This is a genomic window from Massilia norwichensis (assembly GCF_024753245.1).
Taxonomy (GTDB): domain Bacteria; phylum Pseudomonadota; class Gammaproteobacteria; order Burkholderiales; family Burkholderiaceae_D; genus Telluria; species Telluria norwichensis.
Map to the genome: position 1 here is coordinate 1 of NZ_JANUGX010000035.1, position 57,671 is coordinate 57,671.

Annotated in this window: 39 protein-coding genes and 1 pseudogene (1 of these 40 running past the window's edge); 30 read left to right on the forward strand and 10 right to left on the reverse strand. The window is 65.1% G+C overall.

The genetic code is table 11. From position 1 onward, the window contains the following. Window positions 1–41 precede the first annotated feature (41 nt). The 3 genes from map to glnE all read right to left on the reverse strand — a co-directional run bounded on the left by map (window position 42) and on the right by glnE (window position 6,960). Entirely contained in the window at window positions 42–806 is a 765-nt protein-coding gene (map, locus tag NX782_RS22745; protein WP_258847774.1) for a type I methionyl aminopeptidase, read from the reverse strand. A gap of 104 nt (window positions 807–910) precedes the next feature. After that, a complete protein-coding gene (locus NX782_RS22750; protein WP_258847775.1) occupies window positions 911–3,757 on the reverse strand; it encodes a TonB-dependent receptor plug domain-containing protein in 2,847 nt (948 codons plus the stop codon). A 461-nt stretch (window positions 3,758–4,218) separates the two neighbouring features. Beyond that, the gene (gene glnE / locus NX782_RS22755; RefSeq protein WP_370661826.1) at window positions 4,219–6,960 is read right to left on the reverse strand and encodes a bifunctional [glutamate--ammonia ligase]-adenylyl-L-tyrosine phosphorylase/[glutamate--ammonia-ligase] adenylyltransferase; all 2,742 of its coding nucleotides are present in this window, start codon (window positions 6,958–6,960) and stop codon (window positions 4,219–4,221) included. Window positions 6,961–7,139: 179 nt separating this feature from the next. On the opposite strand from glnE, the gene NX782_RS22760 reads away from it, so the two are divergent. The 3 genes from NX782_RS22760 (at window position 7,140) to tldD (ending at window position 13,873) form a co-directional block, all read left to right on the forward strand. Then, window positions 7,140–11,468, forward strand: a complete 4,329-nt coding sequence (locus NX782_RS22760; RefSeq protein WP_258847776.1) for a YhdP family protein — start codon at window positions 7,140–7,142, stop codon at window positions 11,466–11,468. Then, window positions 11,468–12,271, forward strand: a complete 804-nt coding sequence (locus NX782_RS22765) for a carbon-nitrogen hydrolase family protein (RefSeq protein WP_370661827.1) — start codon at window positions 11,468–11,470, stop codon at window positions 12,269–12,271. The genes NX782_RS22760 and NX782_RS22765 overlap by 1 nt, the downstream gene beginning before the upstream one ends. A 141-nt stretch (window positions 12,272–12,412) precedes the next feature. Beyond that, window positions 12,413–13,873 (forward strand): metalloprotease TldD, encoded by a 1,461-nt coding sequence (gene tldD / locus NX782_RS22770; protein WP_258847778.1) that lies wholly within the window; start codon window positions 12,413–12,415, stop codon window positions 13,871–13,873. Window positions 13,874–13,932: 59 nt separating this feature from the next. On the opposite strand, the gene NX782_RS22775 is transcribed toward tldD, so the two are convergent. Next, entirely contained in the window at window positions 13,933–16,791 is a 2,859-nt protein-coding gene (locus NX782_RS22775) for a TonB-dependent receptor (RefSeq protein WP_258847779.1), read from the reverse strand. A gap of 418 nt (window positions 16,792–17,209) precedes the next feature. On the opposite strand from NX782_RS22775, the gene aroG reads away from it, so the two are divergent. Next, the gene (gene aroG, locus NX782_RS22780) at window positions 17,210–18,268 is read left to right on the forward strand and encodes a 3-deoxy-7-phosphoheptulonate synthase AroG (protein WP_258847780.1); all 1,059 of its coding nucleotides are present in this window, start codon (window positions 17,210–17,212) and stop codon (window positions 18,266–18,268) included. A 6-nt stretch (window positions 18,269–18,274) separates the two neighbouring features. On the opposite strand, the gene NX782_RS22785 is transcribed toward aroG, so the two are convergent. Further along, window positions 18,275–19,069, reverse strand: coding sequence for an AraC family transcriptional regulator (locus NX782_RS22785; protein WP_258847781.1), 795 nt, complete (start codon window positions 19,067–19,069; stop codon window positions 18,275–18,277). A gap of 80 nt (window positions 19,070–19,149) precedes the next feature. On the opposite strand from NX782_RS22785, the gene mrdA reads away from it, so the two are divergent. Genes mrdA through NX782_RS22800 form a run of 3 tightly spaced genes read left to right on the forward strand, consistent with a single transcriptional unit; the run spans window position 19,150 to window position 23,994 of the window. Continuing rightward, complete coding sequence (gene mrdA, locus NX782_RS22790; RefSeq protein WP_258847782.1) at window positions 19,150–21,024, forward strand: penicillin-binding protein 2; 1,875 nt, start codon at window positions 19,150–19,152, stop codon at window positions 21,022–21,024. After that, window positions 21,017–22,795 (forward strand): peptidoglycan D,D-transpeptidase FtsI family protein, encoded by a 1,779-nt coding sequence (locus NX782_RS22795; RefSeq protein WP_258847783.1) that lies wholly within the window; start codon window positions 21,017–21,019, stop codon window positions 22,793–22,795. The genes mrdA and NX782_RS22795 overlap by 8 nt, the downstream gene beginning before the upstream one ends. Before the next feature lie 2 nt (window positions 22,796–22,797). Continuing rightward, window positions 22,798–23,994, forward strand: a complete 1,197-nt coding sequence (locus NX782_RS22800; protein ID WP_370661828.1) for an MFS transporter — start codon at window positions 22,798–22,800, stop codon at window positions 23,992–23,994. A 94-nt stretch (window positions 23,995–24,088) separates the two neighbouring features. On the opposite strand, the gene NX782_RS22805 is transcribed toward NX782_RS22800, so the two are convergent. After that, the gene (locus tag NX782_RS22805; RefSeq protein ID WP_258847784.1) at window positions 24,089–26,863 is read right to left on the reverse strand and encodes a TonB-dependent receptor; all 2,775 of its coding nucleotides are present in this window, start codon (window positions 26,861–26,863) and stop codon (window positions 24,089–24,091) included. A gap of 318 nt (window positions 26,864–27,181) precedes the next feature. Here NX782_RS22805 and NX782_RS22810 point away from each other — a divergent pair, with 318 nt between their 5' ends. From NX782_RS22810 to typA, 14 genes and pseudogenes are all read left to right on the forward strand, one after another. Then, on the forward strand, window positions 27,182–28,120 hold the full coding sequence (locus tag NX782_RS22810) for an ABC transporter permease (protein ID WP_258847785.1): 939 nt from the start codon (window positions 27,182–27,184) through the stop codon (window positions 28,118–28,120). 34 nt (window positions 28,121–28,154) lie between these two features. Continuing rightward, window positions 28,155–29,171, forward strand: a complete 1,017-nt coding sequence (locus NX782_RS22815) for an ABC transporter permease (protein ID WP_370661829.1) — start codon at window positions 28,155–28,157, stop codon at window positions 29,169–29,171. Between the two features lie 7 nt (window positions 29,172–29,178). Next, window positions 29,179–30,867 carry an ABC transporter ATP-binding protein gene (locus NX782_RS22820; RefSeq protein WP_258847786.1) on the forward strand — a complete coding sequence of 563 codons (1,689 nt, stop codon included), beginning with the start codon at window positions 29,179–29,181 and terminating at the stop codon, window positions 30,865–30,867. Window positions 30,868–31,021: 154 nt separating this feature from the next. Further along, window positions 31,022–32,260: a Gfo/Idh/MocA family protein gene (locus NX782_RS22825; RefSeq protein WP_258847787.1), complete on the forward strand. Its 1,239-nt coding sequence runs from the start codon at window positions 31,022–31,024 to the stop codon at window positions 32,258–32,260. A gap of 15 nt (window positions 32,261–32,275) precedes the next feature. Continuing rightward, window positions 32,276–33,229, forward strand: a complete 954-nt coding sequence (locus NX782_RS22830) for a DedA family protein/thiosulfate sulfurtransferase GlpE (protein WP_258847788.1) — start codon at window positions 32,276–32,278, stop codon at window positions 33,227–33,229. A 155-nt stretch (window positions 33,230–33,384) separates the two neighbouring features. Further along, window positions 33,385–34,425: a glucokinase gene (locus NX782_RS22835; RefSeq protein WP_258847789.1), complete on the forward strand. Its 1,041-nt coding sequence runs from the start codon at window positions 33,385–33,387 to the stop codon at window positions 34,423–34,425. Between the two features lie 391 nt (window positions 34,426–34,816). Beyond that, window positions 34,817–35,440 (forward strand): annotated as a pseudogene (scpB, locus tag NX782_RS22840) (SMC-Scp complex subunit ScpB); the annotation flags it as partial. Between the two features lie 22 nt (window positions 35,441–35,462). After that, complete coding sequence (rluB, locus tag NX782_RS22845) at window positions 35,463–37,541, forward strand: 23S rRNA pseudouridine(2605) synthase RluB (RefSeq protein WP_258847823.1); 2,079 nt, start codon at window positions 35,463–35,465, stop codon at window positions 37,539–37,541. A gap of 285 nt (window positions 37,542–37,826) precedes the next feature. Continuing rightward, entirely contained in the window at window positions 37,827–38,315 is a 489-nt protein-coding gene (gene rimP, locus NX782_RS22850; RefSeq protein ID WP_258847790.1) for a ribosome maturation factor RimP, read from the forward strand. Continuing rightward, a complete protein-coding gene (gene nusA / locus NX782_RS22855) occupies window positions 38,312–39,877 on the forward strand; it encodes a transcription termination factor NusA (protein WP_258847791.1) in 1,566 nt (521 codons plus the stop codon). Before rimP ends, nusA begins: the two co-directional genes overlap by 4 nt. A gap of 95 nt (window positions 39,878–39,972) precedes the next feature. Then, entirely contained in the window at window positions 39,973–42,846 is a 2,874-nt protein-coding gene (gene infB / locus NX782_RS22860; protein WP_258847792.1) for a translation initiation factor IF-2, read from the forward strand. Window positions 42,847–43,036: 190 nt separating this feature from the next. Continuing rightward, a complete protein-coding gene (gene rbfA, locus NX782_RS22865) occupies window positions 43,037–43,465 on the forward strand; it encodes a 30S ribosome-binding factor RbfA (RefSeq protein ID WP_258847793.1) in 429 nt (142 codons plus the stop codon). Next, window positions 43,462–44,382, forward strand: coding sequence for a tRNA pseudouridine(55) synthase TruB (gene truB, locus NX782_RS22870; protein WP_258847794.1), 921 nt, complete (start codon window positions 43,462–43,464; stop codon window positions 44,380–44,382). Before rbfA ends, truB begins: the two co-directional genes overlap by 4 nt. 303 nt (window positions 44,383–44,685) lie before the next feature. After that, complete coding sequence (gene typA / locus NX782_RS22875) at window positions 44,686–46,524, forward strand: translational GTPase TypA (RefSeq protein WP_258847795.1); 1,839 nt, start codon at window positions 44,686–44,688, stop codon at window positions 46,522–46,524. 460 nt (window positions 46,525–46,984) lie between these two features. On the opposite strand, the gene NX782_RS22880 is transcribed toward typA, so the two are convergent. Further along, window positions 46,985–47,479, reverse strand: coding sequence for a penicillin-insensitive murein endopeptidase (locus NX782_RS22880; RefSeq protein WP_258847796.1), 495 nt, complete (start codon window positions 47,477–47,479; stop codon window positions 46,985–46,987). Window positions 47,480–47,491: 12 nt separating this feature from the next. Then, window positions 47,492–47,986: an Hcp family type VI secretion system effector gene (locus NX782_RS22885; RefSeq protein WP_258847797.1), complete on the reverse strand. Its 495-nt coding sequence runs from the start codon at window positions 47,984–47,986 to the stop codon at window positions 47,492–47,494. Window positions 47,987–48,476: 490 nt separating this feature from the next. On the opposite strand from NX782_RS22885, the gene NX782_RS22890 reads away from it, so the two are divergent. From NX782_RS22890 to NX782_RS22905, 4 genes are all read left to right on the forward strand, one after another. Beyond that, window positions 48,477–49,016 carry a DUF6160 family protein gene (locus NX782_RS22890; RefSeq protein WP_258847798.1) on the forward strand — a complete coding sequence of 180 codons (540 nt, stop codon included), beginning with the start codon at window positions 48,477–48,479 and terminating at the stop codon, window positions 49,014–49,016. 82 nt (window positions 49,017–49,098) lie between these two features. Beyond that, entirely contained in the window at window positions 49,099–49,878 is a 780-nt protein-coding gene (locus NX782_RS22895; protein WP_258847799.1) for a hypothetical protein, read from the forward strand. A gap of 14 nt (window positions 49,879–49,892) precedes the next feature. Continuing rightward, entirely contained in the window at window positions 49,893–50,741 is an 849-nt protein-coding gene (locus NX782_RS22900; RefSeq protein WP_258847800.1) for a hypothetical protein, read from the forward strand. Beyond that, window positions 50,738–51,202, forward strand: a complete 465-nt coding sequence (locus tag NX782_RS22905) for a hypothetical protein (RefSeq protein ID WP_258847801.1) — start codon at window positions 50,738–50,740, stop codon at window positions 51,200–51,202. The genes NX782_RS22900 and NX782_RS22905 overlap by 4 nt, the downstream gene beginning before the upstream one ends. Here the strand turns inward: NX782_RS22905 and NX782_RS22910 are convergent. Next, window positions 51,199–52,230, reverse strand: a complete 1,032-nt coding sequence (locus NX782_RS22910) for an AraC family transcriptional regulator (protein ID WP_258847802.1) — start codon at window positions 52,228–52,230, stop codon at window positions 51,199–51,201. The genes NX782_RS22905 and NX782_RS22910 overlap by 4 nt on opposite strands. 146 nt (window positions 52,231–52,376) lie before the next feature. Further along, window positions 52,377–53,237, reverse strand: coding sequence for a helix-turn-helix domain-containing protein (locus tag NX782_RS22915; protein ID WP_258847803.1), 861 nt, complete (start codon window positions 53,235–53,237; stop codon window positions 52,377–52,379). Window positions 53,238–53,405: 168 nt separating this feature from the next. Here NX782_RS22915 and NX782_RS22920 point away from each other — a divergent pair, with 168 nt between their 5' ends. The 5 genes in view from NX782_RS22920 to NX782_RS22940 are tightly spaced (at most 21 nt apart) and all read left to right on the forward strand, a layout consistent with a single transcriptional unit that may run on beyond the window. Continuing rightward, window positions 53,406–54,167 carry a C39 family peptidase gene (locus NX782_RS22920; RefSeq protein ID WP_258847804.1) on the forward strand — a complete coding sequence of 254 codons (762 nt, stop codon included), beginning with the start codon at window positions 53,406–53,408 and terminating at the stop codon, window positions 54,165–54,167. Between the two features lie 20 nt (window positions 54,168–54,187). Beyond that, window positions 54,188–55,216 carry a transporter gene (locus NX782_RS22925; RefSeq protein ID WP_258847805.1) on the forward strand — a complete coding sequence of 343 codons (1,029 nt, stop codon included), beginning with the start codon at window positions 54,188–54,190 and terminating at the stop codon, window positions 55,214–55,216. Window positions 55,217–55,223: 7 nt separating this feature from the next. Then, window positions 55,224–56,849 carry an OmpP1/FadL family transporter gene (locus NX782_RS22930; RefSeq protein WP_258847806.1) on the forward strand — a complete coding sequence of 542 codons (1,626 nt, stop codon included), beginning with the start codon at window positions 55,224–55,226 and terminating at the stop codon, window positions 56,847–56,849. 21 nt (window positions 56,850–56,870) lie between these two features. Then, on the forward strand, window positions 56,871–57,428 hold the full coding sequence (locus tag NX782_RS22935) for a DUF2059 domain-containing protein (RefSeq protein WP_258847808.1): 558 nt from the start codon (window positions 56,871–56,873) through the stop codon (window positions 57,426–57,428). A gap of 21 nt (window positions 57,429–57,449) precedes the next feature. Further along, a protein-coding gene (locus NX782_RS22940) for a cyclic di-GMP-binding domain-containing protein, MshE-related (RefSeq protein ID WP_258847810.1) crosses the window boundary here: on the forward strand, window positions 57,450–57,671 show its 5' end (the start). 531 nt of this gene lie beyond the right edge of the window; the window shows 222 of its 753 coding nt (coding positions 1–222); the start codon lies at window positions 57,450–57,452; its stop codon lies off the right edge, out of view.

Sequence of the window (57,671 nt, forward strand, 5' to 3'; positions counted from 1 at the left end):
TTTTTTTTCGTCTACGTGGGCGCGACGCGCCTGCTCTTCGCTTACTTCTTCGGCCAGGGCGTCAGGATCTCGAAACCATCCCTGGTCACGGCGATCATGTGTTCCCATTGCGCCGACAGCGAGTTGTCGGCCGTGACCACGGTCCAGCCGTCGTCCAGCTGTTCGACGTCGGCCTCGCCCGCGTTCAGCATCGGCTCGACGGTGAAGGTCATGCCTTCCTTCAGCAGCAGGCCGGTGTTCGGGCGGCCGTAGTGCAGCACCTGCGGGTCTTCGTGGTAGACGCGGCCGATGCCGTGGCCGCAATACTCGCGCACCACCGAATAGCCGGCCTTTTCGGCCAGGGTCTGGATCGCGTGCCCGACGTCGCCCAGGCGCGCGCCCGGCTTGACCACGCGGATGCCTGCCATCATGGCGTCGAAGGTGATGTCGACCAGGCGTTTCGCTTCGGGCGAGGGCGTGCCGGCGAAGTACATGCGGCTGGTGTCGCCGTGCCAGCCGTCCTTGATCACGGTGACGTCGATGTTGATGATGTCGCCGTCCTTCAGGACTTCCTTCTCGCTCGGGATGCCGTGGCAGACCACGCCGTTGACCGAGGTGCACAAGGTTTTGGGGAAGCCGTGGTAGCCGACGTTGGCCGGCGTTGCCTTCTGGACCTTGCGGATGTATTCGTTGCAGCGGCGGTCGAGCTCCTCGGTGGAGACGCCGGGCTGCACGTGTTCGGAAATCATCTCCAGCACCTCGGCGGCCAGGCGGCCGGCGACGCGCATCTTGGCGATGTCCTTGTCGTTCTTGAGTTTGATGACCATGGTTCTTTTATATGGAGGAATCCCCGAATGATACCCGCAATGGAAAATGCCCGCCGGGCGAACCCGGCGGGCATCGAGGCTACTGACGATCTAACTAATATTAATTAGAACGCCTGGTTGTAGCGGACGTAGATGAAGCGGTCGATCGGCAGGTCGGCGTCGACGTACGACGACGAAGCCTTGCCGGAGATGGTGAAGCGCGGCTTCTTGTCGAAGAAGTTGTTCGCGCCCACCAGCAGCTGGCCCTTCCACGGGAACTTGTAGGAAGCGCTCACGTCGTGGTAGACCATGGCGCCCAGCTTGTTGTAGCCGGTGCCCCAGGTTGCGATGCCGTTCGGATCCGAGCAGGTGTCGGTCTTGGTGTAGCAGCGATCCTTGACCGGGCTGAAGTAGTGGGCGGTCCAGGTGGCTGCCCAGTTACCCATGGTCCAGTCGAGCGACAGGTTCGACTTCACACGGTGGTAGTAGTACTGGCCGGCGTAGTCTTCCCACTCGGCGCCGACGTCGGCCTGCTCACGGAACTTGCTGACGTAGCTGGTATCCGAACGGACGCTGAACTGGCCGTAGGCGGTACGCGGCAGACGGTAACCCAGCGACAGGTCCAGGCCCTCGGTTTCGATCGCGCCGAGGTTGGCGTTGCCGTGCGCCAGGGCGATGATCTGGCCGGTAGCCGGATCACGCTTGATGGCGTCGCAGAACGACTGGATACCCTTCACGTAGCAGTTCTCCGCCGTGTCGGTGGCGCTGATGCCCGAGATCAGGTTGTCGACCTTGATGTTGAACCAGTCCAGCGAGCCCGAGAAGCCAGGCAGGAAGGACGGGCTCCACACGACGCCGATGGTCTTGGTCTTGGCTTTTTCAGGCTGCAGCGAGGCATTGCCTGCGCCCGACATGAACGGCACCGGGCTCTGGCCGCCCGACGAGTCGCCGACCGGGGTCTTGGTCTGGTCCAGCTGACGGAAGCCCGGCAGGGCGCCTGCCGCCACGCAGCGTGCTTCCACGCCGGCGGTGCCGCGCTGGCCGAATGCGCTGTCGCACGGGTCCATGTAGTAGTCGAAGGACTGCTGGCCGCCGCCGAAGGTGTCACCCAGCGTCGGGGCGCGGAAGCCCTGGGCATAGGTACCGCGGGTCAGGATGTCCTTGGTCGGCTTCCACATGAAGCTGGCCTTGCTGTTGGTGGTGTTGCCGAAGTTGCTGTAGTCCGAGTAGCGGGTGGCCAGGTCGAAGCTCAGCAGTTCAGCCAGCGGCACGCCCTTCAGCACCGGGATGTTCACCTCGGCATAGGCTTCGCGCACGCTGTACTTGCCGCGGGTCGGGTTGCCGGCCAGGTCGGTCGAGTAGCCCGATTGCGCGAACTGGTCCGGCAGGTCGTAACCCTTGACGCTGCGGTGTTCCAGGCCGGCCGCGACGCCCAGTGCGCCCGCCGGCAGCTGCAGCAGCTCGCCGCCGATGTTGGCGGTGGCGCTGTCGATGGTGCTGCCGTAGGTGGTCTGCCCGGTCGCCATCACGTACTTCAAGATGTCGGGGTTCGACGCCGACGGGCCGCTGATGATGTTCCACGGCTGGCACTCGGCCAGCGAGATCGGATTATCCGCGGTGCCGCACTGGACCACGCCCGAGGCGTTCATGAACGACGGGCCGAGGGCGCGCTGCAGGTTCGGCAGGTTCAGGTTGCCGGTGCCCAGGGTCGAGCCGCGCAGCGCGCTGTGGTTGTAGCCGATATCCCAGTTCCAGGCCAGGCCGCGCAGTTCGAAGTTGCCGGCCAGGGTGATGTCGGCATGGAAGGTGCGGTTTTCGTTGTCGGTCACGCGCGGCACTTCGACGGTGCGGCGGGAGAAGGCCAGGTCTTCACCGAACGGGTTCCAGTAGCTGTCCTTGCTGATGAAGACCGGGAAGCTGGACTGGGTATAGCTGTTCAGCGGGTAGCCGGCAACCTGGGCCGACGACTTGCGCTGCGAGTACATGACCGTGCTCGACAGGGTCATGTCGTACGGCAGTTCGATGGTGCCCTTGGTGAAGATGGTGTCCAGTTTGTTCGGGATCTGGAACATCATCTGCCCGGTGGAGTTGAACTTGTCCGCCAGGATGCTGTTCGACCAGTTGTGGTAGTTCGCCGGGTTGCGCGGGTCGGCGCCGACGCCCGGGTTGAACTGGTCACCGGTGTGGTTGATGGTGTAGTCGAAGGTGTCGTTCAGCGACCAGACTTCGGCGAACGGGCCGGCGCCGTAACCGGCGTTCGGGTGATTCGGGCCTTGCGGGAAGCGGGTGACGTCACGCTTGCTTGCCCAGACCACGCCCTGCTCGGTGTGCGAGATACCGAACATCAGCGAAGCCTTTTCGCTGTTCGCGCCATAGCTCAGCGAGAAGTCCTTGCTGCGGCCGTCGCCCTTGTCGTTGGCGCCGGTGTACAGGCTCAGCTGTGCACCTTCCAGGCGTTTCTTCAGGATGATGTTGACCACGCCGGCGATCGCGTCCGAGCCGTAGATCGAGGAGGCGCCGTCCTTCAGCACGTCCATGCGTTCGATCATCGACGACGGGATGGTCGACATGTCGGTGTAGCCGTCCACGGTCTGGGTCCAGCGCTTGCCATCCACCAGCACCAGCAGGCGGTTCGAGCCCAGGTTGCGCAGGTTGATGTACTGGCCGCCGCTCTCACGGTTCGAGGTCAGCGCGCCGCCCCTGCTGAAGTCCGGCGAACCGGCCGAAGACAGCTGGTTCAGAATGTCGCCGACAGTAACCAGGCCGCTTTTCTGAATCTGTTCCTGGGTAATGACCTGGATCGGCTGCGCAGTTTCCAGGTCGACCTGGCGGATGCGCGAGCCGGTGACTTCAACACGAGCTGGCGCATTTTGTTGTGGCTGCGCATCCTGGGCATAAGCCGATTGCACACCAAGGGCAACGCCACCCAGGCAGATCAGGCGGATCGACCGGGATAAGACTTTTTCCATCATGTTTGCAAAACTCCTAGGGTTAGGGCACGGCAGGCTGATCGAGCCCACTGTGAAAGATGCCGTCGCTGTTGCGACTTATTTGAAACAATGTCAGAAGTACATATATTCCAAAGTAGCAATAAAATCATTTGGAATACCAGACTGTCAATCATTTCCGCAGCATAAATACTTTTGTTGCTATTTTGCGTAAATACGAGCGTTCTCTTGTGAAGATCGCTGAATTTGTGAAATCGACTGATTCTCATCAAAACTTACAGCTGAGAATTGTTTCCAAAAAGCCGAAAACAAGCCTGTGCAGTGTGTCATCGGCCTAAGGCTTTGCAAAGCTGGCACCGGAGAAATGGAGCCTAGGAACACAATTAATTAACGAATCGTCACTTTTGCGCAACGATTATCAGGCGCCTGGACGCGGTCATGCAAGGTGCATGACCGGTTGCGGAAGGGGAGCGAACAGGAAGGAATCAGCCGAAACAGGCGTGCCACAGACGCACGACCCGTTCGGCATGCGAGGCCACCAGGGCCGGGTCGACGCGGGCATTGTCCTGGCCCTGCAGGCGCACCTGGTGCTGCAGCTTGCGCATCAGGCGGTAGGCGTCGGCTGCGCCTTGCGCCAGCGCCGGGTCGATCAGGCCGAGCTCGCCGCACATGCGCAACAGGGCGATATTGCCCTTGTTGGCCGTGAGCTGGGGATGCTGATAGGAGTGGCGCAAGACCAGGTACTGGACGATGAATTCGATGTCGATCATGCCGCCATCGTTGTGCTTCAGGTCGAAGCGCTCGCTCAGGCTGGGGTGGGCGTCGTGCATGCGCTTGCGCATTTTCACGACTTCTTCGCGCAGTTCGCGCTCGCGCCCGCTGCGGTCCTGGCGCAGCACTTCTTCGCGGATCGCTTCGAAGCGCGCGCCGATGGCGGCGTCCCCGGCGCAGAAGCGGGCCCGGGTCAGGGCCTGGTGTTCCCAGATCCAGGCCGAGCTGCGCTGGTAGCGCTCGAAGGCGCCGACCGTGGACACCAGCATGCCGCTGGCGCCGTCGGGGCGCAGGGCGGTGTCGATGTCGAACAGGATGCCGGCCGGCGTATGGGTCGTCATCCAGGTGATGAAGCGCTGGGCCAATTTGGCATAGTTGCCCGGCGCGTCTTGGTCGTCGTCGTCGTACAGGAAGATCACGTCGAGATCGGACACATAGCCCAGCTCCTTGCCGCCCAGCTTGCCGTAGGCGATCACGGCAAAGCGCGGCACCTCGCGGTGGCGTTTGGGGATGGTCAGCCAGGCGCGCTGCACGACTTCGTGCACGATCAGGTCGGCCAGCGCCGACAAATGGTCGGCCAGGCGCTCGACCGAGAACTCGCCGGCCAGGTCCAGTGCCAGCAGGCGGAACATCTGGGCGTGGTGGGCTTCGCGCAGGATGTCGAGCTGGCGCTCGGTGTCGCCGGCGGCGGCGTCGAGGTGGCCGGCCAGGGTTGCGGCCAGCAAGGGCAGGTCCTCGGTGGCGGCATTGCCGCGGTCGTCCAGCAGTTCGTCGAGCAGGATCGGGTGCTGGGTCAGGAAAGTCGCGGCCCAGCCGCTGGCGTTGATCATGCGGATCACGCGCTCCAGCGTGTGCGGGTACTCGGTCAGCAGCGACAGGTAGGCTGAGCGGCGCGCGATCGCCTCGAAGAAGTCGAGCAGGCGGCCGAGGGTGGCGGCATGGCTGCCCAGGCCGGCTTCACGCACCACCGTGGCGATCTGCGGCAGGGCGGTGTTGACCAGCGCCGCCAGTTTGTTGCGGCTGGCTTCGGGCAGGGTCTGCAGGCGTGGCGCCTGCCAGGTGGCGGCCAGGCGCGCGGCGGCATCGATCGGTTTGTCGAAGCCGAGGCCGGCCAACTGCTGGGCGATCGCACCGCTGTTTTCGGGGTCGCTCACAGAGGGGCCGAATGCGGCGGCCGGCTCGGCCTGCTCGCCCTTGTCGGCGGCCTTGTCGGCGAAGATGGCGTCGAACTGGACGGCCACGAACACGCGCTGCTCGTCCAGCCGGGCCAGCAGCGTGGCCTCGTCCGGCAGACCCATCATGCGCGCCACCGCCAGCCGGTCCTCGGGCGAGACGGGCAGGGTGTGGGTCTGCGCGTCCTCGATGTATTGCAGGCGGTGTTCGAGGTTGCGCAGGAAGGTATAGGCATCGAGCAGGCGCTCGACCGTGTCGCTTGGGAGCAGCTCGCGCTCGGCCAGCAGGCGCAGCGTCTTGCGGGTCGAGCGCTCGCGCAGGGCCGGGTCGCGCCCGCCGCGGATCAGCTGGAACACCTGGGCCAGGAACTCGATCTCGCGGATGCCGCCGCGCCCCAGCTTGACGTTGTGGCTGCGTTCCGGATGCAGGCGCTCCTGGCGGTTGACCTCGGCGCGGATCTGGGCGTGCATGGTGCGGATCGCGTCGATCACGCCGAAATCGAGGTAGCGCCGGAACACGAAGGGCCGCACGATCGCATCCAGGGCCGCGATGTCTTCAGGATCGCCGGTGACGGCGCGGGCCTTGACCCAGGCATAGCGTTCCCACTCGCGGCCCTGGACGATCAGGTAGTCCTCGACCATGTTCAGGCTGGCCGCCAGCGGGCCGGACTTGCCGTTCGGACGCAAGGCCATGTCGACCCGGAAGGTGAAACCGTCCTGGGTGATTTCCGACAGCGCCGCGATCAGTTTTTTTCCGAGGCGCACGAAGAATTCGTGGTTCGACAGCGCGCGCTGGCCGGGCCCGGCCTGGGTGTCGCCGTCCTCCGGGTAGACGAAGATCAGGTCGATGTCGGACGATACATTGAGTTCGCCGCCGCCGTGCTTGCCCATCGCCAGCACCATCATCTGTTGCGGCCGGCCGGACTCGGCCCCAATCGGGACGCCGTGGATGGCCGTCATCTCGGCCATCAGCTCGGCCAGGTGCGATTGCACGGCGAAGTCGGCGAAGCGGCTCATCGCGGTGACGACTTCGTCGAGGTCGGCGCGGCCGCTGAGGTCGCGCTCGATAATGGCGCAGATCAAAAGATTGCGCAGCCGGCGCATGGCGCGCTCCATCGGCAGCCTGGCCCCATTCGGAAGCGCGGCGGCTTCGGCTTCCAGTGCCGCGCCGAAATCGATGGAGGACAGCGATAATTCTGCCATGGCTGCAAGGCGTCCGGCACGGGCCGGATCGGCGCCGAGCCAGCGTTGGAGAAAGCGGGAGGCGCTTGCGGCAGAATTCATGGGCGGTTCCAGACGAGTTTTTATGCGTTCCGGGAGGCGTGCTATGCGGTAAAATTGCCCGCCATGCTGCCCTGGGTCAGCGTGATGGTAAGGTAGACGCCGCAAGCCTTGCAAGCGCTTCACTTGCTAACATCATATTTATAAATGAATTACGGCGACGCCTTTATTTGAGCACCCTGATGCACAACCCGGAACAGCAGGCCGAACGAGGGGAGGAGGACCGGCACGCGGCTGAGGCCACGCAGGCTGCGTCCGCCCACGCGGACACGACCGCATCCGCTGCGCACGGGCACCTGCCGCTGTCCGAGCGCTGGCACCGCCTGCAGGCGGCCTACCGCTATGCCAACCTGGCTTCGCATCATGTGCTCGGCTTCACGGTCAAGGCCGTGCTGCTCGCCTATTTCACCTTCATGGTCCTGTTCCTGGCGCTGCGCTGGGCGGTCCTGCCGAACATCGACCTGTACAAGCCGGACATCGAACGCGCCGCCAGCCGCGCGCTCGGCAACCAGGTCACGATCGCCCGCGTGTACGCCTCCTGGCGCGGGCTGCATCCCAACCTCTACCTGGGCGATGTGCGCCTGCGCGACCCCCAGGGACGCCAGTTGCTGCTGCTGCCCTCGGTGTCGGCCACGCTGTCCTGGTGGTCGGTGCTGGCCGCCGAGCCGCGCTTCGACAGCCTCGAGATCAACCGCCCCGAACTCGACGTGCGGCGCACCGCGGACGGCGTGTTCTGGGTGGCCGGGGTGCGCATCGATCCGAACCGCAAGGAAGAACCCAGCGGCGCCGGCGCCGACTGGCTGCTGCGCCAGCGCGAGATCGTGATCCGCGAAGGACGCCTGTCCTGGACCGATGAATTGCGCGCGGCCCCGGTGCTGGACCTGAGCCAGGTCACCATGGTGCTGCAGAACCGCTGGACCACGCACCGCTTCGCCCTGCAGGCCACGCCGCCGGCCGGCTTGTCCGATCCGCTCGACGTGCGCGCGCGCTTCAGCCATCCCGCCTTCGGCGCCCGCGCTTCCGATCCCAGCCGCTGGAAAGGCGAACTGTATGCGGACCTGCGCAACACCGACCTGGCCCGCTGGAAGCAGTACATCGCCTATCCTTTCAAGCTCGAGGCCGGCCGCGGTTCCGTGCGTGCCTGGCTCGGCTTCGACCAGGCGCGCCTGGCCAGCTTCACCGCCGACCTCGGCCTGGCCGGCGTCAGCGCCCGCCTGGCCGCGGACGCGCCGCCGCTGGCATTGGCGCGGGTGTCGGGCCGCCTGTCGGCGCGCGAAGAAATCAAGCCGGGCAGCCAGGACGGCAAACCAACCTTCGGCGCGCTCGGCCACACCATCGGCGTCGAGAACTTCTCGGTCGTGACGCGCGACGGCGCGGTGCTGCCGCCCGCCACGCTGAGCGAGACCTGGCGCCCGGCCGCGCGCGGCAAGCCGGAGCGCTTCGAAGTCCATGCCGACAAGCTCGACCTCGGTGCGCTGGCCACGCTGGCCGCGCAGATGCCGCTGGCACCACAGCACCGCGAACTGCTGGCCGCGCTGGCCCCGCATGGCCGCCTGCAGGACGCCGACCTCGAATGGGAAGGGCATTTCCCGAAGCTGGCGGCCTGGCGCGTGCGCGGCCAGGTCGAAGGATTCGGCATCAACCCGCTGGCGGCGCGCGCCGCCCAGCCGGCCGAGGGGAATACCCCCGCCCAGCCGGCCTGGCCGGCGCTGCCGGGCGTGCGCAACCTGAGCGGCAGCGTCGATGCCAGCGATCGCGGCGGCAGCCTGAACATCGCCTCGGAACGCCTGGCGCTGGCGCTGCCGGCCTGGTTTGCCGATCCCGACCTGGCCTTCGACCAGCTGGGCCTGCGTGCGCGCTGGTCTTATCCGCAGGACGAGCAGTTGCTGGTCGAGGTCGACGGCTTCGATTTCAGCCAGGGGAAGCTGAAGGGCACGCTGTCGGGGCGCCACCTGCTGCCGCTGGGCCCGGACAAGGACGGCCAGCACAGCGCGGGCAACGCTGATTTCACCGGCACCATCGACGGCTTCGATATCGCGACCATCGGGCGCTGGCTGCCGCTGGCAACCCATGAAGGCTTGCGCGACTGGCTGACCGGCGCGCTGCAGGGCGGCACCCTGCGCGATGCGCGCCTGCGCCTGCGCGGCGAACTCGCGCACTTCCCCTTCCATGGCGACACGCCGGCGGAACGGGCGCGCGGCGAATTCCGCGTCAGCGGCCGCATCGACAACGGCAAGCTCGAATACGCGCCCGGACACCGCGTGCCGGAGACCAAGGCGCCGCTGTGGCCGCTGCTGGAAAACATCAACGGCAGCATCCTGTTCGACCGCGCGCGCATGGAGATCCATGCCGACAACGCGCGCACCATGGGCCTGAGCCTGAACAATGTGCACGCCGTGATCCCGCAGCTGGGCGCGCACGAATCGATGCTCGATATCGACGGCGCCGCTAGCGGCCAGCTGCAGGAATTCCTGCGCTATGTGGCCACCAGCCCGGTGCTGGAATGGATCGGCCACTTCACCGAAGACACCAGGGCCACCGGCAACGCGCGCCTGGGCCTGAAGCTGCACCTGCCGCTGGCGAACCTGCACGAGACCAAGGTCCAGGGCGCGCTGCAATTGCAGAGCAATGACATCACGCTGTTCCCCGAACTGCCGCCGATCCAGGCTGCGCTCGGCAAGGTCGAATTCAGCGAGCACGGCGTGAACCTGAACGGCATCGGCGCCAGCTTCCTGGGCGGTCCGCTGCAACTGTCGGGCGGCACCCAGCGCGACGGCGCCATCGTGATCCGCATGGCCGGCACCGCCACCGCCGAGGGCATGCGCGCCACCAGCTCGCTGCCGGCCCTGCAGCGCCTGGCCGGCAAGCTGTCGGGCGGGGCACGCTTCGGCGGTTCGGTGACGGTGCGCGAGCACCAGACCCAGATCGTGCTCGACTCGACCCTGGCCGGCCTTGGCGTCGAACTGCCGGCGCCGCTCAACAAGGCCGCCGCCGAGGTGCTGCCGCTGCACTTTACTCTGACCGGCCAGCCGACTGGAGAGAACGGCGTGGCCCACGACGAGATCCGCATCGGCCTCGGCAGCACGATGGCGGCGCGCTATATGCGCGAGCGCCAGCCGCACGGACCCTGGATCGTCAAGCGCGGCGGCATCGGCGTGAACGTGCCGGCGCCGGAGCCGGACAGCGGCATGATGATCAACGTGAACATGAAATCGGTGAACGTCGACCAGTGGCTGGCGGCGGCGTCCAGCATCGCCGGCCCGTCGGAGGCGGCTAGCCCGGCTGCGGCGGCCACGGCGGACGCGGGGCAGGGCGGCGGCGTGGCGCAGTACGTGGTACCGGACCTGATCGGCGCGCGTGCCGCCGAGCTGACGATCGGCGAACGCTCGCTGCACGAGGTGGTGCTGGGCGTGTCGCACCAGCCGGGCGTGTGGCAGGCCAGCGTCGACTCGCGCCAGATCACCGGCTGGGTGACCTGGAACGAATCCCAGAACGGACAGGGCATGGGCAAGGTCACGGCGCGCCTGGCTTCGCTGGACATCCCGGAATCCTCGGCCGCCGAGGTCAAGGACCTGCTCGAAGCCGGCAAGGACCCCGGCGCCGGCATCCCGGGCCTGGATATCGTCGCCGAGCGCTTCGAGCTGTTCGACAAGCAGTTCGGGCGTCTGGAACTCATCGCCAGCAATGCCCAGGCGCTGGCCGGGCGCGAATGGCGCATCGACCGCCTCGCCATCACCAATCCGGACGGCCAGCTGAAGGCCAATGGCCGCTGGCTGACCCGCGACGGCAAGAGCAATACCGCGCTCAACTTCAACCTCGACATCAGCGACGCCGGCCGCCTGCTGGACCGCCTCGGCTTCCCCGGTACCCTGCGCCGCGGCAAGGGCTCGCTGTCGGGCGACGTCTCCTGGTCCGGCCTGCCGTACTCGCTCGACATCCCGAGCCTGTCCGGCCAGGTGCAGATGAACGTCGAGGACGGCCAGTTCCTCAAGAAGGACCCGGGCGCGGCCAAGCTGCTGGGCGTGCTGAGCCTGCAGATGCTGCCGCGCATGCTGAAACTCGACTTCCACGACGTGTTCTCGGAGGGCCTGGCCTTCGACGGCATCACCGCCAACGCCATGATCTCGCGCGGGGTGGTGCACACCGATAATCTTAAAATGCACGGGGTGGCGGCCACGGTGCTAATGGATGGCACCGCCGACATCGCCAACGAATCGACCAACCTGCACGTGGTGGTGATTCCGGAATTTAACTTGGGCACCGGACCGCTGGTGTATGCGCTGGCGGTCAACCCCGTCATCGGCCTCGGCAGCTACCTGGCCCAGCTGTTCCTGCGGGCGCCGGTGATGAAGGCGCTGACCTACCACATGCAGGTGACCGGGCCGTGGAAGTCGCCGAACGTGATCAAGCTGGACAGCCAGGCGGCGAATGCCGCGGCGGCGGCTGCGGCGGGCGCACCGGCGGCCAATGCACCGCCGGCCCCGCAGCCTGCAAAGAAGAAAGGGCAATGATGAGCAAGACGACAGTCGCAGCAGTGCAGATGGTGTCCTCGCCAAACGTGGACGACAACCTGGCCACCGCGCGCCGCCTGCTGGCCGAAGCGGCAGCCAAGGGCGCCAAACTGGTCACGCTGCCGGAATACTGGCCGATCATGGGCATGCTTGATACGGATAAAGTCGCGCATGCCGAGCAGCCCGGCCAGGGCGTCATCCAGGAATTCATGGCGGCGCAGGCGCGTGAGCACGGCTTCTGGCTGATCGGCGGCACCCTGCCGCTGGCCTCCGGCGATGCCGGCCGCGTGCTGAACACGACCCTGGTCTACGACCCGCAAGGGCAGGCGGTCAGCCGCTACGACAAGATCCACCTGTTCGGCTTCACCAAAGGCGAAGAATCCTACGACGAAGCGCGTACCATCGTGCCGGGCGCCGCCGTCGGCAGCTTCGAGGCGCCGTTCGGCCGGGTCGGCCTGTCGGTCTGCTACGACCTGCGTTTTCCGGAGCTCTACCGGGCGATGGGCGAATGCGCGCTGATCGTGGTGCCGGCCGCCTTCACCCACACGACCGGCATGGCGCACTGGGAAGTGCTGCTGCGCGCCCGCGCGATCGAGAACCAGTGCTATGTGCTGGCGTCGGCCCAGGGCGGCACCCACCGGAACGGCCGCCGCACCTTTGGCCACAGCATGCTGATCGATCCCTGGGGCGAGGTCGTGGGGCAGGTGGCTGAGGGCGAGGGGGTGGTCGTCGGCGAGATCGATACCGATTTCCTCGCGCAGGTGCGGCAGAGTTTGCCTGCGCTGAAGCACCGTAAGTTGTAGCTTCGTACGTGGGCACTGGGTGCCCACCCTACATGAAGCCGTTGCTCGTAGGATGGGCACCCCGTGCCCACGCCGGCACGGCCGACGCGAACATCCGCCCGATATGGCAAAATGCCTTATCCCTATCAGAAAGACCTGAACATGAAGCCATTCGAACCGAATCTTTCCTCCCTCGCGGTCGCGCGCGACGTGCTGCTGACGCCGTTCGGGCTCGACGAAGGCAAGCTCATCACGACGCTCGGAACGATGTTCACGCACAAGGTCGACTACGCCGACCTGTATTTCCAGTTCACCAAGAGCGAAGGCTGGAGCCTGGAAGAAGGCATCGTCAAGAGCGGCAGCTTCTCGATCGACCAGGGCGTCGGCGTGCGCGCCGTGTCCGGCGACAAGACCGCCTTCTCTTATTCCGATGAGATCTCGCAGGCCGCGCTGCTCGACGCCGCCGCCGCCACCCGTACCATCGCGCGCGCCGGCAGCGGCCGCGTCAAGGTCGCGACCGGCATCCAGCAGAGCGGCGGCCGCTCGCTCTACCTGCCGCACGATCCGCTGAACTCGCTCGACGCCACCGCCAAGGTCAAGCTGCTGGAGCGCGTCGAAAAGATCGCGCGCGCCAAGGACCCGCGCGTGGTGCAGGTGATGGCCGGTCTGGCCGGCGAATACGACGTGGTGCTGGTGGTGCGCAGCGACGGCGTGCTGGCGGCCGATATCCGCCCGCTGGTGCGCGTGTCGGTGACCGTCATCGCCGAGCAGGACGGCCGCCGCGAAGTCGGCTCCTCCGGCGGCGGCGGACGCTACGACTACAGCTATTTCAGCGACGAGCTGCTCGACAAGTACGCGGACGAAGCCGTGCAGGCGGCCCTGGTCAACCTCGAAGCGCGTCCGGCCCCGGCCGGTCCGATGACCGTCGTGCTCGGCCCGGGCTGGCCTGGCGTGCTGCTGCACGAGGCGGTCGGCCATGGCCTGGAAGGCGACTTCAACCGCAAGGGCTCGTCCTCGTATTCGGGCATGATCGGCCAGCGCGTCGCCGCCAAGGGCGTGACCGTGGTCGACGACGGCACCCTGCAGGACCGCCGCGGTTCGCTCAACATGGACGACGAAGGCAACCCGACCCAGTGCACCACGCTGATCGAGGACGGCATCCTGAAGGGCTATATCCAGGACACGATGAACGCGCGCCTGATGAAGATGCCGATCACCGGCAACGCGCGCCGCGAATCCTTCGCCCACCTGCCGATGCCGCGCATGACCAACACCTACATGCTGGCCGGCGACAAGGACCCGCGCGAGATCCTGGAGTCCGTGAAGAACGGCATCTACGCGGTCAACTTCGGCGGCGGCCAGGTCGACATCACCAACGGCAAGTTCGTGTTCTCGGCCAGCGAAGCCTACATGATCGAGGACGGCAAGGTGACCTATCCGGTGAAGGGCGCGACCCTGATCGGCAACGGCCCGGACGTGATGAACCGCATCTCGATGATCGGCAACGACATGCGCCTGGATTCGGGCGTGGGCGTGTGCGGCAAGGAAGGTCAGAGCGTGCCGGTGGGCGTCGGCCAGCCGACCCTGCGTATCGATGGCGTGACGGTGGGTGGTACTGCTTAAGCCACGTCGTCCCCGCAATTAACCGTCGTCCCCGCCTTCGCGGGGACGACGTTTTTGGGTCACTGGAACGTGTAGCGAGCCCCCAGCGTGAACAGCCGTCCGCGCGCACCTTCGAAGTCCAGCGGGTTGTACGACTGGGCGCCATAGGTCAGCGGATCGAGCGGCGCAACCTTGTCGAACAGGTTCTGGATCGAACCGAAGACCTCCCAGGCCGGCAGCGGCTTCCAGCGTGCCACCAGGTCCCAGCTGGTGAACGAAGGCAGTTCGCAGCGGCTGTTCGGGGCATTCGCGCCGTTGTCGAAGGTCACCGCGCAGGCATCGCCACGGAACAGGGTGTTCTCGATCTTGCCGCGGTAGTTGGCGTTGAGCGAGACCCGCCAGTCGTTGCGTTCCCAGCCGAAGCGCAGGTTCAGCTTGTTGTCCGGCGTGCCCGTGCAGTTGGTCACGTCGCAGTTGCCGTGGGTGCCGGCGAACTCGGTCGCGGTGCCGTCCTGCTCGGTACGCAGCCACTCGAACATGTGGGTGTACTTGAGGTCGACGGTGGCCAGGCCGTAGTTGTCCGGCAGCTTGAGGCCGTAGCGCGCATCGACGTCCACGCCGCGCACCTTGGTCTGGTTCGAGTTGACGTAGCGCGTCAGCACCCCGGTGATCGGCCCCGGGTCGCCCGGCGTGGCGCTGACGTTGGTCGGGTCGCGCGTCACGCTGCCGGCGACGATGGCGGCCGGGACCTGTTCCTGGTTGATCTCGTTCTTGCGCTTGATCTTCCAGTAGTCGACCGAAATGCTGGTGCGCGGCAGCGGATCCCAGATCACGCCCAGCGAGTAGTTGCGCGAGCGTTCCGGCGACAGCGCCGGATTCGGCGAGGTGATGACCGCCACCGAGGCCGGGTTGCAGGCACTGACGATGCCCAGGCCGCAGCGGACCGGGTCGGCCGCGGTCGAGTAGGCGGCCAGGCCGCCGCGGCCGTTCTCGGCGAAGCTCGGCGCGCGGAAGCCGCGCGCGAAGGTGCCGCGCAGGGCGAACTGGCGCACCGGCGTCCACTTCAGGCCGGCCTTCGGCGTATAGGAATTGCCGACGTCGGTAAAGTGGTCCCAGCGCAGGGCCAGCGATGCCTCGACGTTGTAGGGCAGGGGCGCCAGCGCCTCGCCGTACAGCGCGAACACGTTGCGCGCGCCCTCGTAGGCCGAATAGCCCAGGCCGATGATGTTGCCGCGTTCGGTGCCGCTGGTGGGCTGCAGTTCGGTCGCTTCATGGCGCCACTCGGCGCCGACCGCCAGGCCCAGGTTGCCGGCCAGCAGAGGGATGCCGCCGAATTCGCGCGTCGCCTTGACGTCGCCCTGCACCATCTTGGTATTCGCGCGGTTGCCGATGGTCGGCGACAGCGCCGCGTACAGGGCCGGCGAATTCAGGCCGGCGTTCTCGCCGATGCGCCACACCGTGCCCAGCGGCAGCGCAGCATAGGCCGGGCTGTTGGCGAGGGCGGCGGCGATATTCGCCGGGCTCGGGTCGAGCAGCGCGAAGGCGACGTCGCGCTGCAGGTAGCCCCGCTGGTTGTTGTTCACGTGGTTGTGCGAGAACAGAATCGCCGCATCCCAGTCCCAGCCGTAGTTGCTGCCCTTGGCGCCGCCGATCCAGCGGATGAAATTGCCGTCGAGACGGGCGGTGCGCGGGCCGACGTCGGCCGCCAGGTAGCGCAGGGTGGCGGGCGTGCCGGCGAAGGGATTGTCCGGGTGGCCCGGACCGAGCCGGACGACACTGTTGTTGACCGGACCGCCCGGATAGCCGACCGAACCGTTGACGCCCGAAGGTGTGCTCGAGGTGCTGGTCTGGCTGGTGTAGTAGTTGAGCTCGCTGTAGAGCTCGATTTCGGGCGTGAACTGCCAGGTGCCGCGCGCGAAGAAGCTCAGGTTTTCCTGCTTCGGAATCAGCTGGTTGTAGAGCTGGGTGGCGTCGATCAGGCAGCCGCCGCCGGGATCGCCCTGCGGGTGGCTGGTGAAGTTGGTGCAGGCCGCCCCCGGGATCAGGGTGCCGCGGTTGACGAAGTCGCCGGTCGAGCCGACCGGGCGCACGTTGCCGTTGATGGCGCTGCCTGCGGTGCCGCTGCCGGGAATGATGGCGCCGGTGCCGCCCAGCGCCTGGTTCGAGGAATAGCCCCAGGGCCGCAGGTCGACCCGGCCGATCCAGTCGCGGTCGGCGCGGTCGCGGTACCAGATCTCGTCGAACTTCTTGTACTCGAGGCTGAACAGGAAGTTGTAGCGGTCGGTGTCGAGGTTGCCGATACCCTTGGTGAAGGCGACGTTGGTCTGCTTGCCGTCCCAGTCCTCGGTGGTCGCGCGCGAGAAGCGCACTGTGTTGCCCTGGTAGTCCTTGCGCAGGATGACGTTGACCACGCCGGCGATGGCGTCGGAACCGTAGATGGCGGAGGCGCCGTCCTTCAGCACCTCGATGCGCTCGACGGCATCGGTCGGGATGATGTTCAGGTCGGAAAACTGCTTCTGGCCGTCGTCCGCCAGGCCGTAGGGCGCCATGCGGCGGCCGTTCATCAGCACCAGGGTCGAGGCCGCGCCCAGGCCGCGCAGCGAGATGCCGGAGGCGCCGGCTGCGAAGCCGTTGCCGAAACTGGTCGGCACCGAGCCCTGGTTGTCGACCGCCAGGGTCTGCAGCAGCTCGGCCACCGTGTTCTTGCCGGAGCGCTCGATGTCGGCGCGGTTGACGGTGATGACGGAGGATGCGGTCTCGGCCTCGGAACGGCGGATGTTCGAGCCGGTGATGGTGACGCGCTGGATCGGCTTGGGCGCGGCTTCCTGGGCCAGCGCTGCCGGCGTCGTCAGGGACAGTGCCGGCAGCGACAGCAAGGCCAGGCCGGCGCCACTGGCGAACAGGCGCCGGATGGTGCGGGAAATCGGGGTTTCAGTCATGTCCAGACTCCAGGTGGCATTGAGAGAATCCTGTCCAGCTTGCATAAGGCGCAAGTTGGCGGGGGTATGTCGGGACTTTTGCAGCAGACAAGAAGAATCCTCTGACATCTCTCAAGGGTGTCAGGCATGCGGCGATAGACTGTCTTCTTCCCGCAACTGATCGACTCAAAAGAGCTTTACACGCAGCGGATAAAGAGCTTGCCAATGCTCATATATTGTTGCTATAGTCAGTCGGACCATCCCGGACAACGCCATGCGCCATACTGCCTTCTTTACCTTTTATTTTTGGTTTAGCCATTCCAGCCCGACGGCGGTGGAGTAGCGGCAGGTTCACGCGACAGCAGAACGAAGTCCGACGCAAAATTCCAGAAAAACCGCCAGCAATGGCGGTTTTTCTTTTTCAACATGGAGAAACGCAATGCCCCGCACCGACGATCTACGCATCCGCGAAATGAAGGAACTGACGCCGCCGTCGCACCTGATCCGCGAGTTTCCGGTGACGCCGGCCGCCGAGCAGACCGCCGCCTCGGCGCGGATTGCGCTGCACCGCATCCTGCACGGCCAGGACGACCGCCTGATAGTGGTGGTCGGCCCATGCTCGATCCATGATCCGAAGGCCGCGATGGAGTACGCGCGCCGCCTGGCCGAGCAGCGCGAACGCTTCAAGGGCGAGCTCGAGGTCGTGATGCGCGTGTACTTCGAAAAGCCGCGCACCACCGTCGGCTGGAAGGGGATGATCAACGACCCCTACATGGACAACAGCTTCCGCATCAACGACGGCCTGCGCATGGCGCGCGAGCTGCTGCGCGACATCAACGAGCTGGGCCTGCCGGCCGGCACCGAATTCCTCGACGTGATCAGCCCGCAGTACATCGCCGATCTGGTGAGCTGGGGCGCGATCGGCGCCCGCACCACCGAGTCGCAGGTGCACCGCGAACTGGCTTCCGGCCTGTCCTGCCCGGTCGGTTTCAAGAACGGGACCGACGGCAACATCAAGATCGCGGCCGACGCCATCAAGGCCGCCTCGCAGCCGCACCATTTCCTCTCGGTGACCAAGGGCGGCCACTCGGCGATCGTCTCGACCGCGGGCAACGAGGATTGCCACATCATCCTGCGCGGCGGCAAGACCCCGAACTACGACGCCGCCAGCGTCGAGGAAGCCTGCCGCCAGCTGGCCGCCAATGGTCTGGCCAGCCGCCTGATGATCGACGCTTCGCACGCGAACTCGAGCAAGAATCCGCAGAACCAGGTGCCGGTGTGCGCCGACATCGCCAGCCAGCTGGCAAACGGCGACGACCGCATCGTCGGCGTGATGATCGAATCCCACCTGGTGGGCGGGCGCCAGGACCTGGTGCCGGGCCAGGAGCTGACCTATGGCCAGTCGGTCACCGACGGCTGCATCGACTGGGACACCAGCGTCGGCGTGCTGGAAGGGCTGGCGGCGGCGGTGCGCAAGCGCCGCCTGCGCCAGGACTGATTCCCCTCAGGGGAAAGCTTCGCCGGGCGTGACCCCGGTGAACAGGCGGAACGCGGCAATGAAGGCCGACATGCTGTCGTAACCGCAAGCGATCGCGACGTCCGTGACGCGATCGCCGCGCTCGAGCATCGGCAAGGCGACCAGGATGCGCAGGCGCTGGCGCCAGGCCCGGAAGGTCAGGCCGGTCTGTTGAACGAACAGGCGGCTCAGGGTCTTTTCGGACACGCCGAAGCGCTGCGCATGGTCCGACAGCCGCTTGTCGTTTTCCGGATGCGCCTCGAGCTCGCGGCAGATCTTGCGCAGCCTGGCATCGCTGGGCCAGGGCACGGCAAGATCGGCTTCCGGCGCACTGCCCAGCTGATCGAGCAGCACGCCGACCAGCCGCCCATGCTCGCCTTCCTCGTCATACTCGACCGGGTAGCCGCTGAAGGTGCGGATCAGTTCCCGCAACAAGGGCGTGACCTCCACCACCCGGCATCCTGCGCCACCGCCCATCAATGCCTCCGGCCTGACGTACAGGCTGCGTATTTCCGTTCCTTCGAAACGGTGGACGGCGTGCGCCACACCCGCCGGAATCCAGATCGCGTGCAGCGGCGGCGCCATGTAGCGGGCGGTGTCCGTGATGACCTCGACCACGCCGCGCGCGGCATACGACAGCTGCGCCCACGGATGGCGATGACGCTGGCCGATGGCGCGGTTGGGCAAACCGTCGATGTGCCCATAGACCGGACGCGGCAGGCTGCGCAAGGCGTGCAAGGCCTGGATTTCGGACGATTGTGTGTCCGTTTGGCGATGTTTCATATCTGATTAGCGTTAAACTTCTCGAAACCGCTACGCTACAGTACCCGTCATCGATTCACAACGGGTGGTGCAAGGGCAGGATGACGGAAATAAGGGACGCGCTGGCAGAACTGCGGCGATTCAAACAACGCCTGCTGATGCTGTTCGCGCTGGTGTTCGCCGGCTTCAGTCTGCTGGCGGCCCGCCTGGTCTGGCTGCAGGTGCTCAGGCACGACAAGTACGTGGCCCAGGCCGAGGACAACCGCATCGCACTGGTGCCGATCGTCCCGAACCGAGGCCTGATCCTCGACCGCAATGGCGTGGTCCTGGCCAGCAACTACTCGGCCTACACGCTCGAGATCACGCCCTCGAAGCTGGAAGCGAACATGGATTCGGTGATCGACGAGCTGTCCAAGCTGGTCACCATCGAAGCCAAGGACCGCAAGCGCTTCAAGCGTCTGCTGGAAGAGTCGAAGAACTTCGCCAGCGTGCCGATCCGCACCCGCCTGACCGACGACGAAGTCGCGCGCTTCACCGCGCAGCGCTTCCGTTTCCCGGGCGTCGAGGTGCAGGCGCGCCTGTTCCGCCAGTACCCGCTGGGCGAGATCGCTTCGCACGTGCTGGGCTACATCGGCCGCATCAACCAGAAAGAAGCCAAGGCGATCGAAGAAGGCGAGGACGCGGCCAACTACAACGGCACCGACCATATCGGCAAGGAAGGCCTGGAGAAGAGCTACGAGAAGCAGCTGCATGGCGTGACCGGTTACGAGGAAGTCGAACGCTCGGCCGGCGGCCGCGCGATCCGCACGCTGTCGCGTACGGACCCGAAGCCGGGCACGAACCTGGTGCTGTCGATCGACATCGAGCTGCAGAAGGTGATCGAAGCCGCCTTCGGCGACTTCCGCGGCGCGCTGGTCGCGATCGAGCCGGAAACCGGCGACGTGCTGGCTTACGTGTCGCGGCCGGGCTTCGACCCCAACCTGTTCGTCGACGGTATCGACGCGCAGAGCTGGAACGAGCTGAATACCTCGCTCGACCGTCCGCTGATGAACCGCCCGCTGTCGGGCACCTATCCGCCCGGCTCGACCTTCAAGCCCTTCATGGCGCTGGCCGCCCTCGAACTGGGCAAGCGCAGGCCGGAGCAGGGCATCAACGACGCCGGCTTCTACATGCTGGGCGGGCACCGCTTCAACGACGACAAACCCGGCGGCCACGGCTACGTCGACATGGCCCGTTCGATCATGATGTCCTGCGATACCTACTACTACCAGCTCGGCAACGACATGGGCATCGACGCCATCAGCGGCTTCATGCAGCAGTTCGGCTTCGGCGCGCCGACCGGCATCGACCTCGAGCACGAGAAGTCGGGCGTGCTGCCTTCGCAGGCCTGGAAGAGGGCGCGCTTCAAGGGCGCGGCCGGGCGCTGGGTCGGCGGCGATACCATCTCGGTCAGCATCGGCCAGGGCTTCAACAGCTACACCATGCTGCAACTGGCGCACGCGGTCGCGACGCTGGCGAACAACGGCGTGATCATGAAGCCGCACCTGGTCAAGATCCTCGAAGACGGGGCAAGCCACCGGCGCACGCTGACGGTGCCGAAGGCATCCGGCCGCATTCCGCTCAAGCAGGAAAACATCGACATCATCAAGCGCGCCATGGTCGGCGTCACCACCGACCGCAGCGGTACCGGCTACCGGGTCTTTCGCGATGCCGCTTACCTGGTGGGCGGCAAAAGCGGCACCGCCCAGGTGGTCGGCCTGAAGGGCGCCAGGTACAACCATCACATGACGCCGGAACGCCTGCGCGACAACGCCTTGTTCACCGCTTTTGCCCCGGCCGACAAGCCGAAGATCGCGATCGCGGTGGTGGTCGAGAACGCGGGCTGGGGTTCTGCGATTGCGGGTCCGATCGTGCGCAAGGCGCTCGACTATTACCTGCTCGGGCGGCACTGGGCGGCGAAGGATGCCCATGCTTAGGAAGACGACCCAGCGCAGCCGCGTCGCCGGACGGCAGGGCCGGCCTTTCTCCGCCAATCCGCTGCTGGCCGAGAGCCTGCCGCGCTGGCGTTCCAGCCTGGTGCAGTGCGTGCTGCTGTGCGCTTTCCTGGCGCTGGCCGGGCGCGCCGCCTGGCTGCAGCTGTTCACCGGTGAATTCCTGCAGAAGCAGGGCGCTTACCGCTATGCGCGCACCCTGGAGCTGCCGGGAACGCGCGGCCGGATCCTCGACCGCGACGGCGTGATGCTCGCCGCCTCGGTGCCGGCCGTCGCGGTCTGGGCGATTCCGGAAGACCTGCGCGGCGCGGCGCCGGCCACCCTGGATGCGCTGGCGCGCCTGCTGGAGATGGATGCGGCGGACATCGCCGCGCGCCTCGCCACCGGCAAGAACTTCGTCTATCTGAAGCGGCAGGTCGATCCCGGCGTCGGACGGGCGCTGGCGGCCATGCAGATTCGCGGCATCGGCATGACGCGGGAATTCCGGCGCGTCTATCCGCAAGGCGCCGTCACCAGCCACGTCGTCGGCTTTGTCGGACGCGACGACAAGGGACTGGAAGGCTTCGAGCTGGCCCACCAGGCGCGCCTGCTCGCCAGCCCCGGCTATCGCCGCGTGATCAAGGACCGGCTCGGGAATATCGTCGAGGATGCCGGCGGCAGCGCCGAGCCGATCGCGGGACAGGATTCGGTGCTGTCGATCAGTAACAAGATCCAGTACGTCGCGTTCAAGCAGTTGAAGGAAGCCGTCGAAAAATTCCAGGCCAAGGCCGGCAGCGCGATCGTGGTCGATGCGCATACCGGAGAAATCCTGGCGCTCGCGAACTATCCGAGCTACGACCCGAACCAGCCGCCCGAGCGCAAGGGCGGCGCGCTGCGCAACAAGGCGATCACCGATATCCACGAACCGGGCTCGGTGCTGAAGACCTTCACGGTGGCGCTGGCGATCGACCGCGGCAGGGTGACGCCGGAGTCGATGATCGATACCGGCAGCGGGCGCTTCGTGATCAATGGCGCGCCGATCTCGGACACCAGCGCGCACGGCCTGATCAGCGTGAGCGACGTGCTGCGGTATTCGTCGAACATCGGGACCGCCAAGCTGGCGCTCGGCATGCAGCCCTACGACATGTGGGAGATGTTCACCCGGCTCGGCTTCGGGCAGCCGCCCCAGCTCGGCTTTCCCGGCGCGGGGGCGGGGCGGGTCCGGCCCTACAAGTCCTGGCGCCCGATCGAGCAGGCGACCATGAGCTATGGGAACGGCATCGCCGTGTCGCTGCTCCAGCTGGCCCGTGCCTACACGATCTTCACCAACGAGGGCAGGGTCATTCCGCTGACGCTGGAGAAGCACCCCGAGCGGCCGGCCGGCGCGCAGGTCATCGCGCCCGCGACCGCGCGCGCGATGCTGCGCATGCTCGAGAACGTGGTCGTCAACGGCACCGCCAGGCCGGGCGCGGTGCCCGGCTACCGGGTCGGCGGCAAGACCGGCACCGCCTACAAGGCCGAAAACGGCAAGTACAGCTTCCCGCGCAAGTACATCGCTTCCTTCGTCGGCATCGTCCCCATGTCGGCGCCGCGCTTCATCGTGGCGGTGATGATCGACGAGCCGTCCGGCCGTTTCCACTACGGCGGGCAGGTGGCCGCACCGGCTTTCGTCGGCATCGCCGCGCAAACCCTGCAGGCCGCGAACGTCGCGCCCGACGCGGGCATCGAGGATGTCATCCGCCGGGACGCCGGCACACCCGAAACCATCGAGGACTGAGCATGAGCACGACCATCGGCAAGACCATGAGCAAGACACCGGCAAGCCCCGCAGCGATCAATATTTTGTTCTCCATCGCCTTCGTGCACCTGCTGAACGATTGCGTGCAGGCGGTGCTGCCTTCGGTGTATCCGCTGCTGAAAGAGTCGTTCGCACTGAGCTTCACGCAGGTCGGGCTGATCACCCTGACGTTTCAATGCACGGCGTCGCTGCTGCAGCCGTGGATCGGTTTGTACACCGACCGCCGTCCGCTCGCCTTCCTGCTGCCGGCAGGGATGTGCGTGACGCTGGCCGGCGTGGGCCTGCTGTCGGTGGCGGACAGTTACGGCCTGCTGCTGCTTGCGGCCGGCATGATCGGTGTCGGTTCCTCGACCTTTCATCCGGAAGCCTCGCGCGTGGCGCGGCTGGCCTCGGGCGGGCGCTTCGGCTTTGCGCAGTCGCTGTTCCAGGTCGGCGGCAACGCCGGGTCGGCGCTCGGTCCTTTGCTGGCGGCCGCGATCCTGGTCGGCCGCAGCCAGGGCGGCATCGCGTGGTGCGCGCTGCTGGTGCTGCTGGCGGTGGCGCTGCTGGTCGGCATCAGCCGCTGGTACGGCCAGCAGCTCCGCCACGTGTCGGGCACGGCGGCGGCCAATGCGGCTGCGGTACTGCCGCGCGCCCGCGTCATCCGCGCGCTGGTGGTGCTGGCCATCCTGGTGTTCTCGAAGTACATCTACATGGCCAGCCTGCAGAGCTATTACACCTTCTACCTGATCGAGCGCTTCCATGTGCCCGTCGATACCGCGCAGTTGTATCTCTTCCTGTTCCTGGCCGCGGTCGCGATCGGCACCTTTGCCGGCGGCCCGATCGGCGACCGCATCGGTCGCCGGCGTGTAATCTGGGTGTCGATCCTGGGCGCCGCACCGTTCACGGTCGCGCTGCCGTATATGGACCTGTTCTGGACCGGCGTGCTGTCGGTCGCGATCGGCCTGATCATGTCGTCCGCGTTTTCGGCGATCGTGGTGTTTGCGCAGGAACTGGTGCCCGGCAAGGTCGGCATGATCGCCGGGATCTTCTTCGGGCTGATGTTCGGCATCAGCGGTATCGGCGCCGCCGCGATGGGGCATTTCGCCGACCTGGTCGGCATCGCCCAGGTGCTCAGGGCCGCTTCCTTCCTGCCGCTGCTGGGGGTGCTGGCCGCGCTGCTGCCGAAACTTGAATGAAAAACGGCGAACCGAAGTTCGCCGTTGTGCTTGAAACACTTGGACCCCCGCCTCCGCGGGGGTGACGGTGTTGAAGCGGGGGCGACGTCGTCGATTACATCGAGTAGCGCAGGCCGACCTTGAAGTAGCGGCCGATGGCGCCGCTGGCGTCCATCGGGTTGTAGCTCATGCCGCCGTAGGTCAGCGGATCCAGCGGTGCGATCTTGTCGAACAGGTTCTGGATCGAGCCGTAGATCTGCAGGTTGCGGCTGACGTTGTAGCGTGCCGACAGGTCCACGGTGGTGAACGAAGCCAGGCGGCAGTTGCCCGGGGCGTCCGAACCGTTCGCGAAGGCATTCGCGCACTTGTCGCCGGCGAAGTACACGTTCTGCATGTCGGCGCGGTAGTTGGCCGTCGCGGTCACGTTCAACTGCTGGCTGTAGTCCCACGATGCGGTGGCGCTGATCTTGTCCTTCGGCGTACCGGCGCAGTTCGAGGTGTCGCAGTTGCCGTGGGTGCCGGCGTACTGGTAGCGCGTGCCGGTCTTCTCGGCGCGCACCCACGATGCGATGTGGGTCCAGGTCAGGCCGAACACGCCGCGGCCGTAGTCGCCCAGGCGCACGCGCTGCTTGATGTCCAGGTCCACGCCCTTGATCTCGGTGAAGCTCGAGTTCTGGTAAGGCGCGTTCGACAGCAGCAGGGTGCCGGTGTTCGGGATCACGACGCCGTTCACGACCAGGTTGTTGTCGTTGCGGATCGCGGTCGGCAGGGCAGCCGCCTCGACGTAGGACAGCGGGTTGATCTCGTTTTCACGGCGGATCTTGAAGCCGTCCAGCGACAGGCTGGTGTTGACCAGCGGATCCCAGACCAGGCCCAGGGTGTAGCCCTTCGAGGTTTCCGGCTGCAGGTTCGGGTTGCCGACCTTGACCGCACCGATCGAGATCGCGCAGTCGACCGAGGTGGCGCCGCCGGCGGCCGGGACGCCGCTCGGGCAGCGGACCGGATCGCGCACCGAGGAGCTGCCGGTGCTCTGCGACTCGACGCCCGACTCGGCCGGACCCGGCGCGCGGAAGCCTTCCGAGTAGGTGCCGCGCAGGGCGAAGGTCTTCAGCGGGGTCCACTTCACGCCCACTTTCGGGGTGGTCGACGAGAAGTTCTTGTACTTGTCGTAGCGGACCGCGCCGGTCAGTTCGACGGTCTGGATGATCGGCGCGGCGACTTCCAGGAAGACTGCCGAGATGTTCTGGTCACCCTTGGCGGCAACGTAGGACGAGTTGATCGAGCCGTCGAGCGTGCCCGACAGCGACGGGTTGTCCAGCTTCTCGCGGCGGTGTTCGGCGCCGAATGCCAGGCCCAGGGCGCCGCCCGGCAGCTGCATCAGCTCGCGCGAGGCCTTGAAGTCGACGATGTCGAGCTGGGTGGTCGAGTGCGAGGTGGCGTTGGTCACCATCGCGGCGTACAGCGAGGCCGGGTTCTTGCTGGCCTGGGTGCCGATGTAGTACGGGAAGTACTGGCTGGCCGGGTTGCCCAGGGCCGCCTGCAGCACCCGCATGTTGATCATGTTGCTGTAGTTGAGGTCCAGCTCGGACTTCGAGTGCGTGTAGGCGGTGTCGAAGTCCCAGCCGTAGCGCTGGCCCTTGATACCGACCACGAAGCGGGTGAAGGCGTTGTCGGCCGAGCGGGTGCTCGGGCCGACGTCGAACATCGAGTAGCGCAGGCGCACGGCGGCGCCATACGGGTTCTGCGGGTGATTCGGCGACATCAGGATCGTGTTGCCGTAGCTGATCACGCCGGTCGGGTTGGCGGCGTTCGGCGGGAAGGCGACGGTCGAGCTGGTCGATGGCGGGGTCAGGGTGAACGAGGTGTCGCGGCGCGAGTAGCCGGCTTCCGCGTACAGCTGCAGGTCGTTGTCGAGGTTCTTGGTGAAGCGGCCGTACAGGTTGTGGCCGCCGATCTGCGGCTGCATCGAACGGAACTGGTCCTGGTACCACAGGCAGCCGCCTGCCGGGTCCTGGTTCACGACCGGCGAGAACTGCGAGCAGCCCGGCAGCGGGACGTAGTTGTTGGTCTTCGGATCGCGCAGGGCGCCGACCGGGGTCGGGCTGGAGGCGCCCGGGGTGATGTAGCCGGCGGCGAACTGGCTGTTCGCGGCATAGCCCCACGGACGGATGTCGCCCTGGCCGATCCATTTACGGTCGGCGCGGTCCTTGTTCATCAGCTCGTGGTTGCCATAGACCTCGATGTTGGTCATGACGTTGAAGCCGTCGGTGTCGAGATTGCCCTTGCCCCAGGTCAGGGTACCTTTGCCCATCTCGGCATCGCCGTATTTCGATTCGCCGGCTTCCAGCTTGGCGGTCACGCCGGTGAAGTCCTTGCGCAGGATGATGTTCACCACGCCGGCGATCGCGTCCGCGCCGTAGGTCGAGGAAGCGCCATCCTTCAGGATCTCGATGCGCTCCACCGCTTCCATCGGCACGGTCGACAGGTCGGTGAAGCTCTTCTGGCCGTCGTCGGCACGCGCGAACGGCGCCATGCGGCGGCCGTTCAGCAGCACCAGGGTCGAGGTCGCGCCCAGACCGCGCAGCGAGATCGCGGTCGAACCGGCCGCGAAGCCGTTGCCGAAGCCGGTCGGCAGCGAGCCGGCGCCGTCGGCGGTCAGGGTCTGCAGGTATTCGGCGACGGTGGTCTTGCCGGACTTGGCCAGGTCTTCACGGGTGACCACTTGTACCGGCGAGGCGGTTTCGGCGGTGGCGCGCTTGATGCTCGAGCCGGTGACTTCGACACGCTGGATGGTGCCGGACGTGGTGTCCTGGGCCATTGCAACGCTGCCGAAGGCCACGGTGGCCAGGGCGAAGGAAACTGCTTGGGCTACAGCTTTTCTTTTCAACATTACGACTCCAAGAAAGGATCTCTAAATTTCGGCCTGCACATGCATATGCTTTTTTCACGATATTTGGTATATACGTCCCACACATCGCTAACATCACATTTGACCAATTGTTGTTAAGTAAAAATTTAGTATTTTTCTACTTAGCATCTCATCAAATCATTGCTGTCCGTACAGTGTCAATATGATTCGTTCGTAACGTCTTTGTAATATTGTGTCCATACAACACTGCACGCTGCAAGCTGTGCTAGACACAGCTTTTTTTTTATCTGCAACACCTGCAATCTGGTCTATAGTTTTGCTTTTCATCCGGAATCATCGATGTTCGCTTATATCCTCCGGCGCCTGTGGCAGATGCTGCCGACCATGGCCGGCGTGGTGGTGCTGGTCTTCGTGCTGTTCAACTGGGTGGGCGGCGATCCGTCCTACCTGCTGGCCGGGAAGATGGCGGATGCGCAGGCGATCGCCGGCATCCGCGCCCAGCTCGGGCTGGACCAGCCCTGGTACGTGCAGCTCGGTATCTTCGTCAAACAAATCCTGACTTTCGACTTCGGCAATGCCTGGAGCACCGGCGAACCGGTCTCGCACATCCTGGCGACCCGGCTCGGTCCTTCGCTGACGGTGCTGGTGCCGCTGACGGTGCTGGAAACGCTGATCGGGATCGCGCTGGCGCTGGCCATCGCTTTTGTGCGCGGCTCGCTCACCGACCGCCTGGTGATGGTCGCCTGCACGGTCGGCATGTCGATCTCGATCCTGGTCTACATCATCGTGTTCCAGTACGGCCTGGCCTATAAGCTCGGCCTGTTTCCGGTGCAGGGCTGGGGCGACCATTTCCTGGAAAACCTGCTGCGCTATGCCACGCTGCCGATCCTGATCGGCCTCGCCGTGTCGGTGGCGCCGACCCTGCGTCTGTTCCGCAGCTTCGTGCTGGACGAGGCAGGGCAGGACTATGTGCGCACCGCGCGCGCCAAGGGCCTGTCGGAACGCCGCATCGTCTGGGTGCACGTGCTGAGGAATGCCGCCATCCCCATCATCACTTACGTCATGGCGAATCTGCCGGCGCTGCTGATCGGCGCCTTCCTGCTCGAGCGCTTCTTCGGCATCCCCGGCATCGGGCGCGAGGTGATCCTGGCGGTCGAGCGCAGCGACTTCCCGGTGATCAAGGCGATCACGGTGTATGTGGCCGCCGCCACCATGGTGTTCAACCTGCTGGCCGACCTGATGTACCAGGCGGTGGACCCACGAGTGCAACTCAAATAAGCAGCTGACACAACAGCTCAAGTGAGCAACTGAAATGAATCAAATGATCGAAAACGCTTCGCCCGGCCTGTGGGCGCTCGCCTGGCGCCGCCTGCGCGCCGACCGCATCGCCATGGGTGCGCTGGCGGTGGTGCTGCTGTTCCTGCTGTCGGTGCTGTTGTCGAGCACCGGCCTGGTGGCCGCCGACTGGGAAGACGAGGTGGCGGTGAACTATGCGCCGCCTTCCTTCGTCGGTCCGGATCCAGCGCTCGCCGCGCTGGCGCGTCCGCCCGCGCCGGTGCCGCCGAACGCCTTCGATCCGCTGGCGGCCGATCTGTCCGCGCTGAAGGCGGAACTGGCGCAGAAAGGCCATGCCGCGCAGGCGGTGAAAGCGGCCACCTTGCCCTTCGGCGCCGATAAGTGGGGCCACGACATCCTCAAGAAGACCATCAAGGGCGGCCAGACCTCGATCGTGGTCGGCCTGGTGGCGGCGCTGGTGGCGGTGGCGCTGGGCACCCTGTTCGGCGCCATCTCCGGCTTCTATGGCGGCAAGGTCGACGATCTGTTCAACTGGTTCTACAGCATCTTCACCTCGATTCCCTCGATCCTGATGATCCTGACGGTGGCGGCGGTGCTGCAGACCCGCGGCGTGCTGACCATCGTGCTGATCCTCGGCCTGACCGGCTGGACCGGCCCCTATCGCCTGATCCGCGCCGAGTACATCAAGCACAAGGCGCGCGAGTACGTGATGGCGGCCGACGCCATCGGCGCGTCGGGCTGGCGGCGCATGTTCTCGCATATCCTGCCGAATGTCTCGCACGTGGCGCTGGTGCAGATGTCGATCCTGGTGGTCGGCTTCATCAAGGCCGAGGTCATCCTGTCCTTCCTGGGTTTTGGCGTGCCGGTGGGGACCGTGTCCTGGGGCAGCATGCTGAACGAGGCGCAGAATGAGCTCATCCTCGGCAAGTGGTGGCAGCTGGCCGCCGCCGCGAGCGCGATGGCGATGCTGGTGACGGCGTTCTCCCTGTTTGCCGATGCGCTGCGCGATGCGCTCGATCCGAAATTGAAGTGAGTTCTCTATGACCGTTGATCAGCCATTGCTGGAGGTACGTGACCTGCGCGTCTCCTTCCGCATCGATAAGAAGAACACCTTCGAAGCGGTGAAGGGCATCTCCTTCAGCCTGCCGCAGAACGCCACCGTGGCCCTGGTCGGCGAATCCGGCAGCGGCAAGTCGGTCAGCTCGCTGGCCGTGATGGGCCTGCTGCCGCGGGAGACGACCGTCATCCACGAGGGTTCCTCGATCCGCTTCGACGGCCGCGAGCTGCTCGGGCAATCGGTCGACGCGCGGCGCAAGCTGTGCGGGAAGGACATCGCGATGATCTTCCAGGAGCCGATGTCTTCGCTGAACCCGGTGTTCACGGTCGGCTTCCAGATCGGCGAGGTGCTGCGCCTGCACCTGGGCATGAACAAGCGGGAGGCGCGCGCCCGCACGCTGGCGCTGCTGGAGGAAGTCGGCATCCCCGACCCGGCCAACAAGATCGATGCCTACCCGAGCCAGATGTCGGGCGGCCAGCAGCAGCGCGTGATGATCGCGATGGCGATCGCCTGCGAGCCGCGCCTCCTGATCGCCGACGAGCCGACCACCGCGCTGGACGTGACGATCCAGAAGCAGATCATGGAGCTGATCGCGCGCCTGCAGAAGAAGCACCGGATGTCGGTGCTCTTCATTACCCACGACCTGGGGCTGGTAGGCGAGATTGCCGACCGCGTGATCGTGATGCGCCATGGCGAGGTGCGCGAGGAGGGGGCCGCATCCCAGGTGTTGAACGCGCCCGCCGATGCCTACACGCGGGCGCTGCTGCATTGCCGGCCGAAGCTGGACGAGCGGCCGGTGCGCCTGCCCGTCATCGACGATGTGCTGAGCGGGCGCCTGGCCTTCGATGCCGCCTTGCCGCAGCGGGCGCGCGGGTATGCTCTCGATGACGACAATGTGCTGGTGGTCGAGGGGCTGCAAAAGAGTTTTTATTTGCGCGAAGGCCTGTTCGGCAAGCGCGAGTTCAAGGCCGTGAAGGACGTGTCCTTTACGCTGCCGCGCGGGAAGACCCTGGGTGTGGTCGGCGAATCCGGCTCCGGCAAGACCACGGTCGGCCTGACGCTGCTGCGCCTGCACCGCGCCACCGGCGGCCGCGCCCTGTTCGAGGGCCGCGACCTGCTGGCGATGAGCGACCGCGAGTACCAGGCGTATAAACGGCGCATCCAGATCATCTTCCAGAATCCGTATGCCTCGCTGAACCCGCGCTTCACGGTCGGGCAGATCCTGCTGGAGCCGATGCGCATCCACCGCATCGGCGCCAACGACGCCGAACGGGTCGAGCATGCGCACTATCTGCTGAAGCGCGTGGGACTGCCGGCGCAGGCCTTCCACCGCTATCCGCACGAATTCTCCGGCGGCCAGCGCCAGCGCATCGCGATCGCGCGCTGCCTGACGATGAAGCCGGAGATCCTGGTGTGCGACGAATCGGTGTCGGCGCTGGACGTCTCGGTCCAGGCCCAAGTGCTGAACCTGCTGCAGGACCTGCAGGACGAGTACAGGATGAGCTACATCTTCATCTCGCACGACCTGTCGGTGGTGAAGTACATCTCGGACCGCGTGATGGTCATGCACCACGGCAGCGTGGTCGAAATGGCCGACTCGGACGAGCTCTACCGCAACCCCCAGCACCCCTACACCCAAACCCTGCTGGCCGCCATCCCGCGCGGCGCCTGAGCTTGATATAAATAAAACCGGGGTCAGACACCGATTTTGGGCAATTGCCAAAATTTGGTGTCTGACCCCGGTTTGCTTAAAGTCAAACTGGCGCTGGTGTTCAACATCGCGTGTGATCATGCGCTCAATTTCGTCATTTCAGAGAGCGCGATCCATGAAACAGAACCAGCCTCAGCGCCGGGACTTCCTGCGCTACATGGGCACCCTTGCCGCCTTGTCCGCCCCCGCGATGCAGGCTGCTGCCGCCGAGAAGGACAAGGTGTCGTTCCCGCCGATCTACGCCAAGTCCGAGAAGCCGGAAAAGGGCGAGCCGCCGGCCGATCCGATGAGCGAGCGGGTCGGCGTCGCCATCGTCGGCCTGGGGCGTATCGCGGTCGAGGAGATGCTGCCGGCCTTTGCCGAAAGCAAGCATGCGAAGCCGGTCGCCCTGGTCAGCGGCGATCGCGCCAAGGCGCTCAAGATCGCGCGCCAGTACAACATCCTTGACACCGCCATCCTCGACTATAAGGAGTACGACCGGCTGGCGCAGATGCCGGAAGTGCAGGGCGTCTATATCGCGCTGCCGAACAGCATGCACGCCGAGTACACGGTGCGCGCCGCGCGCGCCGGCAAGCATGTGCTGTGCGAAAAGCCGATGGCCAACACGGTGGCCGAGTGCCAGCAGATGATCGACGCCTGCAAGAAAGCCGGCAAGAAGCTGATGATCGCCTACCGCAGCCAGTACGAGCCGATGGACCGCGCGCTGGTCAGGATGGTCAAGGACAAGAAGCTGGGCGCGCTGAAGGAATTCAGCTCAGTGAATTCGCAGAACATGGGCGACCCCCAGCACTGGCGCCTGAAGCGCGCGCTGGCGGGCGGCGGGGCGCTGCCGGACGTCGGCCTGTACTGCATCAACGCCGCGCGTTTTCTGTCCGGCGAAGAACCGGTCGAGGTGATCGGCAACACCTGGTCGACGCCGGGCGACGCCCGCTTCCGCGAAGTCGAGGAATCCTGCCAGTTCATCCTGCGCTTCCCCAGCGGCTTCATCGCCAGCTGCAGCACCAGCTACGCCGCGCACAAGTCGCAGTTCTTCCGCCTGAACGGCGCCGATGCCTGGGCCGAGATGGACCCGGCCTACGCCTACCACGGCCTGAAGCTGAAAGTCTCGCGCGTGGTCGACGGCAAGGAGCAGGCCGCCGACATGCAGATCGAGGAAAAGAACCAGTTCGCGGCCGAGCTGGATCACTTCGCCCAGTGCGTGCAGCAGAACAAGGACGTCCACACGCCGGGCGAGGAGGGCCTGCAGGACCAGCGCATCATCGAGGCGATCTACGAGTCGGCGCGCACGCACCGCCCGGTCAGGCTGAGCGCGCCGGGCAAGACGCGCGGACCGGAGCCGCAGCAGGATTCGTAAGTTAATATAGAGGGCATGGCCCAGCTCTCGCACCTCATCCATGTGTATGGCGCACTGATCGTGTTCGGCATTGTGCTGCTCGAACAGATCGGGCTGCCGATTCCGGCTTTTCCGCTGCTGATCATCGCGGGGGCGCTGGCGGTCGACAAGGGCGCCAACTGGCCGCTGTTCCTAGGGGCCAGCGTCGTGGCCTGCCTGATCAGCGATTATTTCTGGTTCCGCGCCGGCCGCTTCTATGGCAAGCGCGTGCTGCGCCTGCTGTGCAAGATTTCACTGTCGCCGGATTCCTGCGTCAGCCAGACCGAAGACAATTTCACGCGCTGGGGCGCGAAATCGCTGGTGGTCGCCAAGTTCATCCCCGGCTTCAATACCATCGCGCCGCCGCTGGCCGGGGCGATGGGCACCAGCACCCAGCGTTTCCTGTGGCTCTCGGTGGCCGGCGGCCTGCTGTGGAGCGGCGTCGGCATGGGGCTGGGCGCCTGGTTCCACGGCAGCGTCGACGACGTGATCGCCTGGTTCGAGACCCTCGGCAGCACCGCGCTGATGGTGGTCGGGGCCTTGCTGGCCGTGTTCGTGTTGCTCAAGTACATAGAGCGGCGTCGCAATCTCGGCGCCGCCGACCTGCCGCGCATCACGCCCGACGAACTCAAGAGTTTGCTGGAAGCCGGCCACGACCCCCTGATCGTCGATGCCCGCGGCGTCACCGCGCGCCAGCTGGAAGCGGGCATCCCCGGCGCGCTGGTCTACGGCGACGCCGAGCCGGCACGCCTGATGGCCAGTCTCGACCGCGAACGCCACATCGTGGTCTATTGCACCTGCCCGAACGACGTTACCGCGGCGCAGGTCGCGAAAACCTTCATCGCCAACGGTTTTCACCGCGCCCGTCCGCTGCGCGGCGGCCTCGACGCCTGGAACGCACATTGCGCGACAGGGCAGGCCGAGGTCGAGCTGAAGCCGAAAGTGAACTAATTTCGGACATTTGGTAGCTCGACTACTCCCTAAATGTCGCGGATTCTCACCGAATTCCCCCGGCAAATCGGTTCTCTGTACCTAAACTACAATAAAGGCTTGCGCGCAAGCCAATAAATCCTTAAGCTTGGGGAATCTGTTTCCGAGCTTTCATCATGACCGTTGCACCTGCTTCCCCGACTCTCCAGCCGTCCGCCGCACCCTTGAGCCCGGCGCCCGGACACACCAGCCCGCGCCTGCTCGCCGACATCGGCGGCACCAACGCGCGCTTCGCGCTGGAACTGGGGCCGGGGCGCATCGAGCGGATCGAAGTGCTGGCCTGCGCCAGCCACGCGACCCTGGGCGAGGCGATGCGCGCCTACCTGGCGATGCCGGCCGTTGCCGCGGCCGGCGCGGTGCGCCATGCGGCCATCGCGATCGCCAATCCGGTGATGGGCGACATGGTGCGCATGACCAATCACCACTGGGAATTCTCGATCGAGGCGCTGCGCCGCGAGTGCGGCTTCGATACCTTTGTCGTGGTGAACGATTTCGAGGCGCTGGCGATGGCGTTGCCCTGGCTGGGCGCGGCCGACAAGGTGCAGGTCGGCGGCGGTGCGCCGGTGGCTGGCGCGCCGATCGGCCTGCTGGGCGCTGGCACCGGCCTCGGTGTGTCGGGCCTGGTCCCGGCGCCGGACGGCAAAAGCTGGACTGCGCTGCGCAGCGAGGGCGGCCACGTCACCTTCGCGCCGGCCAACGAGACCGAGGTCGCGATCCTGCAATACGCCTGGCGCGAATTCGAGCACGTCTCGGCCGAGCGTTTCCTGTCCGGCGCCGGCGTCGAGCTGATCTACCGCGCGCTGGCGCAGTTGCGCGGCGCCGCCGAGCCAGCCCTGGAGGCGCCGGAGATTTCGCGCCGCGCCCTGGCCGGCGCCTGCGCGCTGTGCGAGGAAGTCGTCGACGTCTTCTGCGGCATGCTGGGCACGGTGGCCGGCAACCTGGCCGTTACCCTCGGCGCGCAGGGTGGCGTGTACATCGGCGGCGGCATCGTGCCGCGCCTGGGCGAGCGCTTCGCCCACTCCTGCTTCCGTCGCCGCTTCGAACAGAAGGGCCGCTTTGCCGGCTATCTGGCGGCGGTGCCGACCTATGTGATCACCGCCGAATACCCGGCCTTCCTGGGTGTTTCCGCGATCCTGGCCGCGCGCCTGGGCGCTTGAGCCGCGCCCGGCTGGCGGCTGTCGCACGTTCGGCTGTACACCGCTTGTCCCTTTCCGGGTTTTATCGGGTACAATGGCCGCCAATCGGTAGAAATGAGTCGTTCGCTTTCCTGGCACGCCCGGAGCCTTGCCTCCACAGCCTGGTTTCCCTCCTGCGCCAGCAGCGCCGTTTCTCCTGAAAGTCAACCTTGCAGTCCGCTTTCCGGCGGCTGCCGCGTGGCCGGCCTCAAGCCCCACGCTATTCCGCCCGGTTCTTGCGCCGGGCCACGGAACCCAGTTTCAACGCGTGCTGTCTCATCCGGGCGTAAGCGCCTGTGTCGCTGCAACGACACGTCGTGACGGCGCATTGTGGCCGCTGAGCCGGTTGTGTTTGATTTTTTTCTTTGCCGTTATGAACACTGATGAGGCCAAGAAGGTCCTCGAAACTGCCTTGCTGTGCGCACGCGAGCCGCTGACGATCCACGGCATGAAGAAGCTGTTCGCCGACGTCGATGCGAACGGCAGGCAGATCGGCGTGGGCGTGGGCGCCGACACGATCAAGATCCTGCTCGAAGAATTGCGCCACGACTGGCAGGACCGCGGCATCGAAATCGTCAGCCTGGCATCCGGCTGGCGCTTTCAGAGCCGGCCCGAGATGAAGCCTTACCTCGACCGGATCGCACCGGAAAAGCCGCCGAAATACTCGCGCGCAACGCTGGAAACGTTGGCGATCATCGCCTACCGCCAGCCGGTCACGCGCGGCGACATCGAAGAAATCCGCGGGGTGGCCGTCAACTCGCAGACGATCAAGATGCTGGAAGACCGGGGCTGGATCGACGTGATCGGCCACCGCGAAGTGCCGGGACGTCCGGCCCTGCTGGGCACGACCCGGCAGTTTCTCGACGATTTGGGCCTGGCCTCACTGTCGCAATTGCCGCCTCTCCAGCAGGTGGCGGACGGCACCGAAGGGCGCAGCCTGGCAGCGCTGGAAGCGGCCCTGCAACAATTTGATGAACACGAACCTGCGCCCGCAACCGGCGAATAAGTAAAAACGAATGATGAATCCAACCGACACCAACGAGACGACCCCTGCCGCCGAGGCAGGACCGGAGACGGCAGCCAAGCCGAAGCGCCGCACGCGTGCGCCGGCCGCCGCCGAGGGCGCGCAGCCCGAAGCCGCCGCTGAGGCAAAGCCGAAACGCACCCGCAAAGCCGCCGCCAAGCCGGAAGGCGAGGCTGCTGCGCAAGCAGACACCCAGGCCGCGCCGGCGCCCGCCGAGCAGGCCGCCAAGCCGGCCCGCAAGCCGCGCGCCAAGAAGGCCGATGCCGCTGCGCAGACCGATGCTGCACCGGCTGCCGACGCCGCGCCGGCCGCACCGGTTGCACCTGCCGCACCGGCACCTGCGCCCGCTGCTGCGCAAGCCGAGGGCAGCGCTGAAGAGGGCGCCCAGCGCAAGCCGCGCGGTCCGCGCCAGATGCGCGAGCAGCGCCAGGTGCGTGAAGCACGCCAGCCGCGTCCGCAGGCCGATGTCGCCGATACGGTCGACGCCGCCGTCGCCCAGCAGCCGGCCCAGGCCGACGCCGTCCTGGCAGCCGGACAGGCCGGCGAGCAAGCCGGCGAACCGCGCAACGGCCAGCGCAACGAGCAGCGCCGCGACGCGCGCCAGGGCCAGAAGAAAGGCAAGAAAGGCCAGCAGCGCGGCCAGCAGGCCCAGCCGGGTCAGCAAGCCCAGCCGGGTCAACCGGGCCAGGGTCAGGGCCAGCAGGCTCCGCAGCAAGGGAAGCAACAGCAGGGCCGCAACAAGAATGCCAAGGGCGGCAAGGACGCCAAGGGCGGCAAGGCGAACGATGCCGACGCCGTGTTCTCCTTCGTCACCTCGGGCGATTTCGACGCCTTCGAGGGCGGCCGTGGCCAGGCCAAATCGTCGACCGCACGCCGCGACCTGACCGCCGACGACGACGCGCCGAAGCTGCACAAGGTGCTGGCCGAGGCTGGCCTGGGTTCGCGTCGCGACATGGAAGAGCTGATCATCGCCGGCCGTGTGTCGGTGAACGGCGAGCCGGCCCACATCGGCCAGCGCATCCTGCCGACCGACGCCGTGCGCATCAACGGCAAGCTGCTGCAGCGCCGCGTGAACAACAACAAGCCGCCGCGCGTGCTGGTGTACCACAAGCCGGCCGGCGAAATCGTCAGCGCGGACGATCCGGAAGGCCGTCCGTCGGTGTTCGACCGCCTGCCGACCATGAAAGCCGGCAAGTGGCTGGCCGTCGGCCGCCTCGACTTCAATACCGAAGGCCTGCTGCTGTTCACCAATTCCGGTGACCTGGCGAACCGCCTGATGCACCCGCGCTACAACATCGACCGCGAATACGCCGTGCGCACGCTGGGCGAGCTGGAAGAAGGCATGCGCCAGAAGCTGCTGGCCGGCGTCGAGCTGGAAGACGGCCTGGCCTCCTTCACCAAGATCGCCGACGGCGGCGGCGAAGGCGTGAACCGCTGGTACCGCGTGGTGATCGGCGAAGGCCGCAACCGCGAGGTGCGCCGCATGTTCGAGGCGGTCGGCCTGACCGTCTCGCGCCTGATCCGTACCCGTTACGGCGCGATGACCCTGCCGACCGGCCTGAAGCGCGGCCGCTGGGAAGAGCTGGAAGAAAACGACGTCCGCAACTTCATGACTGCCTTCGGCATCGAGAAGAAGGGCGGCGCCGGTCAGGGCCAGGGGCAAGGCAAGGGCCAGGGGCAGAAGCAGGGCGGCAGGGAGCGCGGGCAGGAGCCTAACGGCAACCGCATCGATCGCGCCGATGCCAATCGCAATGTCGATCCCTTCGGTCCGCCGGTAACCCGCGTCGGCACCCAGCAGGGCGGACGTGGCATGGGCGGCTTCGGCGGCCAGAGCGGTCGTCCCGGCAGCCAGGGCGGACGCCCGGGCGGCTTCGGTGGCGGTCAGAACGGTCAGGGCGGCAAGAACGCTCGTGGCGGTGCGAATGGCCAGGGCCGCAGCGGCGGCAGCAAAGGTCCGCGCCAGCCGGACCCGCTGCAGACCACCTTCGGCTTTGCCGGCACCAGCCAGAACCGCCGTCCGCAAGGGCCGCGCGTCAGCGATAGCGGCATGCCGCGCCGCGGCCGCAGGGGTTAATTGCACGTCGCCGGGGCGATGTTAACGCGCGAAAAAAGCGCTTTCTTCATCGCTCTGGCAGCTAAAGGTGTAAACTGTTGCATACCTGTTCATTTTGCAGTGTAGCGATTGCGGGCTGTCCTGTATCGGGTTATAATTCGCAACCAATTAAAGTTCTTCCCGGCGTTTTGTTTGGTGCAGACACTTTCATCTGGTTGGAAATATAAGAAGATGGGCAGTTGCCCATTTTTTTTTTGTTGAATCGTTTTATGAGGTCCGGCCCCGGCCGGAAATCTGGAGAAGCAAGTGCAGCTGTTTGATTTGATTGCCACGACAGTCGGAGGACTGGGCTACGAACTCGTCGACGTCGAGCGTGCCGAGCGAGGCATCCTGCGCGTGTACATCGATTTCCCGGCCGCGGTGGCGGACGAAAAGGGACCGATCTCGGTCGAGGATTGCGCCACGGTGAGCCACCAGCTGTCGCACGTGTTCACGGTCGAAAACGTGGATTACGAGCGCCTGGAAGTGTCGTCGCCCGGACTGGACCGTCCGGTGCGGACCCTGGCCGACTTCGAACGCTTTGCCGGCCATGAATGCACCGTCAAGCTGCGCGTCGCGATGCCCGGCACCGCGAACCGCAAGACCTGGACGGGCATCCTGCATGCCCCGGAAGGCGACAAGATCGGATTGGAATTTGAAGGCAAGGATGGTCCGGCGTTATTGGAATTTACGCTGGCCGAACTGGACAAGGCACGCCTGGTGCCGAAGGTGGATTTTAGGAGTCGCAAAGCATGAGTCGCGAAATTTTGTTACTGGTTGATGCGCTTGCGCGCGAAAAAAATGTCGATAAAGAGGTCGTGTTCGGCGCGCTCGAGTTCGCGCTGGCACAGGCCACGAAAAAGCGCTATGAAGGCGAGGTCGACATTCGCGTGAGCATTGACCGCGACACCGGCGAATTCGAAACCTTCCGCCGCTGGCACGTGGTGCCGGACGAAGCCGGCCTGCAGCTGCCGGACCAGGAAATCCTGCACTTCGAAGCGAAAGAGCAGATCGCCGACATCGAAGTCGACGAATACATCGAAGAGCCGATCGAGTCGGTCGAGTTCGGCCGCCGTTTCGCCCAGGACACCAAGCAGGTCGTGCTGCAGCGCGTCCGCGACGCCGAGCGCGAGCAGATCCTGCAAGACTTCCTGGAGCGCGGCGACGCGCTGGTCACCGGCACCATCAAACGCATGGAGCGCGGCGATGCAATCGTCGAGTCGGGCAAGATCGAAGCGCGCCTGCCGCGCGACCAGATGATCCCGAAGGAAAACCTGCGCATCGGCGACCGCGTTCGCGCCTTCATCCTGCGCGTCGACCGCAACATGCGCGGCCCGCAGGTGATCCTGTCGCGTACCGCGCCGGAATTCATCATGAAGCTGTTCGAACTGGAAGTGCCGGAAATCGAACAGGGCCTGCTGCAGATTAAATCCGCAGCCCGCGACCCGGGCGTGCGCGCCAAGATCGCCGTCTTCACCGCGGACAAGCGTATCGACCCGATCGGTACCTGCGTCGGCATGCGCGGTTCGCGCGTGCAGGCCGTGACCGGCGAGCTGGGCGGCGAGCGCGTGGACATCGTGCTGTGGTCGGAAGATCCGGCCCAGTTCGTGATCGGCGCGCTGGCCCCGGCCAACGTGTCGTCGATCATGGTCGACGAAGAGAAGCACGCGATGGACGTGGTGGTCGACGAAGAAAACCTGGCGATCGCGATCGGCCGTTCGGGCCAGAACGTGCGCCTGGCGTCCGACCTGACCGGCTGGAAAATCAACATCATGACGGCCGAGGAATCGGCCAACAAGGCTGCCCAGGAAACCGCCGTGGTACGCGCGCTGTTCATGGAAAAGCTGGATGTGGACGAGGAAGTGGCGAATATCCTGGTCGAGGAAGGTTTCTCGAGCCTTGAGGAAATCGCTTACGTCCCCATTTCGGAAATGCTCGAAATCGAATCGTTCGACGAAGATACCGTCAACGAACTGCGCACCCGTGCACGCGATGCACTGGTGACCGAAGCGATCGCTTCCGAAGAAGGCCTCGAGGGTATGGAAGAGGGGCTGGCCAACCTGGAAGGGATGGACCGCACCACCGCCGGCAAGCTTGGACTGGCCGGCATCAAGACCCTCGAACAATTCGCGGGCCTGGCATACGACGAATTCGGCGCCATCCTGGCCCTGCCGACCGACCGTGCCCGTGATTTGATCAAGAACGCATTTAATGATGTGTCTGACGATGAGATGAAACTGGTCGACGCGAAATACGACGACCGGGCCAAGGCCCTGCAGGCGAAAGCCTGGAGCCAGGTAGAAACGGCCAAGGCATAAGGGTTGTGCAAAGACCGGGGCGGTGCCGCGGTCTTTGCATTTCCAACCCAAGCAAAATTCTTTATCATCTCGCGACACATAGAAAAGAGGACTGAATGGCGAGTAACAACGTAGCCCAATTTGCCACCGAACTGAAGATGCCTGCAGATTTGCTGCTGACGCAGCTGCGTTCTGCTGGCGTCGAAAAAAGTTCGACGTCAGATCCCTTGTCCAAAGATGATAAGGATAAGCTGCTGAACCATCTGCGCCGTACCCACGGCACCGCCGAATCCGGCGAAAAGAAGAAAATCACGGTGACCCGCAAGGAAACTTCCGAGATCAAGCAGGCTGACGCCAGCGGTAAATCGCGCACGATCCAGGTCGAAGTTCGCAAGAAGCGCACCTTCGTGCAGCGCGACGACCTGGTCACGGCCAAGGCTGCCGCAACCCCGGTCGTCGACGCCGCCGAACAGGCGCGCCGCGACGAGGAAGCGCGCCGCCAGTCGGAACTGCTGGCACGCCAGGAAGCGGAACTGCGCGAAAAACAGGAACGCCTGGCAAGGCTCGAATCCGAAAAGGCCGCACAGGCCAAGGCGGCTGAAGAGCAGGCCAAGCGCGATGCCGAAGAGCGCGCCCAGCGTGAAGCTGCTGCCGCAGCCCAGGCCGCATCCGCAGCCAAGGCCGACGCCGATGCCGGCGCCGCCGATGCTGCCGCCGAAGCCAAGCGCGTCGCCGCCGAGGAAGCCAAGAAAGCTGCCGCGGAAGACGCCAAGCGCAAGGCCGACGAAGCCGCCAAGGAAGCCGCCGAACGCGCTGCCGCCACCGAGCGCGCACGCAAGGCCGTGGCCGACGAAGTGGCCCAGATCAAGGCCATGATGGCCCAGCCGCGCCGCGTGATCAAGGCGCCGGAAGTACCGGCACCGAAGCCGAAGGCAGCCGAGCCGGCGACCCTGCACAAGCCGGCAACGGCCGCCAAGCCGGGCGAAGCCAAGCCGGGCGAGTCGACCAGCAATGGCGCGCGTCCGAAGCCGGGCGACAAGAAGTCGATCAAGTCGGCCAATGTGGCCTCGACCTGGTCCGACGAGAAGAAGCGCGGCGCCCCGGGCGGCGGCCTCAAAGGCCGTGGCGCACCGTCGACCGGCCGTGACGGCTGGCGTGCGGGCGGCGGCCGTGGCGGCCGTCGTGGCGGCCATGACGATCGCGAATCGAATTTCCAGGCGCCGACCGAGGCGATCGTGCGCGAAGTGCACGTGCCGGAAACCATCACCGTGGCCGAACTGGCGCACAAGATGTCCGTCAAGGCATCCGAGGTCATCAAGCAGCTGATGAAGCTGGGCCAGATGTGCACCATCAACCAGGTGCTGGACCAGGAAACCGCGATGATCGTGGTGGAAGAGATGGGTCACAAGGCCTTCGCTGCTGCCGTCGACGATCCGGAAGCGCTGCTGGCCGACCAGGGCGAGCACACCGAGTTCGAAGCCAAGCCGCGTGCACCGGTCGTGACCGTCATGGGCCACGTCGACCACGGCAAGACCTCGCTGCTGGACTACATCCGTCGTGCGAAGGTGGCAGCTGGCGAAGCCGGCGGCATTACCCAGCACATCGGTGCATACCACGTGGATACCCCGCGCGGCATGGTCACCTTCCTGGATACCCCGGGTCACGAGGCGTTCACCGCCATGCGTGCCCGCGGCGCCAAGGCGACCGACATCGTCATCCTGGTGGTGGCGGCGGACGACGGCGTGATGCCGCAGACCAAGGAAGCAATTGCTCACGCGAAAGCCGCCGGCGTGCCCCTGGTCGTGGCGATCAACAAGATCGACAAGCAGGGTGCGAATCCTGACCGCGTGACCCAGGAGCTGGTTGCCGAAGGCGTGGTGCCGGAAGAATACGGCGGCGATTCGCCGTTCGTGCCGGTGTCCGCGAAGATCGGTACCGGTATCGACGAGCTGCTGGAGCAGGTGCTGCTGCAGGCCGAAGTGCTGGAACTGAAGGCGCCGGTGGAATCGCCGGCCCGTGGTCTGGTGGTCGAAGCCCGTCTGGACAAGGGCCGCGGCCCGGTCGCCACCATCCTGGTGCAGTCGGGTACCCTGAAGCGCGGCGACGTCGTGCTGGCAGGTTCGTCCTTCGGCCGTGTCCGTGCGATGCTGGACGAGAACGGCAAGTCGGTGACCGAAGCCGGTCCGTCGATCCCGGTCGAGATCCAGGGTCTGACCGAAGTGCCGAGCGCCGGCGAAGAAGCCATGGTCATGGGCGACGAGCGCAAGGCGCGCGAAATCGCACTGTTCCGTCAAGGTAAGTTCCGCGACGTGAAGCTGGCCAAGCAGCAGGCAGCGAAGCTGGAAAACATGTTCGACCAGATGGCCGAGGGCGAAGTCAAGAACCTGCCGCTCATCATCAAGACGGACGTGCAGGGCTCGCAGGAAGCGCTGGTCGGTTCGCTGCAGAAGCTGTCGACCTCGGAAGTGCGTGTGCAGGTCGTCCATGCGGCGGTCGGCGGCATCACCGAGTCGGACGTCAACCTGGCGACCGCGTCGAAAGCAGTCATCATCGGCTTCAACGCCCGTGCCGACGCCCAGGCGCGCAAGCTGGCCGAGACCAACGGCGTCGACATCCGTTACTACAGCATCATTTACGATGCGATCGACGAGATCAAGACGGCACTGTCGGGCATGCTGGCACCGGAGAAGCGCGAAACCGTTACCGGCCAGGTCGAAATCCGCCAGGTCATCCTGGTGTCGAAAGTCGGCGCGATTGCGGGCTGCCTGGTCACCGATGGTGTGGTCAAGCGTACCTCGTCGGTTCGCCTGCTGCGCAACAACATCGTCATCTGGACCGGCGAGATCGACTCGCTCAAGCGCTTCAAGGACGATGCGAAGGAAGTTCGTGCCGGTCTCGAGTGCGGTCTGTCGCTGAAGGGCAACAACGAAATCCAGGTCGGCGACGTCCTGGAGGTGTTCGAAGTGACGGAAGTGGCGCGTACGCTGTAATACGGTCGTTCCAACGATTGGAGTAGCATTGGGGCCAGTAGGCCTGCGCCATGGCGCGGGACGCTGGCCCCAATTTTTTGTTACCCCGTCGTTCCCGCGCAGGCGGGAACCCAAGTTTTGCGAATGATTACCGGACTTGGATTCCCGCCTGCGCGGGAATGACGGCGCATCAGATAACAATATCTAAATAATGCCTAAACACAGTAAAAGCATTCCATCGCGCGGCCTGCGCGTTGCCGACCAGATCCAGAAGGACCTGTCGGAACTCATCGCGTTCGAACTGAAGGATCCGCGCGTGGGGATGGTCACGATCAGCGAAGTCAAGCTGACCCCGGACTACGCCCATGCCAAGGTCTGGTTCACCCTGCTGAAGGACAGCCCGGAACAGGTCAAGCAGACCCTCGAAGGCCTGAACAAGGCCTCCGGCTACCTGCGCAACCTGCTCGGCAAGCGCCTGCACATCCACACGCTGCCGCAGCTGCACTTCGTGCACGACACCTCGACCAGCCGCGGCCTGGCCATGTCGGCCCTGATCGACCAGGCGAACGCCAGCCGCGCCGCCGACTACGTTGACGAGTCGGCCCCGGCGGACACTGACGAAGATTCGGACTCCGAGTGAACGCACGGCCCCCGAAAAAGCCCCGCGACCTGGTCGACGGGGTGCTGCTGATCGACAAGCCGGTCGGCCTGTCCTCGAACGATGCGCTGACCAAGGTAAAGCGCATCGTCAACGCCAAGAAGGCCGGCCATACCGGCACCCTCGACCCGTTTGCCACCGGCCTGCTGCCGCTGTGCTTCGGCGAGGCGACCAAGTTTTCGCAGGACCTGCTGGAAGCGGATAAAACCTATCTGGCCACCGTGCACCTGGGCATCACGACCACCACCGGCGATACCGAGGGTGAGGTGCTGGAGACGCGCGACGTCGACGTGACGACCGAACAGATCGAAGCCGCGCTGGCGCGCTTTCGCGGTCCGATCCTGCAGGTGCCGCCCATGTATTCGGCGCTCAAGCGCGACGGCAAGGCGCTGTACGAATACGCGCGCGAAGGCGTGACGCTGGAGCGGGAAGCGCGTCCGGTCACCATCCACGAACTGGAAATGGTTGCCATCGCCGCGCCTTTCCTGACGATCCGCGTGAAGTGCAGCAAGGGCACCTATGTGCGCGTGCTCGGCGAGGACATCGGCGCCCACCTCGGCTGCGGCGCCCACCTGAGCGCGCTGCGCCGGGTGCAGGTCGGCGAGCTGACCACCGCCAACATGGTGACGCTGGAAGAACTGCAGGCGCATGCCAACCCGCTGTCGCTGCTGGCCCCGGTCGATGCGCTGCTGTCGACTTTCCCGCGTGTGGATTTGACGCCGGAACTGGAAAAGCGTTTCCTGAACGGCCAGCGCCTGGCGCTCGGCAAGGAGCCGGTGCCGGTGCCTGCGGAGCAGGGGAGGGTGCGCGTGTATGCGGGCGGCCGCCTGCTCGGTACTGCCATCCTGCAGGAATATGCGATCCTGGCGCCGGAGCGCTTGATCGCGGCGAAGCAGTAAATATCGCGCGGCGGGCCTTGAAATCCGCCGCGGCCGCTCCATATCGTCCCTGCCCCGGAACGGCAGCCCCATGCTGCCAGCAGCGTCCGGGACGTCATCAACATTCAACATTTCGCCGCTACGCTGGTTTTTGGCAGCAAATCGTTGGAAATTCAGGTGTTTTCCCATCGCTGCGGCGCAGCACGACGGATAACCGTGCTATAGTAGCGGGTTCTGGAAATCGGCTATGCCGAGCGCCACTAGCCGAGCGCCCCTGAGCGGACGCCTCCACCCATCACGCAACATTCACTGTTGAATACGCATATGTCAGACACCAAACGCGCGATTCGTAATATCGCAATCATCGCCCACGTTGACCACGGCAAGACCACCCTCGTGGACCAGCTGCTGCGCCAATCGGGCACTTTCCGTGAAAACCAGGCGGTCGACACCCGCGTGATGGACTCGAACGATCTCGAAAAAGAACGTGGCATCACGATTCTGTCGAAGAACTGCGCAGTCGAGTACGAAGGCACCCACATCAACATCGTCGACACCCCAGGCCACGCCGACTTCGGCGGTGAGGTCGAGCGCGTGCTGTCGATGGTGGACTCGGTGCTGCTGCTGGTCGACGCCCAGGAAGGCCCGATGCCGCAGACCCGTTTCGTGACCCGCAAGGCACTGGCCCTGGGCCTGAAGCCGATCGTGGTCGTCAACAAGATCGACCGTCCGGGCGCACGCGCCGACTGGGCGATCAACCAGACTTTCGAACTGTTCGACAAGCTGGGCGCCACCGACGAGCAGCTGGACTTCCCGATCGTCTACGCTTCGGGCCTGAACGGCTACGCCGGCATGGACGAAAGCGTGCGCGGCGGCGACATGAAGCCGCTGTTCGACGCCATCCTGAAATACGTGCCGGTGCGTGACGACAACCCGGACGGTCCGCTGCAGATGCAGATCACCTCGCTGGACTACTCGTCCTACGTGGGCAAGATCGGTATCGGCCGTATCAACCGTGGCCGCATCAAGCCGGGCATGGACGTGCTGGTCGTGAACGGCCAGGACGACAAGAACCCGATCAAGGGCCGCATCAACCAGGTGCTGAACTTCAAGGGCCTGGAGCGCGTGCAGGTCGAAGAAGCCGTCGCCGGCGACATCGTGCTGATCAACGGTATCGAAGACATCGGCATCGGCGTGACCGTGACCGCCGTCGATACCCCGGAAGCGCTGCCGATGCTGACCGTCGACGAGCCGACCCTGACCATGAACTTCATGGTCAACACCTCGCCGCTGGCCGGCCGCGAAGGCAAGTTCGTCACCAGCCGCCAGCTGCGCGACCGCCTGGACCGCGAACTGAAGTCGAACGTCGCGCTGCGCGTGATGCCGACCGACGACGACACCATCTTCGAAGTGTCGGGCCGCGGCGAGCTGCACCTGACCATTCTGTTGGAAAACATGCGCCGTGAAGGCTTCGAGCTGGCTGTGTCGCGTCCGCGCGTCGTGTTCAAGGACATCGACGGCGTGAAGTGCGAGCCGTACGAGAACCTGACCGTCGACGTCGAAGAAGTGAACCAGGGCGGCGTGATGGAAGAACTGGGCCGCCGCCGTGGCGACCTGCAGAACATGGAATCGGACGGCAAAGGCCGTGTCCGTCTGGAATACCTGATCCCGGCCCGTGGCCTGATCGGCTTCCAGGGCGACTTCATGACCCTGACCCGCGGCACCGGCCTGATGAGCCACGTGTTCCACGAATACCTGCCGGTTGAAACCGGCAAGGGCGAACTGGCTGGCCGTCGCAACGGCGTGCTGATCTCGCAGGATGACGGCCAGGCCGTCGCCTACGCACTGTGGAAGCTGCAGGACCGCGGCCGCATGTTCGTCGAGCACAACACCCCGGTGTACGAAGGCATGATCATCGGCATCCACTCGCGCGACAACGACCTGGTCGTCAACCCGATCAAGGGCAAGCAGCTGACCAACGTGCGCGCCTCGGGTACCGACGAAGCCGTGCGCCTGGTGCCGCCGATCCAGATGTCGCTGGAATACGCCGTCGAATTCATCGAGGACGACGAACTGGTCGAGATCACCCCGAAGAGCATCCGTCTGCGCAAGCGCTTCCTGAAAGAGCACGAGCGTAAGAAGGCTAGCCGCGAAGCTGCGTAATCGCGCTTTTGCTGAACAAAAAACCCGCTGCTTGCAGCGGGTTTTTTTATGGACGATGAACACTAACATGGCACACGTACGTCGCCCTCTCCGGTGCGTAAATTGATGCCGATCCAGCACCGATAATGAGCGTTTGCCGGGTTTTCCAACCGTTCAGTGTACGTGCAGAACGCCCCTTTTCTTCGCCGCTCCCGATGCCCCTTTGCATCGTCACAAACAGGCTTTATATCAGGTCCAATTTGTTCAAAGAGTTGCCTTGCAGATTCGTTTTCGAAAGCGACGGTAAGAGCGCGATCGGTTTTCGTTGGAAGCTCGGAGTAAGCTGTGTTTCCGGAATGGATTTTGTAATCTGCTTGAAGTGGATGCCACTGGTTCAGTTCATGCGCTTTTTTGATGTTTTGGCCAGCGCTCGCAGTCTGGCAAAGGCCTACAAGAATTAACAATGTTAATTTGCACATATTTATCCTATTAAGGCTACGTGAAAATGATCGTCATGATGTTCCGCCCATTTAACAAACGGGATACTCGTGTCGTTGAAGAGAACAAACTTGACTGGGGCGAATGTACGGAATAGTTCGATCACCTTGGCCGTTGCGTCCTTGTCGTACTGGCGATCCATGTGCGTTACAGGCATTTCAAGCCCGTCCTTCCGGACTGGGCGGATGTCTACCTGGAGGCCGTCCTGATGGGAGGCGTGATCTCTGTCATTGAAGCCATCAGCCCGGCTAATATTTCCGATGCCAATCCGGCGCTTGTCGATGGCCTGCCACTCCAGCCCCACCCGTAAAATCGCCTGCATCATGACGGGATGCGGATACTGATATCCGCCCCTGTCCGGCTTCTTATCCAGCAGACCATAGTTGTAATACCCGGATTCCATCGGCGACCGAGGCAGCATGAAAAACCCTCGCTTGTCCCGGATAGGCCGTAGCGGATCGTCCTGTTGATCAGCCATGGTCCACCTCCGTCATGCGCAAGACTTATTGCAGGACAGGTCCCAGCCACCGGCGGTCTGGCCACCCGTGCCGCCACCGATCTTTTGCTGCGAGTACTTCCATTTCACCTTCGTGAAGTGCAGGGCGATATGGTCACGAAGAATGCTTCCCTCGGCCACCATCTGTTCCATGCTGGCGATCAGAACATTTTCCAGCTCGACTTCGTAATACTTCACCCGCTTGCCGTCGCCATCGGCGCGCATCATTTCCAACTTTGCTTTCGGAATCGTTTTGCCATTCGTGCAGTGCTGCATCAGCACAGGCGATGCGAGGTCGGCGAGCTTGGCCAGCGACAGCGTGCGATATTCGCTGCGTCCGGTCGTACGGCCGCCCGTGGACGAGCCTGTTGAATTGATCGGCTGCGTAACACCCCACTGTGCCTGAGCCACCTCGATCCAGCCCTGGTGGGCGGAGTCGGCCGATTCGCCTTTGATGCCGTCTATTTGCAGGTACACGTCGATTGCCATCTTGTTTCTCCAGGTGAGGTGGGAATAGCTACGCAAGACGGCATTGTTGAGTCGAGCTGATCGGCGGAGCTTGGGAGACCTCAAACAAGCTGATACGTCCCCTAAATTTGCATTAGGGCAGGTGATGTTGTGATTTTGGTACTCAGCAGTAAGGTCTCGGTGTTGTTTCCGCAGTGCCGCATCACACCCTTATCGGCTGCATGAGCAAGGCGCGCCGCAGGCCAGGTCTTCATAGGGAGAAACACGTTTATCACAGAGATATTGCGCATGCGCAAACTGCTGAGATAAGCAAGATCCCCCGGTAAACACGTCAAACGACTGGCTCAGGAATCCATCGATTTGGCTCGTTGAGCCAAGACAAAAAATGCATCGGATGCAATGAAAGTAATAACATCATTATCACTTAATTGACTTCCAATTAAGAAACAAGCTCCCAGGCGCTGCGGAGCCGAAGAGACACCCGTTGATCACAAAAATTACTGGAGATACCATGAAACTGCTGAAACAACTCGCCGTCGTCGCCGCCCTGTCCTCGATCGCTTCGTACGCATCGGCCCTGACCCCGATCGCCGACAGCGACCTGTCCAAGGTCTCCGGCCGTGACGGCGTGTCGATCGCTGCTGACCTGCATATCAACATCGGTGAATTCAAGTACACCGACACCGACGCAGCAGGCGGCTCGGTTCGCTTCGGCAACATCGCCATCACCGGCGCGATTGCTGCCACGATCGACATCGTGAACAACCAGACCTTCCAGTCGGAAGCCATGGCTGCCCTGCCGACCGGCGCCGGCGGCGCTCTGGTCCCGAACGCCAACACCACCCTGGGCGTAAGCGGCGGCGCTGGCCTGGCTGCTTTCGCACCGACCGGTGACGTCGTCAAGATCGCTATCCCGCTGGTCGACACCACCAAGAACCTGGCAATGAGCGTCGACTCGATCAAGATGGGCAACTCGGAAGCCTCGTTCGGTAAGTTCGAAATGAAAGACATCAAACTGCAAGGCACCACCGTCTACATCTGGGCGCACTAATTTCCGGTTGATTGGTGATGGGACGGCTCGTGGGCATTGCCCCGGGCCGTTTTTTGACTTGAAGCGCTCGTCGGGATTCTCCATGAGCAGACATTTTTTCCTCGCACTCGCATTCGCCGCCTCCAGCCTGCTGACGGCAGGGAGCGCCTCGGCGCAGATGCGTCCGATGTCGGACAGCGAGATGTCCACCGTGAGCGGGCAGGGCCTGTTCACCGTCAGTAATTCCAGCTACAACGGTTTCGATTTCATGCGCGTCGGCCTGGATGCCGATGTGACCCTGAACGCCAACTTGGCCAACCTGCGCCTGGGCGAATACAACTACGGCCCGCGCAACGGCAGCGGCGCCGATATCGACATCAGCGCCTTGCGCTTCGGCCGCAGCGATGGCGGCGAAGCCGCGCGCCTGGTCCAGATCACCAACCCCTATTTCGAATTCGTCTACCGCAACACCGGCACCGCCGGCCAGCGCGAAGTCGTGGGCATGCGCCTGGGCTTCGACGGCATCGCCGGCGACATCGGCATGAAGATCGCGACCTTGTCCGGCGCGATGCGCATCGATGGTGGCGCCGCCGGCGTGGTCGACACGCAGCTGGACCCGGGCGGCGGCAAGCGCTGGGACGGCACCTGCAGCGGCTGCGACCTGAAGCTGTCGCAGGTGGGCGCCGTCACCGCCGGCGATGCGGCCGGCCCGAGCCGCGATTTCTGGATCTCGGTGCTGAAGACGCCGGTGAGCTTCCAGGCAGCGCCGGGCATGCCGGCCCTGACCGAGGCCCAGGCCGGGATCTGGCTGAACTGGCGCGACAAGCTGAGCGCGCTGACCACGAACGGCCTGGTGCCGCTCAATAATCCGCCGGGGCGTTGATGCGCGGCGTCCGCATGCTCCTGTTGCCGCTGGCGCTTGCGCCGGTCTGGGCCTGCGCGCTCGAGCCGCTGTCCGACAGTGCGCTGGCCAAGATCGGCGGCCGCGACGGCATGAGCTTCAATCTCTCGAACTTCGCGATGGCCGGCAATGCCGTGCTGCGCTATCACACGCCGGATGGACGCGGCAGCCTCGGCATCGGCAACCTGTCGGCATCGCGTTCGGACAACCTCGACGCGCCTTTCGCCGATCCCTATCGCCTGGACGTGATCGCGGGCGGCCCGGGGAAGGCGCAGATCGTCAACATCGCCATGCCCGAGAACGTGCTGGGGCGCGAAGTCTGGCAGATGGCCTTCGATTTCGATGTCGGCGACAACGGCATCGTGGTGAATGGCGGCAGCGTGATCCTGAAGGACCTCGTGTACTACGGCGGCGGCCTGCAGTGGTCGACCCCGGCGACCGGCGACGGCCTCGCCTTCGGCCTGGCCACACGCATGGAAATCGGCAGCCTGGCGCTGCAGCCGAACGGCCGCGGCGCGGCCGGTGAAGCGATGGTGCTGTCGAATGTGAAGATCGGCGCCGCGCAGGATGACGGCTCGGCGCCGGTCGCGCCCTGGCGCCTGGCCGACGTCTCGGCCCAGGCCGGGATCTTCAATGCCCGCACCGACGAGTCGGGCAATTCGCGCCTGCACATCGGCATCAACTGGCCGGAGGCCGGCGCCGCCGCCGCAGCCGGCACCCTGCAGATCGGGAACATCAGCTTCCGCAGCGATGCCGGCGGCACGGTCGCACCGAATGTCGACCTGGGCAGCTCGCGCATCGGTTCGATCCAGTTGCAGTACCTCGACATCAAGTTCAGGCCATGAAAAAACGACTCGCCGCACTCGCTACCTTGGCCATGCTGGCATGCGGCGCCGCCGGCGCCGGGCCGACCGCGCTGCCGGACAGCGAACTGGCCGCGGTGCGCGGCGCCGACGGCATCAGCTTCGCGGTCGACCTCAACCTGAACCGCCAGCCCGACAACGCGACCGGCGATAGCCGCCTGACGATCGGCCAGAAGGTCGACGAGCGCATGACCTATATCGTGGTGCGCAACGTCGGCGGCAGGATACAGATGCTGGGCCTGAACATCAGCCCGCAGACGGCCGCCGACGGCACCAATTACGTGGCACTGACCCTGCCGGGGTACACCCGCTTCACGGACACCGGCTTCGATTCGATCAGCGTGCAGGCCGACCCGCGCGCGGCGGTCAGCGGCAACCTGGGACGGATCAGCATCAACGGCGAGATGATGATGCAGGGCCAGCTACGCCTGTGGTCCCACTAGGCGCCTTTGGTTTTTTGCTGGAACTCGCCGGGCGCCTTGCCGAACCAGCGCAGGCAGGCGCGGTGGAAGGCGCTGGGGTCGGAGAAGCCGAGCTTGTAGCTGAGGTTCTTGACGCTGATGCGGTCGCTGCCGAGGTATTGCTGGGCGATGGTGCGGCGCACTTCGTCGACCAGGGTCGAGAAGTCGGTGCCTTCGTCGGCCAGGCGCCGCTGCAGGGTGCGCTCGCTGATCGCGAGGCGCCGGGCGACGGCATCGCGCAGGGCGCCGCCCTGGTCGATCATGGCCGGCAGCATCTCGCGCACGCGCGCCGCGAAGCTGCTGCGTTCGGCCTGCGCCAGGCGTTCGTCGAGCATCCGGATCAAGCCCTCGGCGACCAGCGGATTGGCGGTCGGGATCGGTGCCGTCGCATCGGCGTTGGCGAACTCGCAGACGTTGGCCGGCGCGCCGAAACGCACCGGACAGCCATAGCGCTCGGCATACGCGGTGCTGGCGGCCGGCGCCGGGTAGGCGTATTCGACGTTGAGCGGTTTCAGACTGGGACGGGCGCCGACGAAGCGCAAGGTCGACAGCAGCAGGTTCCAGGTGAAATCGTAGCGCTGGATCGGCACCGGGCGTATGCCGCCGACCAGGTTCAGGCCGACGCGCACGCGGTCGATTTTCGGTTCGATGGTGGCGCGCACCACCGGCGTCACCAGCGGCATGTAGCGCATCAGGTTGTCGGCGGCCTGCTTGAGCGTGGGCGAGGCCAGCATCAGGTGGCCCAGCACGCCGAGCCAGCTGAGCGGATCGGGAGCGAACACGCGAAAGCCGATCAGCGGATCGTCGCTGGCCAGCGCCAGGCCTTCCCAGAGCTGGCTGAACTGGTCGGATAGGGCGAGGAGATCGGCGGCGCGTTCGTTGCCGCTCGGCTGCCCGTTGCCGAACCAGCTCAGGCCGGCGCGGGCGAACAGGCCCTCGACGTCGACGCCTTCGGCCGACAGGCAGCTCTTGATGCGCTGCACCACGTCCGTCGCCGACAAATACTTCACGCTGGACCTCGTGCCTTGAACATACTTGTCTCCTTGTTGGGCGGCCCGGGTCTGGCGCCCGGTTGCCGTTTTTTTATTATGTGTGCATGTGAAAAGCTGGCGCGTAGGAAAATGATCCTTTGTTTTTCAAAAAACGCTTATTCAGTTCACATCCGTGCCTGCTGGCGCGCCCTTGCCGGCGTGATGCCGTAGGCCGCCGCGAAGCAGGAAGTCATGTGGCTCTGGCTGTTGAAGCCGCATTGCGCTGCAACACGGGCGATCGAAAAACTGGTACGCGTCAGCAGTTCGTGCACGCGTTCCAGGCGCAGCCGCAGCACGTAGCGGTGCGGCGTCATCCCCATCGCTTCATGGAAGATGCGGCGGAAGTGCGACTCCGAGACGCCGGCCCGTTCGGCCAGCTCGGCGTTCGACAACTCGTTCGACAGGTTCTCGCCGATCCACTCCAGCACGCCCTGCAGGCGGCCGAGCTGCAGCGCGTCGGGCGGCACGTGGCGTCCGGTCTTGCCCTCGAGGACGCGGCAGGTCTGCTCGATCATCAGCTGGCCGACGCGTTCGACGAAGCCGTGGTCGGTGAGATTGGGCGAGCTGGTGCGCGAGAGTTCGCCCAGCAGCTGCTGGGCGCAGGCGTTGACCAGCGGATCGGAGAAGGGCGGGGCCTTGGCGCGCGCGTTCAGCAGGCGCTGCAGGTGGCGCACCAGTTCGTGCTCCGGATCGATGACGTGGAACATCGCCATGTCGATCGCGCCGAAGAAGGTCCAGCGGCTGGCAAAGCCCGGCTGGAAGATGGTCGAGGCGCCGGCCAGGAAATCGAAGGAGCGGGAGGCCGAGCGGCCGGCAGTGGCGCGCGCGCCGCCCAGGTGGCAGGCCAGCACCAGCGAGTCCAGCGGCGGCACCTCGCAGCCGCCGATCTGAAAGATGTAGCGTTCGGCGCGCAGGGGCACGCCGCCGATCTCGACGCTGACGACCGGTTCCCCCAATGCGCTGCTAATCCTGTCCCAGCTCTTCATCGGCACGCTTTCGAATGAGCGGTTTTTAATAAAATCGACAGCGTTTTATAACATCAGGAAAGCTTGCTTGCATACAGAATATAGAAAAACTGCAATAAACGTGGTCAAAACGCCACGTAACAAGCAGTCATATAAAGGGAACGCAAGACGCGTCCCGGGGAGACATGAATGTTCGCAGTCCTGCTGGGTATCCTGGCTGTGGTGCTGGGAGGATCGGGCGTGCTGGCCAAGCATGAGGTCGAAGACCGCCCGCTCGACCGATTCGATATCCCGACCACCATGTCGGTGGCGGCCACCGGCGTGCAGAACGTCAGCATGGAGCCGTTCTCCGAGCTCAAATACAAGAACATCGTCCACCAGGCCTACGACTACAGCTGCGGCTCGGCGGCCCTGGTCACCATCCTCAAATACCACCTCGGCATCGACGTCAGCGAGCAGCAGTCGATGGAAGGCATGATGGCCTTCGGCGAGAAGGAGAAGATCATCGAGCGCCGCGGTTTCTCGCTGCTCGACATGAAGCGCTACCTGGCCTCGATCGGCGTGCAGAGCGCGGGCTTCCGGGCCGAGATGGCCGATCTCCTGACCCTCGACCACCCCGGCATCGTGCCGATCGATTACGCCGGCTTCAAGCACTTCGTGGTGCTGCGCGGCGTGCGCGGCGGGCTGGTGTTCCTGGCCGATCCGGCGATGGGCAACATCACCTTCCCGGTCGAAGAATTCGCCACCCTCTGGGACCGTAACACCCTGTTCATCGCCTACCCGCCGAAAGACAAGCCGGCGCTGGCGAAGCTGGCCTTGTCCGACAACGAACTGGGCGTGACCGACATGGACCGCGTACGCGACCGCGGCCTGCTGCGGCCGATCGACGACCAACTGAGGATGGAGCGCATGCTGAACGGCTTCGGCGGCGTCTCGATCCGGAAACGATAGACCAATCAAGAAGGACCACCATGAAGATTCAATCCCTGCCGGCGCTGGCCCTGGCCCTGTGCGGCGCGTTCGTGCAACCCCTGGCCCTGGCCCAGGAGTCGTCGACGCCCGCCACGTCGGACGCTGTGCGCGATGCGCTGGCGAAGAAGGAAGGCGACGCCGACAACACCACGCTGCTGAAGGAGACCCTGACCGCCGTCGACAAGCAGTACTCGCTGATCCGCAAGGGACAGATCCAGGTGAACTATGAGCTGAACTACGCGTACATCGGCCAGGACAAGATCAACACCGACCTGAGCTCCGGCCAGGCGACCCTGTTCTCGATCGAGAACAGCAATTCGCACACGATCACGAACACGCTGATGGCGGACTACGGCGTGCTCAATAACCTGACCGCGAACGTCAGCATGCCCTTCATCAGCCGCTATGCCGACAACGTCGGTTATTCGGGCGTCTCGCACACGCTCGGCGACCTGGGCCTGAACGTGCGCTGGCAGCCGCACGAGGTCAAGCGCGACGAGCCGACCTTCACCATCACCGGCGGCGTGCGCCTGGCCACCGGCGAGAGCCCGTTCAAGGTCGACAACGACAAGGGCCTGGCCACCGGCTCCGGCATCAACACCTTCAGCCTCGGCTCCAACGTGACCCGCATCGTCGATCCGGTCGCGCTGTTCGGTTCCGTCAACGTCGGCTACGGCCTGAAGGCCAAGCACCTGCACCAGCAGCTGTACGGCGCCACGCTGCGCGAAGTGAAGCCGGGCGCCAGCTTCGGTTTCGGCCTCGGTTTCGCGTATGCGCTGTCGTACAAGATCACGACGTCGTTCTCGTTCCAGCAGTCGATCTCGGCGCGCTCCACGCTGACCTTCGAGGACGGCAGCGGCAACCTGAGCAAAGCCCATACCTCGACCCAGAGCGCCGGCATCCTGTCGATCGGCCTGGGCTACCGCTTCACGCCCAAGACCACGGTCAACGTCACGGTCGGCGCCGGCCTCACCGCTTCCGCGCCGAACCTGTCGATGACCATGAGCGTGCCGCTGCTGCTGAAGTGAGGCCGGCGTGAACTCCTCATCGATCGCCGTGCCGCGCCGTCTGGCGGGGCTGCTGGCCGGCGGGCTTGCGCTGAGCGCCGCCTTGCCGGCGCAGGCCGGCGTCACCGACAACCTTGCCACCAGCGCGACCGCGATGGCGATGGGGAACGCGGTGACCGCCGATCCGCCCGGGATCGAGTCGATCCACTTCAACCCGGCCGGCCTGGCGCGCCTGAAGGGCACCCATAACATCGACACCGTCTTCATCGCGTCGATCCGCAACCCGAACAAGTTCGTGACCGCGCCCGACATCGACATCGGCGGCTTCAAGGACGATCCGATCAACGGCACCTCCAGCGGACCGGTGCGCCAGGCGGTGGCGATTCCCTTCCTCGGCGTTCCGAAGGCGCGCCTGCCGGGCGTGATGGTGCCGGGCCTGGGCTTCTCGTACAACGCGCCGGGTTCGAAATGGACCTTCGGCACGCTGGCCTACCTGTCGCAGGCGATGAGCGTGGACCGCACCAAGGACCCGAACGATCCGGCACGCTTCGACGGCCGCCTGGTCCACCTGCAGCGCCTGAACTACCTGTCGCCGACCGCCGCCTACCAGGTCTCGGACACGCTGCGGATCGGCCTGGCGGTGCCGATCGCCTACGCGAACTTCGCGATCAACACCGATTTCCGCGCGCCGAACAAGTTGCTCGGCACGGTCGGCCAGCTGCAGCGCGCGCTGTGCCCCGACGGGAACGGCACGGTGATCGATACGCTCACCTTCGGCCTGTGCGGCGGCGGGCCGGAAGCCATGGTCGATCCGTTCAAGCGCGCGGCCAACATCGACTTCGACATGCACACTTCGTTCGACCCGACCTTCAACATCGGCTTCCTGTGGGAGCCGAAGAAGTGGTTCGCGTTCGGCATGGTGTACCAGGGCGGCAGCGACACCGCTTTCCGCGGCCGCTACACGGTGCATGCGGACCCGATGCTGCGCGGCTTCGTGCACGGCCTGAATTCGAGCCTGCTGGGCCCCATCGTCGGCGCCATCACCGGCATGCCGGTCGATATCCCCGAGTACCAGAGCGGCAACATGAGCGCCAGGATTCCCTTCCCGTGGCGGGTGCAGGCCGGCGTCAAGCTGATGGCCACCGACTACGTGCAGCTGAACGCCGATGTCAGCTACGCCGACTGGAACAAGTGGAGCCAGCTGACCTTCGAGTTCGACCAGAGCGTCAAGCTGCTCGAGATGGCGCGCCTGTTCGGCTATGCGAACTCGCGCCAGGCGACCTTCAAGATGGGTTTCAAGAGCGTGCTCAACTACAGCTTCGGCACCCAAATCAACGTGACCAAGAAGCTCTCGCTGCGCGCCGGCTACGAGCCGCGCAAGAGCTCGATCCCGGGCAACCAGATGAGTCTCCTGGCGCCGCTGCCCGACACCAAGCTGAAAAGCCTGGGCCTGCGCTACAAGTTCGACGACGGCGGCGAGGTGAACCTCACCGGCAGCTACATGAAGGGCAGCTACAACATCCCGGCCCGCAGCGACTGCAACCTGAACTGCGACGATTTCTTCAACCTGATCTACAACCCTTACGCAGCGACCACCGTGTCGGGCAGCCTGATCGTCCGTTATTTCGGTGCCTCCTATTCGCGCCCGTACTGACCTATTTTCTGGAGTCTTGAGATGAGCATGTCCCGATCGATGTCCGCCATGTGCATGGCGATCAGCATGGCCTTCGCCGGCAACGCCTGCGCCCAAGCCGCCGCATCCGTCCCGGCCGAGAAGCAGGCGCTGGTGAATCGTGTCCTGGCCAAGATGGCGCTCGACAGCGTCGGCCTGCAGATGCTGCAGGCGCCGGTGGCCGAGATGGTGCGCCAGTCGCGCGTGGTGGTGACCAGCCGGGTGCCGGCCGAGAAGCAGGACGCGGTGATGAAGGACGTGAACGCGGAAGCGAACGCCTTCCTCGAGAAGGAAGCGCCGGCACTGCGCACCAGCACCCAGGCGGTGGTGCAGTCCAGCGTGGCGCCGCTGCTGGCGCAGAAGTTCAGCACCGAAGAACTGAAGCAGCTGGCCGAGATCCTGGAAGCGCCGGTGCTGGCCAAGTTCGAGACCCTGGTGCCGGAGATGAAGAAGACGGTTGGCGACAACGTGGCCAAGACCAACGGTCCGCAGATCCAGCCGAAGATGACGGAGCTGCAGAACCGCGTCGGCCTGCGCCTGCGCGCGGCGCTCGGCCAATAAACTTTCAACGGGGGCAGGGCAATGGACTGGATGACGCAGAACCGCGAAAAATCGCAGCTTGGGCAGATCCTGCTCGGCAAGAAGCTGATCTCGGAAGCGCAGCTGGACGCGGCAATCCGCGAACAGGGCAAGACGGGCCGCAGGCTGGGCGAGATCCTGGCCGACATGAAGCTGATCACCGAGGCCCAGGTGCGCGGCGCGATCCGGCGCCAGCGCAACCTCCGTATGGCGGCGGCGCTGGCC

Excerpts from the sequence above, each read along its gene's own strand:
- NX782_RS22750 (WP_258847775.1), bottom strand. The coding sequence starts at position 3,757 with ATGATGGAAAAAGTCTTATCCCGGTCGATCCGCCTGATCTGCCTGGGT.
- NX782_RS22800 (WP_370661828.1), top strand. The coding sequence starts at position 22,798 with ATGAGCACGACCATCGGCAAGACCATGAGCAAGACACCGGCAAGCCCC.
- glnE (WP_370661826.1), bottom strand. The coding sequence starts at position 6,960 with ATGAATTCTGCCGCAAGCGCCTCCCGCTTTCTCCAACGCTGGCTCGGC.
- rluB (WP_258847823.1), top strand. The coding sequence starts at position 35,463 with ATGAATCCAACCGACACCAACGAGACGACCCCTGCCGCCGAGGCAGGA.
- NX782_RS22880 (WP_258847796.1), bottom strand. The coding sequence starts at position 47,479 with ATGGCTGATCAACAGGACGATCCGCTACGGCCTATCCGGGACAAGCGA.
- infB (WP_258847792.1), top strand. The coding sequence starts at position 39,973 with ATGGCGAGTAACAACGTAGCCCAATTTGCCACCGAACTGAAGATGCCT.
- NX782_RS22835 (WP_258847789.1), top strand. The coding sequence starts at position 33,385 with ATGACCGTTGCACCTGCTTCCCCGACTCTCCAGCCGTCCGCCGCACCC.
- NX782_RS22825 (WP_258847787.1), top strand. The coding sequence starts at position 31,022 with ATGAAACAGAACCAGCCTCAGCGCCGGGACTTCCTGCGCTACATGGGC.
- NX782_RS22915 (WP_258847803.1), bottom strand. The coding sequence starts at position 53,237 with ATGAAGAGCTGGGACAGGATTAGCAGCGCATTGGGGGAACCGGTCGTC.
- NX782_RS22890 (WP_258847798.1), top strand. The coding sequence starts at position 48,477 with ATGAAACTGCTGAAACAACTCGCCGTCGTCGCCGCCCTGTCCTCGATC.
- NX782_RS22775 (WP_258847779.1), bottom strand. The coding sequence starts at position 16,791 with ATGACTGAAACCCCGATTTCCCGCACCATCCGGCGCCTGTTCGCCAGT.
- mrdA (WP_258847782.1), top strand. The coding sequence starts at position 19,150 with ATGACGGAAATAAGGGACGCGCTGGCAGAACTGCGGCGATTCAAACAA.
- NX782_RS22920 (WP_258847804.1), top strand. The coding sequence starts at position 53,406 with ATGTTCGCAGTCCTGCTGGGTATCCTGGCTGTGGTGCTGGGAGGATCG.
- NX782_RS22795 (WP_258847783.1), top strand. The coding sequence starts at position 21,017 with ATGCTTAGGAAGACGACCCAGCGCAGCCGCGTCGCCGGACGGCAGGGC.
- aroG (WP_258847780.1), top strand. The coding sequence starts at position 17,210 with ATGCCCCGCACCGACGATCTACGCATCCGCGAAATGAAGGAACTGACG.
- NX782_RS22925 (WP_258847805.1), top strand. The coding sequence starts at position 54,188 with ATGAAGATTCAATCCCTGCCGGCGCTGGCCCTGGCCCTGTGCGGCGCG.
- NX782_RS22900 (WP_258847800.1), top strand. The coding sequence starts at position 49,893 with ATGCTCCTGTTGCCGCTGGCGCTTGCGCCGGTCTGGGCCTGCGCGCTC.
- NX782_RS22895 (WP_258847799.1), top strand. The coding sequence starts at position 49,099 with ATGAGCAGACATTTTTTCCTCGCACTCGCATTCGCCGCCTCCAGCCTG.
- NX782_RS22820 (WP_258847786.1), top strand. The coding sequence starts at position 29,179 with ATGACCGTTGATCAGCCATTGCTGGAGGTACGTGACCTGCGCGTCTCC.
- NX782_RS22765 (WP_370661827.1), top strand. The coding sequence starts at position 11,468 with ATGAGCAAGACGACAGTCGCAGCAGTGCAGATGGTGTCCTCGCCAAAC.
- NX782_RS22810 (WP_258847785.1), top strand. The coding sequence starts at position 27,182 with ATGTTCGCTTATATCCTCCGGCGCCTGTGGCAGATGCTGCCGACCATG.
- NX782_RS22785 (WP_258847781.1), bottom strand. The coding sequence starts at position 19,069 with ATGAAACATCGCCAAACGGACACACAATCGTCCGAAATCCAGGCCTTG.
- NX782_RS22935 (WP_258847808.1), top strand. The coding sequence starts at position 56,871 with ATGAGCATGTCCCGATCGATGTCCGCCATGTGCATGGCGATCAGCATG.
- rbfA (WP_258847793.1), top strand. The coding sequence starts at position 43,037 with ATGCCTAAACACAGTAAAAGCATTCCATCGCGCGGCCTGCGCGTTGCC.
- NX782_RS22830 (WP_258847788.1), top strand. The coding sequence starts at position 32,276 with ATGGCCCAGCTCTCGCACCTCATCCATGTGTATGGCGCACTGATCGTG.
- NX782_RS22905 (WP_258847801.1), top strand. The coding sequence starts at position 50,738 with ATGAAAAAACGACTCGCCGCACTCGCTACCTTGGCCATGCTGGCATGC.
- map (WP_258847774.1), bottom strand. The coding sequence starts at position 806 with ATGGTCATCAAACTCAAGAACGACAAGGACATCGCCAAGATGCGCGTC.
- NX782_RS22760 (WP_258847776.1), top strand. The coding sequence starts at position 7,140 with ATGCACAACCCGGAACAGCAGGCCGAACGAGGGGAGGAGGACCGGCAC.
- tldD (WP_258847778.1), top strand. The coding sequence starts at position 12,413 with ATGAAGCCATTCGAACCGAATCTTTCCTCCCTCGCGGTCGCGCGCGAC.
- typA (WP_258847795.1), top strand. The coding sequence starts at position 44,686 with ATGTCAGACACCAAACGCGCGATTCGTAATATCGCAATCATCGCCCAC.
- NX782_RS22805 (WP_258847784.1), bottom strand. The coding sequence starts at position 26,863 with ATGTTGAAAAGAAAAGCTGTAGCCCAAGCAGTTTCCTTCGCCCTGGCC.
- nusA (WP_258847791.1), top strand. The coding sequence starts at position 38,312 with ATGAGTCGCGAAATTTTGTTACTGGTTGATGCGCTTGCGCGCGAAAAA.
- NX782_RS22885 (WP_258847797.1), bottom strand. The coding sequence starts at position 47,986 with ATGGCAATCGACGTGTACCTGCAAATAGACGGCATCAAAGGCGAATCG.
- NX782_RS22815 (WP_370661829.1), top strand. The coding sequence starts at position 28,155 with ATGAATCAAATGATCGAAAACGCTTCGCCCGGCCTGTGGGCGCTCGCC.